At 72.0% G+C, this 55,464-nt stretch carries 56 protein-coding genes (1 of these 56 cut by a window edge); 30 read left to right on the forward strand and 26 right to left on the reverse strand.

The window, feature by feature from the left end:
* Nucleotides 1-343: 343 nt before the first annotated feature.
* Nucleotides 344-2,626 (forward strand): chitobiase/beta-hexosaminidase C-terminal domain-containing protein, encoded by a 2,283-nt coding sequence (locus BMZ92_RS10615; RefSeq protein WP_091505738.1) that lies wholly within the window; start codon nucleotides 344-346, stop codon nucleotides 2,624-2,626.
* A gap of 171 nt (nucleotides 2,627-2,797) precedes the next feature.
* Complete coding sequence (locus BMZ92_RS10620; protein WP_091505740.1) at nucleotides 2,798-3,124, forward strand: DUF8129 domain-containing protein; 327 nt, start codon at nucleotides 2,798-2,800, stop codon at nucleotides 3,122-3,124.
* Nucleotides 3,125-3,127: 3 nt separating this feature from the next.
* On the opposite strand, the gene BMZ92_RS10625 is transcribed toward BMZ92_RS10620, so the two are convergent.
* From BMZ92_RS10625 to BMZ92_RS10645, 5 genes are all read right to left on the reverse strand, one after another.
* On the reverse strand, nucleotides 3,128-3,490 hold the full coding sequence (locus BMZ92_RS10625) for an STAS domain-containing protein (protein WP_091505742.1): 363 nt from the start codon (nucleotides 3,488-3,490) through the stop codon (nucleotides 3,128-3,130).
* Entirely contained in the window at nucleotides 3,487-4,557 is a 1,071-nt protein-coding gene (locus BMZ92_RS10630; RefSeq protein ID WP_091505743.1) for a cobalamin B12-binding domain-containing protein, read from the reverse strand. Before BMZ92_RS10630 ends, BMZ92_RS10625 begins: the two co-directional genes overlap by 4 nt.
* The gene (locus tag BMZ92_RS10635; protein WP_245782991.1) at nucleotides 4,554-6,149 is read right to left on the reverse strand and encodes a PP2C family protein-serine/threonine phosphatase; all 1,596 of its coding nucleotides are present in this window, start codon (nucleotides 6,147-6,149) and stop codon (nucleotides 4,554-4,556) included. Before BMZ92_RS10635 ends, BMZ92_RS10630 begins: the two co-directional genes overlap by 4 nt.
* A gap of 315 nt (nucleotides 6,150-6,464) precedes the next feature.
* Entirely contained in the window at nucleotides 6,465-7,106 is a 642-nt protein-coding gene (locus BMZ92_RS10640; protein ID WP_091505746.1) for a CoA transferase subunit B, read from the reverse strand.
* A 2-nt stretch (nucleotides 7,107-7,108) separates the two neighbouring features.
* On the reverse strand, nucleotides 7,109-7,831 hold the full coding sequence (locus BMZ92_RS10645) for a CoA transferase subunit A (protein ID WP_245782992.1): 723 nt from the start codon (nucleotides 7,829-7,831) through the stop codon (nucleotides 7,109-7,111).
* Nucleotides 7,832-7,931: 100 nt separating this feature from the next.
* Here BMZ92_RS10645 and BMZ92_RS10650 point away from each other — a divergent pair, with 100 nt between their 5' ends.
* Nucleotides 7,932-8,693: an IclR family transcriptional regulator gene (locus BMZ92_RS10650; protein ID WP_091505749.1), complete on the forward strand. Its 762-nt coding sequence runs from the start codon at nucleotides 7,932-7,934 to the stop codon at nucleotides 8,691-8,693.
* Here BMZ92_RS10650 and BMZ92_RS10655 read toward each other — a convergent pair.
* Nucleotides 8,690-9,499, reverse strand: a complete 810-nt coding sequence (locus BMZ92_RS10655) for an EamA family transporter (protein ID WP_091505751.1) — start codon at nucleotides 9,497-9,499, stop codon at nucleotides 8,690-8,692. The genes BMZ92_RS10650 and BMZ92_RS10655 overlap by 4 nt on opposite strands.
* Before the next feature lie 211 nt (nucleotides 9,500-9,710).
* Nucleotides 9,711-10,229, reverse strand: coding sequence for a MarR family winged helix-turn-helix transcriptional regulator (locus BMZ92_RS38580; RefSeq protein WP_091505753.1), 519 nt, complete (start codon nucleotides 10,227-10,229; stop codon nucleotides 9,711-9,713).
* 62 nt (nucleotides 10,230-10,291) lie between these two features.
* Here BMZ92_RS38580 and BMZ92_RS10665 point away from each other — a divergent pair, with 62 nt between their 5' ends.
* Nucleotides 10,292-11,314, forward strand: coding sequence for an NADPH:quinone reductase (locus tag BMZ92_RS10665; protein ID WP_091505755.1), 1,023 nt, complete (start codon nucleotides 10,292-10,294; stop codon nucleotides 11,312-11,314).
* On the opposite strand, the gene BMZ92_RS10670 is transcribed toward BMZ92_RS10665, so the two are convergent.
* Nucleotides 11,315-11,809, reverse strand: a complete 495-nt coding sequence (locus BMZ92_RS10670; protein ID WP_143249842.1) for an MDR/zinc-dependent alcohol dehydrogenase-like family protein — start codon at nucleotides 11,807-11,809, stop codon at nucleotides 11,315-11,317.
* Nucleotides 11,810-11,822: 13 nt separating this feature from the next.
* Here BMZ92_RS10670 and BMZ92_RS10675 point away from each other — a divergent pair, with 13 nt between their 5' ends.
* Nucleotides 11,823-12,308: a MarR family winged helix-turn-helix transcriptional regulator gene (locus BMZ92_RS10675; protein WP_091505758.1), complete on the forward strand. Its 486-nt coding sequence runs from the start codon at nucleotides 11,823-11,825 to the stop codon at nucleotides 12,306-12,308.
* 238 nt (nucleotides 12,309-12,546) lie between these two features.
* Here BMZ92_RS10675 and ilvA read toward each other — a convergent pair whose 3' ends face one another.
* On the reverse strand, nucleotides 12,547-13,791 hold the full coding sequence (gene ilvA / locus BMZ92_RS10680) for a threonine ammonia-lyase IlvA (protein ID WP_091505760.1): 1,245 nt from the start codon (nucleotides 13,789-13,791) through the stop codon (nucleotides 12,547-12,549).
* A 112-nt stretch (nucleotides 13,792-13,903) separates the two neighbouring features.
* On the opposite strand from ilvA, the gene BMZ92_RS10685 reads away from it, so the two are divergent.
* Nucleotides 13,904-14,971 carry an NADH:flavin oxidoreductase/NADH oxidase gene (locus BMZ92_RS10685; protein WP_091505761.1) on the forward strand — a complete coding sequence of 356 codons (1,068 nt, stop codon included), beginning with the start codon at nucleotides 13,904-13,906 and terminating at the stop codon, nucleotides 14,969-14,971.
* Between the two features lie 48 nt (nucleotides 14,972-15,019).
* On the opposite strand, the gene BMZ92_RS10690 is transcribed toward BMZ92_RS10685, so the two are convergent.
* Both BMZ92_RS10690 and BMZ92_RS10695 read right to left on the reverse strand, forming a co-directional pair.
* A complete protein-coding gene (locus tag BMZ92_RS10690) occupies nucleotides 15,020-16,039 on the reverse strand; it encodes a 3-isopropylmalate dehydrogenase (protein ID WP_091505762.1) in 1,020 nt (339 codons plus the stop codon).
* Nucleotides 16,040-16,083: 44 nt separating this feature from the next.
* Nucleotides 16,084-16,953 (reverse strand): TIGR03564 family F420-dependent LLM class oxidoreductase, encoded by an 870-nt coding sequence (locus tag BMZ92_RS10695; protein ID WP_091505764.1) that lies wholly within the window; start codon nucleotides 16,951-16,953, stop codon nucleotides 16,084-16,086.
* A gap of 97 nt (nucleotides 16,954-17,050) precedes the next feature.
* On the opposite strand from BMZ92_RS10695, the gene BMZ92_RS10700 reads away from it, so the two are divergent.
* The 4 genes from BMZ92_RS10700 to BMZ92_RS10715 all read left to right on the forward strand — a co-directional run bounded on the left by BMZ92_RS10700 (nucleotide 17,051) and on the right by BMZ92_RS10715 (nucleotide 20,397).
* Nucleotides 17,051-17,908, forward strand: coding sequence for a LysR family transcriptional regulator (locus tag BMZ92_RS10700; protein WP_091505766.1), 858 nt, complete (start codon nucleotides 17,051-17,053; stop codon nucleotides 17,906-17,908).
* Nucleotides 17,909-18,251: 343 nt separating this feature from the next.
* Nucleotides 18,252-18,407 carry a hypothetical protein gene (locus tag BMZ92_RS37330; RefSeq protein ID WP_091505768.1) on the forward strand — a complete coding sequence of 52 codons (156 nt, stop codon included), beginning with the start codon at nucleotides 18,252-18,254 and terminating at the stop codon, nucleotides 18,405-18,407.
* Between the two features lie 138 nt (nucleotides 18,408-18,545).
* Nucleotides 18,546-19,730 (forward strand): sensor histidine kinase, encoded by a 1,185-nt coding sequence (locus tag BMZ92_RS10710; RefSeq protein WP_091505769.1) that lies wholly within the window; start codon nucleotides 18,546-18,548, stop codon nucleotides 19,728-19,730.
* Nucleotides 19,731-19,746: 16 nt separating this feature from the next.
* Nucleotides 19,747-20,397, forward strand: coding sequence for a response regulator (locus BMZ92_RS10715; RefSeq protein ID WP_091505771.1), 651 nt, complete (start codon nucleotides 19,747-19,749; stop codon nucleotides 20,395-20,397).
* Between the two features lie 824 nt (nucleotides 20,398-21,221).
* On the opposite strand, the gene BMZ92_RS37335 is transcribed toward BMZ92_RS10715, so the two are convergent.
* A complete protein-coding gene (locus BMZ92_RS37335) occupies nucleotides 21,222-21,668 on the reverse strand; it encodes an RDD family protein (protein WP_177228638.1) in 447 nt (148 codons plus the stop codon).
* 859 nt (nucleotides 21,669-22,527) lie between these two features.
* On the opposite strand from BMZ92_RS37335, the gene BMZ92_RS10725 reads away from it, so the two are divergent.
* A complete protein-coding gene (locus BMZ92_RS10725) occupies nucleotides 22,528-24,246 on the forward strand; it encodes an alpha/beta hydrolase (protein ID WP_245782993.1) in 1,719 nt (572 codons plus the stop codon).
* Nucleotides 24,247-24,359: 113 nt separating this feature from the next.
* Entirely contained in the window at nucleotides 24,360-26,033 is a 1,674-nt protein-coding gene (locus BMZ92_RS10730; RefSeq protein WP_245782994.1) for an alkaline phosphatase family protein, read from the forward strand.
* Here BMZ92_RS10730 and BMZ92_RS10735 read toward each other — a convergent pair.
* Complete coding sequence (locus BMZ92_RS10735) at nucleotides 26,019-26,747, reverse strand: MerR family transcriptional regulator (protein WP_091505774.1); 729 nt, start codon at nucleotides 26,745-26,747, stop codon at nucleotides 26,019-26,021. The two genes, BMZ92_RS10730 and BMZ92_RS10735, sit on opposite strands and share 15 nt — an antisense overlap.
* Nucleotides 26,748-26,823: 76 nt before the next feature.
* Between BMZ92_RS10735 and BMZ92_RS10740 the strand changes: the two genes are divergently transcribed.
* Nucleotides 26,824-27,723, forward strand: a complete 900-nt coding sequence (locus BMZ92_RS10740) for an NAD(P)-dependent oxidoreductase (RefSeq protein WP_091505775.1) — start codon at nucleotides 26,824-26,826, stop codon at nucleotides 27,721-27,723.
* Between the two features lie 9 nt (nucleotides 27,724-27,732).
* Nucleotides 27,733-28,110 carry a VOC family protein gene (locus BMZ92_RS10745; protein ID WP_091505777.1) on the forward strand — a complete coding sequence of 126 codons (378 nt, stop codon included), beginning with the start codon at nucleotides 27,733-27,735 and terminating at the stop codon, nucleotides 28,108-28,110.
* A 1-nt stretch (nucleotide 28,111) separates the two neighbouring features.
* On the opposite strand, the gene BMZ92_RS10750 is transcribed toward BMZ92_RS10745, so the two are convergent.
* Together BMZ92_RS10750 and BMZ92_RS10755 are read right to left on the reverse strand one after the other, a co-directional pair.
* The gene (locus BMZ92_RS10750; protein ID WP_091505778.1) at nucleotides 28,112-28,501 is read right to left on the reverse strand and encodes a DUF427 domain-containing protein; all 390 of its coding nucleotides are present in this window, start codon (nucleotides 28,499-28,501) and stop codon (nucleotides 28,112-28,114) included.
* A 124-nt stretch (nucleotides 28,502-28,625) separates the two neighbouring features.
* Nucleotides 28,626-29,213: a TetR/AcrR family transcriptional regulator gene (locus BMZ92_RS10755; RefSeq protein WP_177228639.1), complete on the reverse strand. Its 588-nt coding sequence runs from the start codon at nucleotides 29,211-29,213 to the stop codon at nucleotides 28,626-28,628.
* Nucleotides 29,214-29,268: 55 nt separating this feature from the next.
* Between BMZ92_RS10755 and BMZ92_RS10760 the strand changes: the two genes are divergently transcribed.
* From BMZ92_RS10760 to BMZ92_RS10770, 3 genes are all read left to right on the forward strand, one after another.
* A complete protein-coding gene (locus tag BMZ92_RS10760; protein WP_091505782.1) occupies nucleotides 29,269-30,078 on the forward strand; it encodes a CE1 family esterase in 810 nt (269 codons plus the stop codon).
* A gap of 49 nt (nucleotides 30,079-30,127) precedes the next feature.
* Entirely contained in the window at nucleotides 30,128-33,469 is a 3,342-nt protein-coding gene (locus BMZ92_RS10765) for a TM0106 family RecB-like putative nuclease (protein ID WP_091505784.1), read from the forward strand.
* A gap of 76 nt (nucleotides 33,470-33,545) precedes the next feature.
* Nucleotides 33,546-34,013, forward strand: a complete 468-nt coding sequence (locus BMZ92_RS10770) for a DUF4396 domain-containing protein (RefSeq protein WP_091505785.1) — start codon at nucleotides 33,546-33,548, stop codon at nucleotides 34,011-34,013.
* On the opposite strand, the gene BMZ92_RS10775 is transcribed toward BMZ92_RS10770, so the two are convergent.
* Complete coding sequence (locus BMZ92_RS10775; protein ID WP_091505786.1) at nucleotides 33,986-34,609, reverse strand: TetR/AcrR family transcriptional regulator; 624 nt, start codon at nucleotides 34,607-34,609, stop codon at nucleotides 33,986-33,988. The genes BMZ92_RS10770 and BMZ92_RS10775 overlap by 28 nt on opposite strands.
* An 87-nt stretch (nucleotides 34,610-34,696) precedes the next feature.
* Between BMZ92_RS10775 and BMZ92_RS10780 the strand changes: the two genes are divergently transcribed.
* Nucleotides 34,697-36,430, forward strand: a complete 1,734-nt coding sequence (locus BMZ92_RS10780; protein ID WP_091506191.1) for an ABC transporter ATP-binding protein — start codon at nucleotides 34,697-34,699, stop codon at nucleotides 36,428-36,430.
* Nucleotides 36,431-36,489: 59 nt separating this feature from the next.
* Nucleotides 36,490-38,307 carry an ABC transporter ATP-binding protein gene (locus BMZ92_RS10785; RefSeq protein WP_091506193.1) on the forward strand — a complete coding sequence of 606 codons (1,818 nt, stop codon included), beginning with the start codon at nucleotides 36,490-36,492 and terminating at the stop codon, nucleotides 38,305-38,307.
* 593 nt (nucleotides 38,308-38,900) lie between these two features.
* Here the strand turns inward: BMZ92_RS10785 and BMZ92_RS10790 are convergent.
* Nucleotides 38,901-39,623 (reverse strand): SDR family oxidoreductase, encoded by a 723-nt coding sequence (locus BMZ92_RS10790; RefSeq protein ID WP_091505788.1) that lies wholly within the window; start codon nucleotides 39,621-39,623, stop codon nucleotides 38,901-38,903.
* 138 nt (nucleotides 39,624-39,761) lie between these two features.
* Between BMZ92_RS10790 and BMZ92_RS10795 the strand changes: the two genes are divergently transcribed.
* Nucleotides 39,762-39,950, forward strand: a complete 189-nt coding sequence (locus BMZ92_RS10795; RefSeq protein ID WP_091505789.1) for a CsbD family protein — start codon at nucleotides 39,762-39,764, stop codon at nucleotides 39,948-39,950.
* Between the two features lie 35 nt (nucleotides 39,951-39,985).
* Here the strand turns inward: BMZ92_RS10795 and BMZ92_RS10800 are convergent, their stop codons facing one another.
* From BMZ92_RS10800 to paaI, 3 genes are read right to left on the reverse strand one after another with little or no spacing between them, the layout of a single operon-like run.
* Nucleotides 39,986-40,600 carry a TetR/AcrR family transcriptional regulator gene (locus BMZ92_RS10800; RefSeq protein WP_091505791.1) on the reverse strand — a complete coding sequence of 205 codons (615 nt, stop codon included), beginning with the start codon at nucleotides 40,598-40,600 and terminating at the stop codon, nucleotides 39,986-39,988.
* A 23-nt stretch (nucleotides 40,601-40,623) separates the two neighbouring features.
* The gene (gene paaK / locus BMZ92_RS10805; RefSeq protein ID WP_091505793.1) at nucleotides 40,624-41,970 is read right to left on the reverse strand and encodes a phenylacetate--CoA ligase PaaK; all 1,347 of its coding nucleotides are present in this window, start codon (nucleotides 41,968-41,970) and stop codon (nucleotides 40,624-40,626) included.
* An 8-nt stretch (nucleotides 41,971-41,978) separates the two neighbouring features.
* Nucleotides 41,979-42,347: a hydroxyphenylacetyl-CoA thioesterase PaaI gene (paaI, locus tag BMZ92_RS10810; RefSeq protein ID WP_091506195.1), complete on the reverse strand. Its 369-nt coding sequence runs from the start codon at nucleotides 42,345-42,347 to the stop codon at nucleotides 41,979-41,981.
* Between the two features lie 146 nt (nucleotides 42,348-42,493).
* Between paaI and paaZ the strand changes: the two genes are divergently transcribed.
* The 10 genes from paaZ to trxA all read left to right on the forward strand — a co-directional run bounded on the left by paaZ (nucleotide 42,494) and on the right by trxA (nucleotide 50,811).
* Nucleotides 42,494-44,515, forward strand: coding sequence for a phenylacetic acid degradation bifunctional protein PaaZ (gene paaZ, locus BMZ92_RS10815; protein ID WP_091505794.1), 2,022 nt, complete (start codon nucleotides 42,494-42,496; stop codon nucleotides 44,513-44,515).
* Complete coding sequence (paaA, locus tag BMZ92_RS10820; protein ID WP_091505796.1) at nucleotides 44,512-45,447, forward strand: 1,2-phenylacetyl-CoA epoxidase subunit PaaA; 936 nt, start codon at nucleotides 44,512-44,514, stop codon at nucleotides 45,445-45,447. Before paaZ ends, paaA begins: the two co-directional genes overlap by 4 nt.
* A complete protein-coding gene (gene paaB / locus BMZ92_RS10825) occupies nucleotides 45,444-45,728 on the forward strand; it encodes a 1,2-phenylacetyl-CoA epoxidase subunit PaaB (protein ID WP_091505798.1) in 285 nt (94 codons plus the stop codon). The genes paaA and paaB overlap by 4 nt, the downstream gene beginning before the upstream one ends.
* A 9-nt stretch (nucleotides 45,729-45,737) precedes the next feature.
* The gene (gene paaC, locus BMZ92_RS10830) at nucleotides 45,738-46,601 is read left to right on the forward strand and encodes a 1,2-phenylacetyl-CoA epoxidase subunit PaaC (RefSeq protein ID WP_091505799.1); all 864 of its coding nucleotides are present in this window, start codon (nucleotides 45,738-45,740) and stop codon (nucleotides 46,599-46,601) included.
* On the forward strand, nucleotides 46,595-47,083 hold the full coding sequence (paaD, locus tag BMZ92_RS10835) for a 1,2-phenylacetyl-CoA epoxidase subunit PaaD (protein WP_091505801.1): 489 nt from the start codon (nucleotides 46,595-46,597) through the stop codon (nucleotides 47,081-47,083). The genes paaC and paaD overlap by 7 nt, the downstream gene beginning before the upstream one ends.
* Before the next feature lie 3 nt (nucleotides 47,084-47,086).
* Nucleotides 47,087-48,160 (forward strand): 1,2-phenylacetyl-CoA epoxidase subunit PaaE, encoded by a 1,074-nt coding sequence (gene paaE, locus BMZ92_RS10840; RefSeq protein ID WP_091505802.1) that lies wholly within the window; start codon nucleotides 47,087-47,089, stop codon nucleotides 48,158-48,160.
* A 57-nt stretch (nucleotides 48,161-48,217) separates the two neighbouring features.
* Nucleotides 48,218-49,246 carry a maleylpyruvate isomerase family mycothiol-dependent enzyme gene (locus BMZ92_RS10845; RefSeq protein WP_218153438.1) on the forward strand — a complete coding sequence of 343 codons (1,029 nt, stop codon included), beginning with the start codon at nucleotides 48,218-48,220 and terminating at the stop codon, nucleotides 49,244-49,246.
* Nucleotides 49,247-49,405: 159 nt separating this feature from the next.
* Nucleotides 49,406-50,059: a haloacid dehalogenase type II gene (locus tag BMZ92_RS10855; protein WP_342743480.1), complete on the forward strand. Its 654-nt coding sequence runs from the start codon at nucleotides 49,406-49,408 to the stop codon at nucleotides 50,057-50,059.
* A gap of 28 nt (nucleotides 50,060-50,087) precedes the next feature.
* Nucleotides 50,088-50,483: a MerR family transcriptional regulator gene (locus BMZ92_RS10860; protein WP_091505806.1), complete on the forward strand. Its 396-nt coding sequence runs from the start codon at nucleotides 50,088-50,090 to the stop codon at nucleotides 50,481-50,483.
* A 1-nt stretch (nucleotide 50,484) separates the two neighbouring features.
* Nucleotides 50,485-50,811, forward strand: a complete 327-nt coding sequence (gene trxA, locus BMZ92_RS10865; RefSeq protein ID WP_091505808.1) for a thioredoxin — start codon at nucleotides 50,485-50,487, stop codon at nucleotides 50,809-50,811.
* Here trxA and BMZ92_RS10870 read toward each other — a convergent pair.
* The 6 genes from BMZ92_RS10870 to BMZ92_RS10895 form a co-directional block, all read right to left on the reverse strand.
* Nucleotides 50,808-51,236 (reverse strand): hypothetical protein, encoded by a 429-nt coding sequence (locus BMZ92_RS10870; protein ID WP_091505809.1) that lies wholly within the window; start codon nucleotides 51,234-51,236, stop codon nucleotides 50,808-50,810. The genes trxA and BMZ92_RS10870 overlap by 4 nt on opposite strands.
* Before the next feature lie 50 nt (nucleotides 51,237-51,286).
* Nucleotides 51,287-52,279, reverse strand: coding sequence for a ketopantoate reductase family protein (locus BMZ92_RS10875; RefSeq protein WP_091505811.1), 993 nt, complete (start codon nucleotides 52,277-52,279; stop codon nucleotides 51,287-51,289).
* The gene (locus BMZ92_RS10880) at nucleotides 52,272-53,051 is read right to left on the reverse strand and encodes an SDR family NAD(P)-dependent oxidoreductase (protein ID WP_091505812.1); all 780 of its coding nucleotides are present in this window, start codon (nucleotides 53,049-53,051) and stop codon (nucleotides 52,272-52,274) included. The genes BMZ92_RS10875 and BMZ92_RS10880 overlap by 8 nt, the downstream gene beginning before the upstream one ends.
* Entirely contained in the window at nucleotides 53,051-54,331 is a 1,281-nt protein-coding gene (locus tag BMZ92_RS10885) for an MFS transporter (RefSeq protein WP_091505814.1), read from the reverse strand. The genes BMZ92_RS10880 and BMZ92_RS10885 overlap by 1 nt, the downstream gene beginning before the upstream one ends.
* On the reverse strand, nucleotides 54,328-55,215 hold the full coding sequence (locus tag BMZ92_RS10890; protein WP_091505816.1) for a polysaccharide deacetylase family protein: 888 nt from the start codon (nucleotides 55,213-55,215) through the stop codon (nucleotides 54,328-54,330). Before BMZ92_RS10890 ends, BMZ92_RS10885 begins: the two co-directional genes overlap by 4 nt.
* An 85-nt stretch (nucleotides 55,216-55,300) precedes the next feature.
* On the reverse strand, nucleotides 55,301-55,464 hold the 3' portion of the coding sequence (locus BMZ92_RS10895) for an Lrp/AsnC family transcriptional regulator (protein WP_091505817.1). Its footprint extends 841 nt past the window's final position; 164 of the gene's 1,005 nt are visible here — the last part of the coding sequence; its start codon lies beyond the right edge, outside the window — the gene reads right to left on this strand; its stop codon occupies nucleotides 55,301-55,303.

Below are 55,464 nucleotides of genomic sequence, written 5' to 3' on the forward strand. Positions count from 1 at the left end.
ACCCACACGAGCCCGCCACGTAACCGCTGGCCGTGCTTCCGGCCTCGCCGTGCCTATCCGAGCGCTGGCCCTCGCCCCGCCCGGCATGCCATCCGAACCCCGCCTCGCGATGCGATCCGCGCCCTCGCCACGGCATCCACGCCCGCTCCCAGCCCCGTCATGCCATCCAAGCGTCCGCCCCCACCCCGCCCCGGCCCCAGCCCCGCCCCGCCATGCCATCCGTCTGTCCGTCACGTAGCCCACCCCCGCCGCACCGAGAACTGAACCGATGTCACCTGCCTGGAGGTGTGCGGCCGCCGACCGCTGCTCTATGGTCTAGTCCACTGACGCCGGGAGGTGTGCCATGCCACGGAGGCTGGGCGTACTGCTGCTCGCCGCTTTGCTGTCCCTCTTGCTGGGCGGGGTCGCGAGTGCCGAGACGGACTACACGCAGAGCATCACGCAGCTCGACGCCGGCCGGGCGCAGATCTCGTTCACCCCCGTCACCCCGGCGGCCTACGTCGACGTGCACTACCTCGTCAACGGCACGGGCCAGCAGAACGTCCGGATGACCAACAACTCCGGCACGTGGCAGCACACCGTCAGCTCCCTGAGCAGCGGCACCACCCTCGAGTACTGGTTCACCTACGAAAAGAACGGCCCGCAGTACGACTCACCGCACTACACGTACACGCAGGGCTCCGGCACGACCTCCGTGGCGGCACCGGTCTTCAGCCCCGGCGGGGGCACCTTCGCCACGGCGCAAACCGTCACCCTGAGCGTCGCCACCGCCGGGGCGCAGATCCGGTACACAGTGGACGGTTCCACGCCTACCGCCTCCTCGCCGCTGTACAGCGCACCGCTGAGCATCGCGAAGACCACGACCGTGAAGGCCATCGGCGTGAAGAGCGGGCTCGCCGACTCCGCGGTCGTCACCGCGACCTACACGATCGGCCTGGCTTCGGCCACCTGCCCTGCGCAACCCGACGTCCCGAACTTCGGGTCGAACGTGCGCATCTTCGACCCGTCGATGTCGTCGGCGAGCATCCAGTCCCAGCTCGACGCGGACTTCAACGCGCTGAAGGACACCCAGACCGCCCAGTTCTCCAACGGCCGCGTCGCCCACCTGTTCAAGCCCGGCACGTACTCCGTGCACGACAACGTCGGCTACTACACCTCCGTCGCGGGCCTGGGGCAGAACCCGGGTGACGTGACCATCAACGGCGACGTCACCGTGGACGCCTTCAACGCCTCCGACGCCGGGAACGCGACGCAGAACTTCTGGCGCTCCGCCGAGAACCTCGCCATCAACCCGTCGAGCGGATCCGACCGGTGGGCCGTCGCGCAGGCCGCGCCGTTCCGCCGCATCGACGTGCGGGGCGGCCTGCAGCTGTACCCGGCGAGCTACGGCTGGGCCAGCGGCGGCTACGTCGCCGACACGCGCGTCTCCGGCCAGGCGGCCTCGGTTTCGCAACAGCAGTGGTACACGCGGGACAGCAGCCTCGGCAGCTGGTCCGGCGGCGTGTGGAACATGGTCTTCTCCGGCACGACGGGCGCACCGCCGACCACGTTCCCCAACCCGCCCGAAACCACCCTGGCCACCACACCGGTCTCCCGCGACGTGCCGTACCTCTACCTCGACGGCAGCGGCAAGTACCGCGTGTTCCTGCCTTCCCTGCGCACCAACGCCTCCGGACCGAGCTGGGCCAACGGCAGCACGCCGGGCACCTCGCTGCCGATGAGCCAGTTCTACGTCGTCAAACCGGGCGACACCGCCGCGTCGATCAACAACGCGCTCGCCTCGGGCTGCGACCTGTTCTTCACGCCCGGCGTCTACCACCTGAACCAGACGCTCAACGTGACCCGCGCGAACACCGTCGTCCTCGGCATCGGCTACCCGACGCTGGTGCCGGACAACGGGGTCGACGCCATGCACGTGTCCGATGTGGACGGAGTCCGGCTCAAGGGCCTGCTGTTCGACGCCGGCACCGTGAACTCGGCGGCGCTGCTGACGGTGGGCACGCAGGGTTCGGGCACGAGCCACGCCGGCAACCCGGTGAGCATCCAGGACGTGTTCTTCCGCATCGGCGGGCAGCTGGCCGGCAAGGCGACGACGAGCCTGGTGGTCAACAGCAACGACACGATCATCGACCACATCTGGGCGTGGCGGGCCGATCACGGGAACGCGGGCACCGTCGGCTGGACGGTCAACACGGCCGACACCGGCCTGCTCGTCAACGGCGCCAACGTGATCGCCACCGGCCTGTTCGTCGAGCACTACCAGAAGTACGAGGTCGTCTGGAACGGGCAGAACGGCAGGACCATCTTCTTCCAGAACGAAATGCCCTACGACGTGCCGAACCAGGCCTCGTGGAACAGCGGGGTGAACGGGTACGCGGCGTACAAGGTCGCACCCGGAGTCACCAGCCACGAGGCGTGGGGGCTGGGCAGCTACTGCTTCTTCAACACCAACCCGTCGGTCAACGCCTACCACGCGTTCGAGGTGCCGAACACCGCGGGCGTGCGGTTCCACAGCCTCGCCACGGTTTCGCTCAACTACCAGGGCACGATCACACACATCATCAACGACACGGGAGCGGTCACGCCCTCGGGGACGACGCCGAGCAACCTCGTGAGCTACCCCTGACGGCTCCAGATGCGGTGCGGGGTCCCTCCTCCGGGGTGGGGGCCGGGGGAGGGACCCCGCACCGGGGCGTCGCGGCGTGGCCGGCGCCTGATCCGGGATTTCCGGCCGCCCGGGGTTTTCCGCTCCGCCGGCCCGGGTAGGTTCGGGCGGACGCCGACAGGAGGAGGAACCATGGCGGACCTGCCGCTGGCCGACTACGACCAGATCCCGCTCGGCAACCTGCGCCACCGCATCCGTTCGCTCACCGAGCCGCAGCTGCGGGCCGTCGTCGAACACGAGTGCGCCCACGGCAACCGCGTCGCGGTGCTGGAGGTGCTGCGGGCCCGGCTCGCCGAGCTCGAGAGCGGTGCGCAGCCGTCACCCGGCCACCCCGAAAACGCTCCCGGCGCGAGCGCCACGCCCGGCGGTTCCCCCGTGAGCGAAGCGACCGCGGCCGAGGGCAGCACGCCGCTGCGCGAGGGTGTGGCGGGCCTGACCCCGAAGCGCGGCCGGCCCTGATCCTCAGGACGGGTCCGAGCGCTCCTGCGCCACGGCCGCCGGCCCGGTGAAGTGCGTGAGGGTGTTCGTGCGCTGCAGGAGCCTGTTCAGGCCCGGCTGCCGGTTGTCCAGGTGCAGCACGACGTCCGCGTCGCGCAGCTGCCGGTGGATCATCAGCAGCGTGGACAGGCCGTAGGAGTCGCAGAAGCTCAGCCGCGTGCAGTCCAGCCGCACCGCCCGCAGGCCGGGCGCCCCGCCGAGCCGCTCGGTGACCTCGTAGAGCAGCTGGTCCGCGTTGTCGTAGTCGAGGTCGCCGTCGACCGCGACACAGCCGGTGTGCGGATCGAGCAGGGTCCAGGTGCAGGTCAGCGGGCGAGGTGTGCTCATGCGGTCTTTCCGGGTCCGGGGACGGGATCGCCCGAGAGGTACCCACGGGCGCGCTCGATGAATCCGGTCGCGCGGGGGAAGTCGCGCAACTCCGCGCCGAGCAGGTCCAGCGCGGGCAGCAGCGACGCGGCGGGCACGCCTCGTGCGGACAGGATGCGCCCCGTCCACCCGAGGAACCCGGTGAACAGCTCGACGTCACCGGTGTAGAGGGCGGTCGCGAGGAAATCGACGAGGTGCGCGAGGTCCTCGGCCGCGTACTGCCGCTGCTGCTCGGTGTACGTCCGCATCGCCGGAATCCGCTGCTCCAGGCCGGTGTACACCGCCTTCACCAGCCGCGGGGCCGAGCGGCTCAGCAGCGTGTACTCCTGGTCCGCGAGGTGCGGCAGGTCGTCGATGGGCTGGTGCCCGGCACGCGGCTGCGGCAACGGTGCCCGCACCAGGCGGTCGGCCGCGGCCCGTGCATCCGACGCCCACGCCTCCGCACCCAGCAGCCGCGCGTACCGCCCGTCGGGGCCGAACGCCGCGCCGCCCGCGATCACCGGGACGCCCGCCGCCTGGCACGCGGTGATCGTCGCGTGCGCGGCCGGCAGCCGGGTCGGGATCGAACTGGACAGCGCCACCGCGTCCGGGCCGGTGCGGTGCAGGTGGGTGATCAGGTGCGGCGACGGCACCTGCGCGCCGAGGTAGTCCACGCGGAACCCGCGCAGCCGCAGCACTTCCGCGAGGAGCCGGGCGGGCAGCGCGTGCCACTCGCCGTCCACGCACGTCACCGTGACACGGCCCCGGGTCGCCGGAACCCGCTCGGCGGTGTGCGCGAGCGTGCCGATGACCCGTTCGTTGATCGCGGTGGCGGCGTGTTCCTGCGCGACGCTGAGCCGGTTCGCGGCCCATTCCTCGCCGACCTTGCGCTGCACGGCGGCGATCACGTCGAGCAGGACGGTCTCGGCGTCCAGCCCCGCTTCGAGCGCGGCCAGCACGACCTCGCCCGCCGCGTACTCGTCGCCGTCGTGCACCGCTTCCCACAGCCGTCCGGCGTGCACGACTTCGGGCGCCAGGGAGGTGGTCACGCCGTGTACCTGCCCCGTCCATGACCTCCCACGGCGGTCAGGTGCTGCCCCCGCGGGGCGGTGATCGCGAGCACCGCCATGTCGTCGTGCGAGTTGCGGCCGATCCACTGGGTCGCGAGCATCTGGACGCGCTCCACCACGGCCTCGGCGGGCATCCCGCCGCACTCGGTCAGCGCCCGGCGCAGCCGCTCCTCGCCGAACAGTTCGCCGCCGAGGGGACCGCCACGGGCCTCGGTGATCCCGTCCGTGTAGAGCAGGCACGTCTCGCCGGGACCCAGCGTCAGCTCGGCGGTGGTGGTCGTGATCTCGGGAAGCACGCCGACGAGGGTGCCCGCCGTCTCGGCCTCCTCGACCTGCCCGTTCGCGCGCACGACCAGCGGCGGCAGGTGCCCGGCGGCGGTGAGCCGCAGCCGCACCCCGGCGCCGTCCCGCGAGGCCGAAGCCAGCACCAGCGTGACGAAGCGGGTGCTGTGCGAGCTGAGCAGCGCGCCGTTGAGCAGGCTGAGCACCCGGTGGTGGTCACCGGCCATCGGCAGCAGGGCGTGCAGCGTGTTGCGGATCTTCCCGGTGAGCAGGGCGGCCTCCAGGCCCTTGCCGCACACGTCCCCGAGCACGGCGAGCGACTCGCCGTCGGACCCGGGGTGGACGTCGTAGAAGTCGCCGCCGACGTGCTCGCTGTCCTGCGACGGGCGGTAACCGCCGGCGAACTCGACGCCCGCGACGTGCTCCAGCGGCGGCGGCAGCAGGTCCCGCATGAGCGTCTCGGTGATCGACGCCTGCTGCGCGAACACGCGTGCCGCCGACATCGCGGCGCCGGAACGGGAGGCGAACAGCCGCGCGAAGATCTCCTCGTCCTCGCTGAACACGGGCTGCTCCGCCCGGCGCAGCAGGACCAGCGCGCCCGCGGGCACGCCGTGCCCGGGCAGCGGGGTCACCACGATCGCCCCGAGCTCACCGAAGTCCGGCGGGACCAGCCAGTCCGGCGCGGCGGCCGGGTCGATCCAGCGCGAGGGCACCGGCGGGAAGCCCTGCAGCGCCTCGCCGAGGCCGGGCAGCTCGTCGGGTTCGAACTCCAGCTGGGCGTGCACCGGCCGCTCGCCCCGGGCGCAGCGCGTCACGGGGTGGCGGGACCGCTGGGCGGGGGAGATCACGAGTGCGGCGTCCGCGAGGTGCTCGGCGGCGAGCCGGGCCGCGACCTCCATGCACCGCTCCAGGTTCAGCGACCCGAGCAGCGCCGTGGAGGCCTCGCTGAGGAACTCCGCGCGCGTCCGTTCGATCCGCAGCGCTTCGCGGGCCTGGCGGAGTTCGGTGTCCTCGACGAGCCACCAGGTGACGCAACCGTTCCCGTGTGGCGCGGCGTGCCCCTCGAAGCTGCGCTGGCCGACCAGCCCGGCGGCGGTGGCGGCTCCGGCCGCGTGTGCCGCGCCGAGCCACTCGGGCAGGGGGCCGGGCGGGAACAGCAGCCGGGCGCGCTCGTTGGCGGCGAGCGCCAGCCCGCCGCCGTCCACCACGACGGCTGGACAGGGCGCGGAATCCCAGCCGGGATCTCCTACGACGGGGGACGGACGAGCGAGACGCTCGGAATCAGTCAAACCACAGCGGCACGCGGGGCGGCCGCACTCCTTCCAGCGCTGGGGAGACGAGCGAGAACCCATCCAGCATCCCCCAGCGCGGGTACCGGTCGCAACCGGCCGCGCCGCGACCTGCGGGAAGTCGTGACCGGGCCCCGACGGCAGGGGAGACGGCGGGGCCCGGGCCCGAGCAGGAAGATTGGAAGGTCACCCGTCCCGGGCAAGCGAGACACTACTAGTAGATCGATCGGGTCTCTATCTACACGTTCGGGTGAGACAAAGAAGGGGAAGATCACTCGTTCTCACCTTGCGTGACTCAAGGTGACTTATCGCAGGTCACACGTACGCGGGCGCCGCCACCGGAGCCGCCGTGCGCTCCCGGATGTCGTCGAGCGACACGCCGGGAGCGGTGCGCACCAGGCGCAGTCCGGCCGGCGTGACGTCCAGGACGGCGAGATCGGTGATGATCCGGTCCACGACGCCGGCTCCGGTGAGCGGCAGCGTGCACTTCTCGACGATCTTGGGTGTGCCGTCCTTGGCCACGTGGTCGGTGAGCACCACGATCCGCTTCGTGCCCGCCACCAGGTCCATCGCCCCGCCCATGCCCTTGACCAGCGCGCCGGGCACCGTCCAGTTGGCGAGGTCCCCGTTCGCGGCGACCTGCAGGGCGCCGAGGATCGCCAGGTCGACGTGCCCGCCGCGGATCATCGCGAACGACGTGGCGGAGTCGAAGAAACTGGCGCCCGGCACGACCGTCACGGTCTGCTTGCCCGCGTTGATCAGGTCGGGGTCCTCGTCGCCCTCGAAGGGGAACGGGCCCAGGCCGAGGATGCCGTTCTCGCTCTGCAGCGTCACGTGCACGTCGTCGGGGATGTGGTTGGCCACCAGCGTCGGGATGCCGATGCCGAGGTTGACGTAGTCGCCGTCGGACAGCTCGCGCGCGGCCAGCGCCGCCATCTCGTCCCTGCTCCAGCCCATGCTCACGCCTCCGCCCCGGCCCGCGGGCGGACCGTCAGCTTCTCGATCTCCTTGACCCGCTCGCGGGCCACCACCAGCCGGTCCACGAACACGCCGGGCGTGATCACCAGGTCCGGGTCCACGTAGCCGTCGAGCAGCACCTCCGTCTCCGCCACGCAGACGCGCCCGCACGTCGCGACCAGCGGGTTGAAGTTGCGCGAGGTCTTGCGGTAGACGAGGTTGCCCGCCCGGTCGGCGGTGTGGGCGTGCACCAGCGCGAGGTCCGCGACGATGCCCCGCTCCTGCACGTAGGTGCGGCCGTCGAACTCGGCGTGCGGCTTGCCCTCGGCGACCGGGGTGCCGACGCCGGTCGCGGTGTAGAACGCGGGGATGCCGGCCCCGCCCGCGCGCATCCGCTCGGCGAGTGTGCCCTGCGGGGCGAACTCGACCTCCAGTTCGCCGTCGAGGTACTGCTGCGCGAACAGCTTGTTCTCGCCCACGTACGAGGCGATCACCTTGCGGACCTGCCGGTTCTCCAGCAGCAGGCCGAGCCCCTTGCCGTCGACACCCATGTTGTTGGACACGATCGTCAGGTCGCGGACCCCCGAGTCGCGGACGGCCTCGATCAGGTCGTTCGGGTTGCCGCTGAGCCCGAACCCGCCGACCGCGATGGTGATCCCGTCGGTGAGCACGTCCGCCAATGCGTCGGCCGCGCTGCCGTACTGCTTCGTTCGCTCGTTGGACACAGCGGCAGTGCAGCTCATCCTGGCCAGCGGGTCAAAGGATCTCTCGCCTGGTGAACGATTCGACGCCCGGTGTTCACTGAGTGAACGCTAAGCTAGGAGCGTGACGACCCCCGCGGGACAGCTCATCGGCCGCGCCGCCGCCGTGCTGCGCGCGCTGTCGAACGTGCCCGACGCCGGGGCCTCGACGTCCGAACTCGCCCGCACGACGGGGCTCCCGCGGCCCACCGTGCACAGGTTGCTCGTGTCGCTGGCGGAGGAGGGGTACGTCGACCGCGACCAGCGCAGCGGCCGGTGGTACCTCGGGCCCGAGCTGTACCTGCTGGGCGAGGTCGCGGCCCGGCGGTACGACGTGACGCGGCACGCGCGGGCGAGCGTGCACCGGCTCGCGGCGGCGACCGGTGAAAGCGCTTTCTTCTCGGCGCGGCGCGGGGAGGAGACGGTGTGCCTGCTCCGCGAGGACGGGGATTTCCCGATCCGCTCGTTCGTGCTGTACGAGGGCGCGCGGTTCCCGCTCGGGGTGGTGTCGGCGGGGCTCGTGGTGCTGGCGATGCTGCCCGACCGCGAGGTGGACGACTACCTCGCGCGCGTGGACCTCACCGGCCGGTGGGGCGAGGCGCATTCCGCGGCGGCGATCCGTGAGCGCATCACGCTGACGCGTGAACAGGGGTACGCCGTCAACCCGGGCTTGGTGGTGGAGGGCAGCTGGGGCATGGCGGCCGCGGTGTTCGGGCGCACGGGCGAACCGGACTGGGCGCTGACCCTCACCGGCGTCGAATCCCGGTTCCGCGCCGACCGGCGACCGGAGTTGGGGGCGTTGCTGCTGAAGGAGGCCCACGCGTTGTCCCACCGCGTGACGGGTTAACCGAGCGCGAGCAGGGCGACGGCGGCGGAGGCGGCGCCCAGCCCGGCGACCTGCCCGCGGCCGAGCCGCTCCCGCAGCACCGTGATCCCCAGCAGCACCGGGATCGCCGGGTACAGCGACGAAAGCACCACCGCGACGACGACGAGCTGGTGCCGGGTCGCGGCGAGGTAGCAGACCAGTGCGAGCGCCGCCAGCCCGCCGGTGACCGCGGCGGGCAGGAGGTGCGACGGCCGGGGCCGGGTGGACAGCACGAGCGGCAGGATCGTCAGCACCGCGGCGACCCGGCCCGTCACCACGGGCCACGCGCCGGCACCCGGCCCGGCCTGCGCGAGTGCGAGGTACTGCAGCGCGATCCCGCCGCCCGCGAGCAGCCCGTCGGGAATCCCGCTGCCGCGCACGTCCCCGCCGGAGACGAGCCACAGCGCGGGAAGCGCGAGCACCACGCCGAGCCACGCGAGCGCGGACGGCCGCTCCCCGAGGAACGCCACGCCGACCAGTACGGGCAGCGCCACCCCGCCGACCGCGCTCAACGGCACGACCACGCTCATCGCGCCCCGGCCGAGGCCGCGGAAGAGGAACAGCATCCCGAGCCCGGTGCCGACGCCGGACAGCGCGCCCCAGCCCAGGTCCGCCGCCGTGGTGGCGGGCGCGGGCAGCACCGCGGTCGCGAGCAGCGCGACGCCCAGGCCGCCGAGCTGCCCGAGCAACGCGATGATGGCGAACGGCGCCCGGCGGGACAGCAGGCCGCCCGCGAAGTCGGAAAGCCCGTAGCTCACGGCGGACGCGAGGGCGAGGAGCGTGCCCATGATTCAGCCGTTCCGGTCGTGTTCGGTCTGGCCGATTGGGCGCGGGTCGCTGGTGGTGTGGTTGGGGCGATGGCATAGGCGGCGCAGCAGGTCCAGGCGGGTGAGGAGGGTGGCCACGAGTCAGTCCTTCCGGTCGTGTTCGGCCTGGCCGATCGGGCGCAGGTCGCCGGTGGCACAGCAGGTCCAGCGGTGCGAGCCGTGTGCTCACGATTCAGCCCTTCCGGTCGCGTTCGGCCTGGCCGACCGGGCACACGTCGCCCGTCGTGCAGCTGCCGCGATCACACAGGCGGCACAGCAGGTCCGCGCTGCCGATGTGCTCGTAGAGCCGCGTGAGGAGCTTGCCGAGCAACCCCGCCAGCGCCCGTTGCTCGGCCGGTTCGAGGGCGTCCAGCACCTCCCCGAGACCGCTGCCACGCGTGGCCAGCAGCCGGTGCGCCGTCGCGGACCCGGTTCCCGTCAGGTGCACGGCGACCTCCCGGCCCTGGCCCGCGCGCCGCTCCAGCAAACCCGCCGCCTGCAGGGAATCCACCATCCGCGCCGCCGCGGACTGGCTGAGCCCCACCCGCCTGCCGAGTTCGGTCACGCTCAGCCCCGGCGCCGCCGCCAGCACCACGAGCGCCGCCGCGCCGCTCGCGCTCACCCCCGCCTCGCGCTGGGCCGCCGCGAGCACGACGTCGGACACCGCCAGTGCGGTCGCCCCGAGGAGGTTCGCCGTCCGCGACTCATGCATGAGTCATGCATAACAGCCCTGCCGGGTGGCCGCAAACCGGGAGCGCGGAGTTGGATGGCGGTATGAAGGCGATCAGTTACCGCGAGACCGGCGACCCGGAAGTCCTCCGCCTGACCGAGCGACCCGTGCCGGAGCCGGGGCCGGGCGAAGTGCGCGTCCAGGTGAAGGTGTCCGGCGTCAACCCGACCGACTGGAAGAACCGCCGCGGCTCCCGTCCCGGGGAATCCCTGCCGTTCCCCGAGGTGGTGCCGAACCAGGACGGCGCCGGGATCGTGGACGCCGTCGGGCCGGACGTGACCGGGCTCGAGGCCGGGCAGCGGGTCTGGCTGTGGGAGGCCGCGTGGCAGCGCGCCGACGGCACGGCGCAGGAGTACGTCGTGCTGCCCGCCCGGCAGGCCGTGCCGCTGCCGGACTCCGCGTCGTTCGACCTCGGCGCCTCACTCGGCATCCCGGCGCTGACCGCCCACCGCGCGCTGACGGTCGGCGAGAGCGGACCGGACCGGCTGAGCCCCGGCGCGCTCACCGGGCGGTCGGTGCTCGTCGCGGGCGGGGCCGGAGCGGTCGGGCACGCGGCGATCGAGCTGGCGAGGTGGGCCGGAGCGCGGGTGATCACCACCGTCAGCAGCCCCGAAAAGGCGCGGCTGGCCTCCGCGGCCGGGGCCCATCACGTGGTGAACTACCGCACGGAGAACGCGGCCGAAGCGATCCGCGAACTGGTCCCGGACGGCGTCGACCTGGTGGTCGAGGTCGCACCGGGGCCGAACGCGGCGCTGAACCAAGCCGTCCTCGCCCCGAACGGCACCATCGCGGTGTACGCGAACAACGGCGGCGAGGAGCTGACGCTGACCATCCGCCCGCACATGGTGACGAACGCGCGCTACCAGTTCGTGTTGGTGTACACCGTGCCGTCGCAGGCGAAGGACCACGCGGTCGCGGACGTGAGCGCCGCCGTGGCGGACGGGGCGCTCCGCGTCGGCGAGGACGCGGGGCTACCGCTGCACCGCTTCCCACTGGCAAGCACCGCCGACGCCCACGCGGCCGTCGAGAAGGCGGTGGTGGGCAAGGTGCTCATCGACGTCGCCTGATCAGGGTGCGAGCACCACCCGGCCGCGGAACGCGCCCCGTTCGCCCTGTTCGTGCGCACGAGGTTGACCAGTACGTCGACCGGTTCGATCCCCGCTTCCGTGAGCGGGGTCGCGGTGTAGTCCACGACCTCGTGCGCGCGTGGCGCCCGTCCGGACGGCGAACTGGATGGTGTATCCGCCCACACCGCCACCGGCGCCGTTGATCAGGACCCGTTGCCCTGACTGGACTTGGGCGTGTTCGAACAGGGCCTGCCACGCCGTGAGCGCGGCCGAGGGGAGCGCGGCGGCGTCGGTGAGCGGCACGGTCGCCGGTGCGCTGGTCAGCACCTCCGCCGGGGCCACCACGAACAGGAAACCGGCGCGGATGACGCCGTCGACGGGGTTGAACGCGGTGCCCGCGACGCGCACGAGGACTTCTCCCGCACCAGGTCGCGGCCGCTCGACCTCGGCCTCGTGCAGGACGTCCGGACCGTACCAGCTTCGAGTTCGAAGCAAGTAGACTGCGGAGGTGGCCGAACCCCTCGAATCCGGACAACTCGCCGCCTACTTCGCCCTGACGGAGGTCGGCAGCCTGCTCCAGCACGCCGTCGAGGGGCAGCTGCGTGACTCCGGCGGCATTACGTACGTGCAGTTCCAGATCCTGATGCGGCTGTGGGAGGCGAACGGGCCGCTGCGGATGACCGACCTCGCGGACGGGATCGTGTACAGCCGCAGCGGCCTGACCTACCAGGCCGCCCAGCTGGAGAAGGCCGGGCTCGTCACGCGCGCCCCGTCACCCGACGACGAGCGCAGCACGGTCGTGGAGCTCACCGGCGAGGGCAGGGCGCTGGTGGGGCGGGTGCTGCCGGGGCACGTGGAGGTCGTGCGGCAGCTGCTGTTCACCCCGCTCGACGACGGGGACGTGCGCACGCTGGGCGCGGTGCTCGGCCGGGTCCGCGACCACATGCGGGCCGCCCCGCCGCGCTCCGCCCGCAGCCGCCGCAAGCGGAGCTGACCCGATCACCGCCCGTCATGACGTAGCTCTGGACGTCGACACGCCGGCCCGCGGCCACCGTCCCGTCGGCGCCGACCAGTTCACCGGGCCCGGCAACCTCGAAGAACGGGTCCACTGTGGACCCCGGCGGCGGGGTGGGGTCGTCGAACTGGCCCACTTCCCGGTTCACGCCGACGAACCAGGACGTACCGCTGGACAGCGGGCCCTGACGTGGCCTGGCCGGACCGGGTTGCACGCCTCAGACGAGGAACCGGAACACCGGATCGCTGGGTGCGAGCTTCTGGGCGGAGATGGGGGAGGCCGCCAGCCGCGCGAGCAGCGGCGCCAGGTCGGCGGGCGAACCCAGTTCGATGCCGACGAGTGCGGGACCGAACTCGCGGTTGGTGCGCTTGACGTACTCGAACAACGTGATGTCGTCGTCCGGGCCGAGGACCTCGTCGAGGAACCGCCGCAGCGCGCCGGGTTCCTGCGGGAACTCGACCAGGAAGTAGTGCTTCACCCCGCGCGAGACCAGTGCGCGCTCCATCACCTCGGCGTACCGGCTCACGTCGTGGTTGCCGCCCGACACCACGGCGACGACGGTTTCCCCAGGCGCCACAACGCCTCCGGTGCGCAACGCGGCCGGGGCGAGCGCTCCCGCGGGCTCGGCGATCACACCGTCCACATCGAACAGATCGAGCATTTCCTCGCACAGCACACCGGGATCGACCTCACGCAGCTCGACCGGGTGCTCCTCGAGCACCCCGTACGTGTGCGTGCCGACCTTGCGCACCGCCGCGCCGTCGACGAACCCGTCCAGCTCCGCCAGCTCCACCGGACGGCCCGCGGCCACCGCGGCGGCCATGCTCGCCGCGCCCGCGGGCTCGACCCCGATCACGCGCGTCGACGGGTGGTGCTTCGCCAGCCACGCCGTCATCCCCGCGACCAGCCCGCCGCCGCCGACCGGCACGAGCACCACGTCCGGGGCGTGCCCGAGCTGCTCGACGATCTCCCTCGCGACGGTGCCCTGCCCCGCGATGATGTCCGGGTGGTCGAAGGCTGGCACCATCAGCGCCCCGGTCCGCTCGGCCTGCTCGGTCGCGGCGGCGAAGGCGGCGTCGTAGGTGTCACCGCCGACGATGGTCTCGACCCGGTCTCCGCCGAGCAACGCGATCCGTGCCCGTTTCTGCCGGGGTGTGGTGCGGGGCAGGAAGATCTGCGCACGCAGGTCCAGCGCCCGGCACGCGAACGCGACGCCCTGCGCGTGGTTGCCCGCACTGGCGCAGACCACCGTGCGGTCCCGCTGGTCGTCGTCGAGCTGGGCGAGCAGGTTGTAGGCGCCGCGCAGCTTGTACGAGCGGACGACCTGCAGGTCCTCGCGCTTGAGCCACACCCGGGCCCCGGTGGCGGCGGACGCCCGTTCGTGGGGTTGCAGCGGCGTCCGCGCCACGACCCCGTGCAGCCGCTCGTACGCCGCGTCCACCGCTGCGGCCTCGACCCTCATCCCCGCTCCTCACGTCGACCTCCGCCAGGGTAGTGACGGGGGCACGGCGCGCCCGGTGTGGGGATGGCCACGAGCGGGAAGGCGCGTCCGGGGGCACGACGTTGACGGGCCTGTGAGCCACCTGTTCGAGCCTTACCGCGTCCGCGACCTGACCGTGCCCAACCGCGTGTGGGTCTCGCCGATGTGCCAGTACTCGGCGACCGACGGCGTGCCCGGCGACTGGCACCTGGTGCACCTCGGCCAGTTCGCCGCCGGGGGTGCCGGGCTGGTCATGACCGAGGCGACGGCCGTCAGCGCGATCGGCCGCATCAGCCCGCAGGACACCGGCATCTACACCGGCGAGCAGGTCGCCGCGTGGCGCCGCATCACGACGTTCCTGCACGAACAGGGCGCGGTGACCGCCATGCAGCTCGCCCACGCCGGGCGCAAGGGGTCCAGCCGCAGGCCGTGGGAGGGCAGCGGGAGCGTGCCGCCCGGGGAGGGTGGCTGGACCGCCGTCGGCCCGTCCGGGGAGGCGTTCGGGAACTACGCCGCGCCGCGGCCGCTGACGACCGAGGAGGTCGCCCAGCTGCCCGCCGAGTTCGCGGCGGGCGCCCGGCGTGCGCTCGAAGCCGGGTTCGACGTGCTGGAGCTGCACTTCGCGCACGGCTACCTCGTGCACCAGTTCCTGTCACCGCTGTCCAACACGCGCACCGACCGCTACGGCGGCGACTTCGACGGCCGGGTGCGGCTCGCGCTGGAGGTCGCCGAGGCCGTGCGCGCCGAGGTCGGCGAGGCCGTGCCGCTGTTCGCCCGCCTGTCGGCGACCGACTGGGTCGACGGCGGCTGGACGGTCGAGGAGTCGGTGCTGCTGGCGAAGCTGCTGCGGGAACGCGGCGTGGACCTGCTCGACGTCTCGACCGGCGGCAACCACCCGAGCCCGGCCATCCCGGTCGGCCCCGGCTACCAGGTGCCGTTCGCCGACCGGATCCGCGCGGAGGCGGGCATCCCCGCCGCGGCCGTCGGCATGATCACCCAGCCCGCGCAGGCGGAGCAGATCGTGGCGTCCGGCGCGGCCGACGCGGTGTTCCTCGGCCGTGCCCTGCTGCGGGACCCGCACTGGCCGCTGCGTGCGGCGCACGAGCTCGGCGCGGAGGTGCGCTGGCCCGACCAGTACGCCCGCGCGAAGTCCTGGCACTGATCCCGCTCGCCGGGTGCGGCGGATCCACCGCACCCGGCGACCGTGGGCTCAGCTGACGGCGCGCGCCAGCCGCTCACCGATCTCCCGGGTGCCACCGGGGCGTTCCGGGTCGCGGGAGGCGAGGTCCGCGCGGACGGCCGCCTCGATGCGCTGCGCCGCCTGCTGCTCGCCCAGGTGCTCCAGCATCAGTGCGACCGACAGCACCGCCGCCGTGGGGTCGGCCTTGTCCTGCCCAGCGATGTCCGGCGCCGAGCCGTGCACCGGCTCGAACATCGACGGCGTCAGCCGCTCGGGGTTGACGTTCGCGCTCGCGGCGAGGCCGATGCCGCCGCAGATGGCGCCCGCCAGGTCGGTCACGATGTCGCCGAACAGGTTGTCCGTGACGATGACGTCGTAGCGCTCGGGGTGCGTCACCAGGTGGATCATCACCGCGTCGACGTGGTGGTAGTCCACCGTGACGTCGGGGAACTCCGCCGCCACCGCGTCGACCGTGCGCTGCCACAGCCCGCCGGCGTGCTTGAGCACGTTCGTCTTGTGCACCAGCGTCACGCGCTTGCGCTCCCGGCTCTGCGCCCGCGCGAACGCCGCCCGCACCACGCGCTCCACCCCGAACGCGGTGTTGACGCTGACCTCCGTCGCCACCTCGTGCGGCGTGCCGCGGCGCAGCACGCCGCCGTTACCGGTGTAGGGCCCTTCGGTCCCTTCCCGGTACACCACGAAATCGATTTCCTGGTCCCCGCTCAGCGGCGTCCGCACGCCGGGGTACAGCTTGGCCGGGCGGAGGTTGACGTAGTGGTCGAGCTCGAACCGCAGGCGCAGCAACAGATCGCGCTCCAGCACGCCCGGCGGCACGGACGGGTCGCCGATCGCGCCGAGCAGGATCGCGTCGTGGCCGCGGATCTCGTGCAGCACCGAATCGGGCAGGATCTCGCCCGTCCGCCGGTACCGCGCGGCGCCCAGGTCGTATTCGACCTTCTCCACACCGGGCAGGACGGCGTCCAGCACGCGCAGCGCCTCCGCCGTCACCTCGACACCGATACCGTCGCCGGGAATCACACCGAGTTTCATGGCGCCACCCTAGGTTCCCCTTCCCATGATGCGATACAGGGGTCTCAGATCCCGGACTTGATCACCTCGAGCGCGCGGTTCCGCTCCTCAGGGGACTCGGGCACCGACAGGATCAGATCAGTTGTGCCCGCGTCCCGGTACTGCCGAATTCCCCGCAGTACCACCGATTCGTCCCCTACGAGCAGCGAATCGGCGGGGCCGGACAGCCCGCCGCGGTCGAGCATCGCGCGGTAGGCGGGCAGTTCCCCCGCCATTCCGAACTTCCGCGCGACGCGCTCCCGCACGGCGTCGGGGTCCGACGTGACCGACACCATCGCCATCACGAGCACGCGCGCGCCGTCGCCGAGCCTCGGCACGAAGTGGCTTTCGACCGTTTCCGGCCGGGTCCACGCCGCGATCGTGCCGTCGGCGAGGTCTCGCGCCACTTCGAGCATCCGCGGGCCCATCGCGGCCAGCAGCACCGAAGGCGGCTTCGCCCGCACCGTGATCTGCGTGTCCACGGTGAAGAACTCGCCCGAGAACCGCACGTGCTCACCGCGCAGCAGCGGGTGCAGCACCTCCAGGTACTCGCGGGTGTGCCGGGCCGGCGCGACGTAGGGCAGGCCGAGCCAGCCCGTGGTCACCAGCTCGTGCCCCGGTCCGACGCCGAGCGTGAGCCTGCCGCCGGTGAGCTCCTGCACGGTCAGCGCCTGCGTCGCGAGCATGACCGGGTGGTGGGGGTAGGTGGGCACGACGGCGGTGCCGACCTCCGAACCGCCGGGCAACGCGGGCAGCACGGTCAGCGGGTCCCAGCCGCCCGGCTGGGGGTTCGTCCAGAGGCTGTCGGTGCCGAGTTCGAGTGCCGCCGCGGCGTCGGCGCGCAGCTGCTCGGCGGAGACGTCGCCGGACGCGATGAGGTGGGTTCCGATGCGCATGCCGCCAGTGCACTACCGGCCGGAGGTGCCGAGCCAGACCGGAAGTCCCCGGGCAGCGATCAGCTATCGTGATCGTCGCAGGCAGGGGAGGTCGGAGATGGAACTGCGGGCCCTGCGGTACTTCGTGACGGTCGCCGAGGAGCTGCACTTCGGGCGCGCGGCGGAGCGGTTGCACATCGTCCAGCCCGCGGTCAGCCAGCAGGTCGCGCGGCTGGAGCGGGAGCTGGGGGTGCGGCTGCTGAACCGGTCGTCCCGCACGGTGCGGCTCACCGACGCCGGGGAGCGCGTGCTCGAAGCCGCGCGTGAGGCGCTGCTCGCGGTCGAACGGGTGCGTGGCGCGGCGGTGGCCTCGAAGACCCTGCGGATCGGCACCGCGCCCGGGCTCGGCGCGCGGCTCGAACGCGGCGTCGAGGCCCTGCGGGCGTACCGGCCGGAGCTCGACGTGGTCCTGGTCGACCTGCCGGTCGCCGAGCGGGTCCAGGCGCTGCGCCGGGGGGAGCTGGACCTCGCGCTGTCCCGGGGAATGTTGTGCGGCCACGGAATCCGCGTGATCCCCGCGTGGTCTGAACCATTGCGAGTGGTGGTGTCCGCGCGGCATCCCCTGGCCGGGCGGGAAGCCGTGTCATTGGCCGACTTCGCCGGGTTCGCGCTCCGTCTTCCGCCCCGGCAGGCGGATCCCGCGTTGCACGAAGCGGTCGTCGAGGCGTTGCGCGACGGCGGTTTCTCGCCACGGGTGGGCCGTCCGGCCGGTACGGTGCAGGACATGCTGGTGGAGGTCGGCCTGGATCCCGGCAGCTGGGCGCTGCTGCCGGACGACCAGCTCGCGGGCGTTGTGTCGGACCGGATCAGGGTGCTCTCGCCCGAGCCGCCACTGGCCGTCACCGGCAGCATCCTCGCGCGTGACGACGACCTCACCGAATCGTGCGGCGAGACGGTCGCCGCCGCGTTCCGCTGACGTCCGGTGTGGACGGGAACGTGAAGGAGTTTTGTCGACATGGTGGGAAATTGCCGCCCAGGTGAGTGAAAACGGCGACGATTGTCCTTCCCGGGACGCGTGCTCCTGCGCGGCGGCAGCGGGAAAACCGCAGTTTCCCGCACCCGTTACCGCGTTGCGGTGAACGCGTTGCGCTGGCTGGAGCAATCACCCGGTCGCGGAGCGCATTCGTTGGCACTGCGCAGTTTTGGAGGTTTGGTCCAACATCGAACCGGGTATCGCTGAGGGCGTCCCCATCGGAAACAGGACCGGAATCGGCCGGGGCGGAAAGCTCCGGCCGGTCCTCCTCCAGAAAGAGTGACCCATGATCGTTCTCGGTGTCATCCTGCTCATCGTCGGTCTGCTGACCGGGATCTCCATCCTCTGGACGATCGGCATCGTCCTCCTGGTCATCGGTGCGGTGCTCGCCATCCTCGGCGGCACGGGCCGCAAGGTCGGTGGCCGCGCGCACTGGTTCTGAGCCGCGGTGTGAAGGTGCCGGTCCCCGGGGGCAGGGGGCCGGCACCTTCGCGTGCGCGGGGGCGGCCACAGTGGACGGTCGCACAAGACTGGCCGAAAGGTGGAGGCGCGACGGCCGCGCCTTCGCCAGAATCGAGGCATGAGCGCGAAGGCGTGGTGGCCGCAGTGGGCAGGCCGGCGAGGGCCGGTGCTGGCCGAGGTCGCCGCGCTCGTCGCGTTCGTCGTGGTGGACGCCGTGTTCGCCGTGCGTGCCGCGCCGGCCACGGGGCCGCTCGCCGTGCCGGCGGGCGAGTTCGTGCCGGGGCTCGGGCCGGCGGCGGGCGTGCTGGCGGTGCTGCGGAGGCGGTTCCCCGGGCGCATCGCGTCGCTGACCGCGGGCGTGCTGGGGTTGTCCGTGCTCGGCACGGCGCTGAGCGCGGCGGCGACGGCGGCGGGGCAGGGCCTGTCCCCGCAGCCGGACACGGCCGAGACGCTGGCGGTGGTCCTGCTCGTGGGGGCGTGCTGCCACCGCCTGCCGCCGCGGTGGGCGGCCGCCTTCGCCGTGGCCGGCGGCCTGGTGGTGACGCTCGCGCCGGTGTTCCGGTTCGGGCTGCGGTCGACGGCGGCGCTGCTGGCGGTGCCCGCGGCGCTGGCGTGGGGGGCGGCGCTGGCGACCGGGCTCGTGCTGCGGGACGCGGACGCGCGGCGCCGCGGGGCGATCGGCGAGGTGCGGGCGGGGGAGCGGCTGCGGCTGGCCCGCGAGCTGCACGACCTCGTGGCGTTCCACATCACCGGCGTCGTCGTGCGGGTGCAGGCGGCCCGTCGCGTCGCGGAGCGGCAGGGGCAGGACGCGGCGGCGCTGGCGCAGGTCGAGGAGGCGGGCGTGGAGGCGCTCGCGGCGATGCGCAGGCTGGTCGGCATGCTGCGCACGGAGGAGGCTGAGCTGTTCCGCCCGCCGGAGACGGTGCTGGCGGCGATCGACCAGGCCGTGCCCGGTGACGGCACGGTGGCGCTGCGTGTCGACGAGGACGTGGGGCACGTCTCGGCCACGCCGGAGGTCGTGACCACCGCGCACCGGCTGCTCACCGAGGCCCTCACCAACGTCCGCCGCCACGCGCCGGGGGCGACCGAGGTAACGGTGACGGCCGAGGCCGAGGGGAACTGGCTGGTGCTGCGGGTGGACAACGACGGAGTCAAGGGGGCAACGAGGAGGGCCGGAGGGTACGGGTTGGTCGGAATGACCGAACGGGTTGCTGCGGTCGGCGGTACCGTGCAGGCGGGCGTGGCGGAAGGCCATCGCTGGCAGGTCGCGGCGCGGCTCCCGGTGCGTGTCGCGGCGGGGTGAGGTCGGAGGTGGGGGTTTGCCCCTGCGGGTACTGATCGCCGACGATCAGGCGATGGTCCGGACCGGTTTCCGGCTCATCGTGGAGGGCGAGCCCGACCTGCAGGTGGTCGGCGAAGCGGCCGACGGCAGGCAGGCCGTGCAGCTGGCCCGGCGGTTGCGGCCGGACGTGGTGCTGATGGACATCGCCATGCCGGGGATCGACGGCCTCCAGGCCACGCGCCTGCTCGCCGGTCCCGAGGTGCCCGACCCGCTGCACGTCGTGATGGTGACGACGTTCGGTCTGGACGAGAACGTGCACGCGGCGCTGCGTGCCGGCGCGGTCGGGTTCCTGCTGAAGGACGCCGGCCCCGCACTTCTGATCGAGGCCATCCACGCCGCCGCCCACGGCGAGTCACTCGTCTCGCCGTCGATCACCACGCGGCTGCTGGCGCACTTCAGCGAGCCCGCGCCCCCGGAGCACCGCAAGCCGGAAACCCCGCTGACGCAACGGGAACTGGACGTCGTCAAAGCCGTCGCCCGAGGCAAGACGAACGCCGAAATCTGCGATGCACTGGTGGTCTCCCTGTCGACGGTCAAAACCCACCTCGCCGCGGCCCAGCGCAAGCTACGAGCCCGCAACCGCACGGAAATCGCGATCTGGGCCTGGGAAACACATCTGGTGCGGTAGGCGGATTTCCTTGTGGGGGTTGGGTTTTTGTGGGGTGTCGGGGGCCGGTGTTGATGCCGGTTCGTCGTCTCCCTGGTCGGCCGCTTCGCTGCGCCTCGCCTAGCCTCGTGAGGCTGCCGGGATCGGCGGAGCCCAGGGATGCCTCGCTGGCTCGGCCGGGCCTCGTGAGATTTGCCGGGATCGGCGGAGCCCAGGGGCGCCTCGCTCGCTCGGCCGGGCCTTCCGCGGATCGGACAGCCCCACCTCACCGGCCAGCTTCGCCTGCACGACCGCGTGACTTCGCCGAGCTTCACGTCCCGATCCACCGCCCAGCCACACCTGCTCCACCCAGCCTCCCGAGAAGCAACCTGGCCGAGCAAACCGCTGCCGCTCGACCAAGCCCGCTACCCGAGTCACCCGCCGGTCGGCCCAGCCAGGCCTGCTCCACCCAGCCTCCCGAGCGGCAATCTCGCCGTGCAAACCGCTGCCGCTCGACCAAGCCCGCTACCCGAGTCACCCGCCGATCCGCCCCGCCAGGCCTGCTCCACCCAGCCTCCCGAGCGGCAACCTCGCCGAGCAAACCGCTGCCACTCAACCAAGCCCGCTACCCGAGTCACCCGCCGGTCGGCCCAGCCAGGCCTGCTCCACCCAGCCTCCCGAGCGGCAACCTCGCCGAGCAAACCGCTGCCACTCAAGCAATCCCGCTACCCGAGCCACCCGCCGATTCACCGCTCAGCCAGGCCGATCCCCAGCCGACCAGCCCACCCTGCCGAGCCACCACACCTCGCTGAGCCGACAGCCCCACCCAAAACGCTCCCAGCCACCCACCCCACCCTCCAAAACCCCTACTTCACCCGAACCACGACCGTCCCCGCCACGAGATCCCCCAGCCGCTGTCGTCGGGGGGTGACCAGCATCAGCACGATGCCGACCAGCCCCCACGCGAAACCGTCCACCATGAGCAGGAACTCGCGCGTCAGGTAGGCCCGCAGCCTCGGCGGCTCACCGGTCACCGTCTCGATCCGCAGCCCCAGCAGGCGCATCACCGGGGTCTGGCCGCCGTGCCGCAGCGGCCACCACGTGTTCAGCAGCCACAGCGCCACCTCGGCCAGCGCCCAGTAGCCCGCGAACACCCCGATCAAGAAACCCTTCGTCGCGGGGCCGATCGGCGTGAACCCGAAGATCCCGAACACCGCGGGCACGAACAGGGCGAACAGCACAAGCCCACGGTCCAGGACGGCCTGCACGAACCGCAGCCCGACGACACCGACCGGAACACGAGGAGCCGTCACGACGGGACACCCGGCGGAACACGGGCAGCCGTCCCGACGGCAGCGCCGGGCGGCACACAGGGAGCCACCCTGGAGGTGGCGCGGGGCAGGACGCGGGAAGCCGTCATGATCCGGCACCGGTCGGTGCGCACGGGGCCGTTCCGATGGGACATCGGGCGGTACACGGCAAGCGGTTCCGGGGAACGCGGGGCCCGCCCCGATGGGGGCGCCGAGCAAGACGCAGGCCAATAGCCGGACAGCCGTCCCGATGGCGGCATCGGGCAACACGCGCGGCCTCTCTCGGTGGCGACAACCGCCGGAACCCGGCCACCCGCCGCAACGGCACCACCGTCGGGAACCCGGCCACCCGCCGCAACGGCACCACCGTCGGGAACCCGACCGCCCGCCGCAACGGCACCACCGCCCGGAACCCGGCAACCGGCCGCAACGGCACCACCGCCCGGAACCCGGCCGCCCGCCGCAACGGCACCACCGCCCGGAACCCGGCCACCCGCCGCAACGGCACCATCCGCCGAAACCGGACCACCCGCCGCAACGGCACCACCGCCCGGAACCCGACCACCCGCCGCAACGGCACCACCGCCCAGACCCCAACCACCGGCCCCAACGGCACCACCCGCCCCAACGGCACCACCCGCCGACACCCGGCCAACCGCCTCGATGACAACACCACGTGGAACGCAGGCAACCGTCATGATGCGGGAGATTCTGCCGATCCCACCCGCCACCCACCAAGCCGGGACCGCGAATCTCGTTCGGACGGCCGAGGCCGCGGCACCGAGTTCGTCCTCGCGGCCGACTTCTCCGTGGCGCCCCCACTCCCAGACTGGTCGCTGCCACTTCGGGAGGAAGGAAATCGGTGCGCAGCTCGAAAATACTCGGACCGGGTGTGCTCGCGGTGAGCCTCGCGCTCGTCGTGAACGCGACACCCGCGCTCGCGGACACAACGGAAGATCCCTATCTGCACCAGCAAGTTACGTGGGGCCCATGCCTGTTCGAACCCACCGACGGCGCGAAACCGGCCGAATGCGCCCAGATCACCGTGCCCCGTGACTGGGCGAGACCGGGCACCGGCGCGGACCTCCACGTCACCATCAGCCGGGTCCGCGCCACCGGCACCGCGGACCAGCGGCGCGGCGTCATCCTGCTCAACCCCGGCGGCCCCGGCGGTCAGGGCAGCCCGCTGGCCGGGGAGATCGCCGGGCTGCAACCCGCGCTCAACCAGGCCTACGACCTCATCGGCATGGACCCGCGCGGCACCGGCGAGGCCGGCGGCACCACCCCCGAGCAGAAGGGCTTCCGCTGCGCCATCCCGGAGGACCAGCTGCCGCCGGAGGACGCGCTGCTCGACGCCCGCGACCGCTCCCGCGACAGCATCCGCCTCCACCAGCAGACCGCCAAGGCCGTCGCGCAGGCCTGCCAGGCCGACCCGATCGCGCCCTACATCACGACCTGGCAGACGGCCCACGACATGGACCTCATCCGGGCCCTGCTGGGCGAGCAGAAGCTGAACTACCTCGGCTACTCCTACGGCACCTGGCTCGGCGCGAAGTACGCGTCGCTGTTCCCCGCACACGCCGGGAAAATGGTGCTGGACTCCAGCATGAACTGGCAGGGCAGGCTCCAGGCCGGCTTCGAGGCGTTCCCGGTGATCGACCAGCGCCAGTTCGACGACGTCTACCTGCCGTGGGTCGCCCGCCAGTTCCCCGAGCAGGTCGGGAGCACCGCGGCGGAGGCGAAGCAGACGTGGGAACAGGTTCGCGCGTACTACGCGACACAGGGCATGGCGCCGGACAACTACGACGGGATCTTCGTCGGCAACGGCAGCGAGATCCAATGGCTGCTGTCGGCAATCGTGTTCGTCGTCGGCGCTCAGGCCCTGCACGGCCAGCCGCAGGGCCTCACCTCGGTCCCGGCCGCCCTGCGCGCCCAGCTGGACGCGCGTTCCCAGGCGGCGTTCGACGTGCCCGCCGCTCAGCTGACCGCGGCGCGGGTCGTCGCGAAAGGACTGGGCACGGTTTCGACGAACGGCACCAGGATCGCCGTCGCGTGCGGGGACCAGGCGAACCACTCCGCTGCGTGGTACAAGGCGTTGTCGGACGCGCAGGGCCCCCGGTACCCGCTGTTCGGCTGGGCCTACGGCCTGACCGAGCCGTGCGGGTTCTGGCGCGGCCTGCCGGAGCACCCGCTGCCCACGCTGCCGCGTGAAGTCGCGCCGGACGTGCTGGTCGTGCAGGGCGAGTTCGACCCCCAGACCGGCTACGAGCAGGCCGCTTCGGCGGTGCGGGCGGCGCCCGGGGTGACGATGGTGTCCGTCGACGACTCGCCCTTCCACGGTCAGTACGCGGTCAGCGGGAACCCGTGCGTGGACGGGATGGTCAACGTGTTCCTGCTGAACAACTCCCGCCCCGGCAACAGCACCTGCCCTGGCGTCCCGCTGCTGGGCGAGGACGAGGTGTACCCGGTGGCGGGCCCGGTCCGGTCCGGGCCGCACGCCGCGACGGCCGCGGCCGGAGTGCTCAGCACGCTGCAGCAGGCGGTCCAGGAGCTGATCAGCAGCGTCAACGCCGGACGCTGAGGCGAGGAGGACCCGGTGGCCGCCCGGTGCGGTCACCGGGTCCCGTCGTGAACCGGAAGCGGCCGCACGTCGTGTAGCAGTGCGACACCGGCCGCCACGGAAGGATCCGCGTTGTGTCCCTGCTGACGCGCACGCCCGAGCCCACCACGGAACCGTCCACGGCGCGCCGGGTGACCAGAGTCGTGCTCACGGTGCTGGCCTGCCTGCTCGTGTTGTTCGCGCTGATCGTGCCGGACCGGCTGGACCGGTTCTCGCTGTGGGCGTTCCTGCGCCTCCCCGGCGAGGCGATCGCGGGCGTGGCGCTCGTGCTGGTGCTGCCCCCGCGGGCCCGCCGCGTCGTCGCGGCCGTGCTCGGCGCCGGGCTCGGCCTCGTGCTGCTGGTGAAGCTGCTCAACCTCGGCTTCTTCGTGGCGTTCGACCGGCCGTTCAACCTCGTCTTCGACTGGGGTTTCCTGCCGCCCGCGCTCGAACTGGCCACCGGCGACGCCGGGCGGCTCGGGGAACTGGCCGCATTCGCCGGGGTGGGGCTGCTCGCGGCCGCGGTGGTGGCGTTGATGGCGCTCGCGGCCGTGCGGCTGGGCCGCATCACCGCCGGGCACCGCCGCACGGCGGGCCGGACCGCGGCGGTACTCGGACTGGTGTGGATCGTGTGCGCGGTGTTCGGGCTGCAGGTGGAGCAGGGCGAGCCGGTCGCGGCCCGCACCGCGGCTTCCCTGGCGTACCACGACGTGCGGCAGGTGAGCGTGGATCTGAAGGACCGGCACGCGTTCGCGCAGGAGGTGGCCGCGGACGCCTTCCGCGGCACGCCGCCGCAGCAGCTGCTGACCGGCCTGCGCGGGAAGGACGTGCTGTTCACCTTCGTGGAGAGCTACGGCCGGGTCGCGGTGCAGGACTCCGACATCGCCCCGGGTGTCAACGCCGTCCTCGATGCCGGGACCGACGCGCTGCGGGCGGCCGGGTTCGACTCGCGCAGCGCCTTCCTCACCTCCTCGACCACCGGCGGCGGCAGCTGGCTCGCGCACGCGACCCTGCAGTCCGGCACCTGGGTGAACAACCAGCAGCGGTACGACAACCTCGTCGACGGCGACCGGCTGACCCTGGCGTCCGCGTTCGGCCGCGCGGGGTGGCGCACGGTGGCCGACGTGCCGTCGAACATCCGCGACTGGACCGAGGCGAAGTTCTACGGCTACCAACAGGTCTACGACGCGCGCAACGTCGGCTACCGCGGCCCCGCCTTCTCCTACGCGACGATGCCCGACGAGTACACGATGGAGAAGTTCCAGCAGCTGGAGCTGGCGAAACCGGACCACCCGCCGCTGATGGCCGAGATCGACCTCGTGTCCAGCCACTGGCCGTGGGCGCCGCTGCCGAGGACGGTCGGCTGGCCCGCGGTGGGCGATGGTTCGGTGTACGGGCCGATGCCGTCGCAGGGCAAGCAGATCGCGGACGTGTGGTCGTCGCCGGAGAACGTGCGCGCCGCTTACGGGGATTCGATCCAGTACTCGCTGAACACGCTGATTTTGTGGGTCCGCACCTACGGCGACGACAACCTGGTGCTGGTCTTCCTCGGTGACCACCAGCCCAACACGTCGGTCACCGGCAGCGAGCAGGCCAGCCGGGACGTGCCGATCACGATCGTCGCGAAGGACCCCGCCGTGCTGAACCGGATCTCGGACTGGGGCTGGCAGCCGGGGCTGCGCCCGGACCGCACAGCCCCGGTCTGGCCGATGAGCGCCTTCCGCGACCGGTTCCTCTCCGCGTTCGGTGACCGGCTAGCCGCGCACTGAGTCCACATAGGACATCAGGGCGCGTAGCCGGTCGGCGGGCCAGGGGAGCGGCGCGGCCAGTTCGTCGCCGTGGTCCTGCCACAGCTGCCGCGCCGCGGTCTTGGTCTGCTCGGTTTCGTGGAACGGCGCCGCCAGCTCGTCCCACTGGCGCACCAGGTCGCGCACGTGCGGATCGTCGGCCGGGGTGCCCGCCTCGACGTGCCCCAGCAGCTCGCCGACCAGTTCCGCCCAGCGGGATTTGGCCTCTTCGATCCGCTCCGGGCCCAGCTCCGCCCTGCGGCGGGCGAGTTGTTCGCGCTGTGCCTCGGTGAAGTGGCTTTCGAACATCGACAGAACCTCCAGGAATCGTCCGGCGTCGAAGGGCGCGTCGTCGAGGCGGTCGAGCAGCCCGGCGACGTGCCCGGTGAGGTGGCGCAGGCGCTCGGCCTGCTCTTCCAGCGCACGCAGCTGGGCGGTCAGCAGGGGGCGCAGTGCCGACGCGTCGTCGGGCGCTGCGGCCAGCGCGGCCGCGATCTCCTCCAGCGACAGGCCGAGGGAGCGCAGTGTCCGCACCCGGTACAGCCGCCGCACGTCCTCGCGGGTGTACCGCCGGTGACCGGCCGCCGTGCGCTCACTCGCCGTCACCAGCCCGATCTCGTCGTAGTGGTGCAACGTCCGCACCGTCACCCCGGCGGCTCGCGCCAGCTCACCGACCGTCCAGCTGTTTTCGTGCACAGGGCGACGCTAGAACCTCCCGTCGCGTGAGGAGCAAGCGTTGAGGTTATGACAGTTGTCATATACGCTGCCGCTCGTGCGGATCGGATTTCTCGGGCTCGGCCTGATGGGCGAGCCGATGGCGCTCAACCTGGCCGCGGCGGACGTGCCGCTCGTGGTGTGGAACCGCACGCCCGCGAAGGCGGAGGTGCTGCGGGCGGCGGGTGCCGAGGTGGCGAGCACCCCGGCCGGCGTGTTCGAGCGCGCGGACGTCGTGCTCGTGATGCTCGCCGACGACACGGTGATGGACGCTGTGCTGGAGCGCGGCACTCCCGCCTTCGGCACGTACGTCGCGGGGCACACGATCGTCCACATGGGAACGACGTCGCCCGCGTACTCGCGCGGGTTGGAGGCGGATGTGCTGGCCGCCGGAGGCCGTTACGTCGAAGCTCCCGTTTCCGGTTCACGCAAACCCGCGCAGGACGGGGAACTCGTTGCCATGCTGGCGGGTGAGGACGACGTGGTCGAGGCGGTACGCCCGCTGCTGGCCCCGATGTGCCGGGAAACCGTGCTGTGTGGCGCCGTGCCCGGTGCGCTGCTGACGAAACTGGCGGTGAACCTGTTCCTGATCACCATGGTCACCGGGCTCGCCGAGTCGCTGCACTTCGCGCGGCAGCACGGTCTCGACCTGGACCGGGTGCTGGCGGTGCTCGAAGCCGGGCCGATGGCGAGCGCCGTTTCGCGGCTCAAGGGCCGCAAGCTTGCGGGTGAGGATTTCTCGCCGCAGGCGTCGATCGCGAACGTGCTGGAGAACAACCGGCTCATCGCCGAGGCCGCCCGCGAGTCAGGGGTGGCCGCGCCGCTGCTGGACGTCTGCCACGAGCTGTACCGGGAGGCGCTGGAGCTGGGCCACGACCGCGACGACATGGCGGCCGTGGTGCGGGCGATCGAGGCGCGGACGGGCGAGCGCGCCGGAATTGTCGGTGGTCACCGTTAGCCTGCGGGCATGTTGGATCATCTCGGTGTTCAGGCGGCCGACGTCGAAAAGTCGCTCGCGTTCTACGTCCGTGTCTTCGCGCCCATCGGCATGCGGGAGGCCGTGCGCATCCCCGCCGGGGACGTGACGGTGGTGGGCCTCGCGGCCGGCGAAAGCCCGCCGGAGTTCTGGCTCAGCTCGGCCGGCCGCGAGGAGGCGCGCGAACTGCACGTCGCCTTCCGCGCGCCCGACCGCGCCGCCGTGGACGCGGTGCACGAGGCCGCGCTCGCGGAGGGGGTGGAGGTGCTGCACGCGCCCCGCGAGTGGCCCGAGTACCACCCGGGGTACTACGCCGTGTTCCTCCGTGACCCGGACGGGCACAACGTGGAGGCCGTGCACCACGGGTAGTTCACTCCCCGACGGTGATTTCCACCTGGTCGGGGTAGAAGGCGACGTGCGAGGCGATCGCTTCGACGGCGGGGTACGGCTGTTCGTACGTCCACACCGCGTCGGTGAGCTCCTCGGTTTCGCCGGTGTCCGGCCGTGTCACCACGAGGCTGTAGTAGCTCGCGTCGCCCTTGTACGGGCAGTACGTCTGCTTCGTGCTCGGGCGCAGCACGGCCGGATCGACGTCGGAAAGGGGGATGTAGCGCACCGCGGGGTACACCGACTCCTTCAGTGTCAGTGCGGCCGTGGTGTCGGCGATGACCCGCCCGCCCGCGCGCACGACGACGCGTGCGGGTTCGGGCTCCACCGTGATCGGGTGCAGCTTGCCCGGAGTCTTGTGCGGACGGTTCATCGGTTACCCCTTCAGCGGACGGTGCGGATGAAGATGTGTGCGGCCATCTGAACTCCTCGTGACGGGACAGCGGGACAGCGCTCACGATGCCCGTTTTCGTCCCGTCCGGGATCAGTCTTGTGGTTCATCGGGCATCGGCCATCCGGCCGGTCTTGCCGCGTGGTTTCAGCCCGTCCAGGAACAGCCGCAGGTACAACCGGATGTGCTGCTCGTCCGCGACGGGACGCAGCGCGTACGCGGTGCCGACCAGCAGCCGCCGGATGTCGTCGGCGCTCACCCCGGCCCGCACCGCGCCTGCGGCCCGTGCCCGGGACAGCACCTGCCGCACGGCGGCGGCGAGCTGCGCCGCGAGTGGGGAAGCCTCGCCGCACGCAGACTGCTCGGCGCCCGCGAGCACGGCGGCCACGCCCGGGTCGGCCAGCTGCCCGCGCAGCACGTACTCGGTGATCCGTTCGAACCCCGCGACCGGGTCGGGGTTTTCGGCGGCGGTGCGGCAGGCCGCGACGAGGCGGCGCATCCCGTTGACGCCCAGGGCTTCCAGCAGTGCCTGCTGGGTGGGGAAGTGGCGGTACACCGTGCCGACGCCGACACCCGCGAGGCGCGCCAGCTCCTTCATCGGCGGTGTTTCCCCGGTGGCCCGGAGCTGTTCGCGCGCCGCAGCCAGCACGAGGTCCCGGTTGCGGGCGGCGTCAGCACGCAGAGGCGAAGTCACACCGGGAAGTCTACCAATGCGGAATAGGTTCCAATCGGAACAAGTTCCGGTTGGCATGACTCCTTCCAGCAGCGAGCACACCATCGAAGTGGCGGGCCGGATCCGCACCTACACACTCGCCGGCCCGGCCGAGCCGCGCGCGCTCGTCCTCCTCTTCCACGGGTCGAACCAGACGGGTGCGGCGATGCGGCCGCACTTCGACCCGCTCATCGCGAGGGGCGCGCGCGTCGCGTCGCTCGACGGCTACCGCCGCAACTGGAACGACGCCCGCTCCGCCACGAACTTCCCCGCGCGGCGTGAGGGTTACGACGACGTGGCGTTCGCCGAAGCCGTGCTCGACGCGCACGGCACGGACCTGCCGGTGTTCGTGGTGGGGTACTCCGCCGGTGGCCAGCTCGTGATCCGCCTGCTGCACGAGATCCCCGGGCGGCTCGCGGGTGCGGCGATCTTTTCGGCGACCCAGCCCGTGCCGGAGGAGTTCGCGCCGGCGAAGAACTCCACCGTGCCGCGGCCGGTGCTCCTCGTGCACGGGACGAAGGACCGGCTCGTGCCCTACCACGGCGGAACGGCGAGCCTGTGGGGCTTCCGCCCACGTGGCCGCGGGCTGTCCGCACCCGAAACCGCCCGCTACTACGCCGAACGCAACGGGATCAGCGCCGCACCGAAGACTTCCGGTGACGGCCCGGTCGTGCGCACCGACTACCGCGAGGACGGCAAACCGCCGGTCACGCTGTACACGGTGGAAGGTGGCGGGCACGTGATCCCCGGTCCGGTGAAGATGGCCAGGGTCCTCGGCCGCGGCACGCGCGACCTCGTGGCGGCCGACGCTGTGGCGGAGTTCTTCGGAATTCCCCAGCCGGTCTGAGCGTGTCCTGGCGGGGGCAGCGCCGGGGTGCGTGTCAGACTCCCCGGCGATGCACACGCCCTCGGACCTCGCCGACCTGCTCGAATGCGAGCACCGCAGCATCCTCAAACAGGCCTTCGCCGCCGGGCTGCCCGGCGCGCCACGGCCGGAGTCCGGCGGTGACCAGCTCGCGGTGAAACACGGGCAGGCACACGAACAGGCCACGCTCGCGCGGTTCCGCGAGGAGCACCCGGCGCTCGTCGAGATCGACTTCCGGGACCGCGCGAAGGCTGTCGCGGCGACAGCGGATGCCCTGCGCGCCGGGGCGCCCGTCATCTACCAGGCCGTGTTCGACGACGGCGAGTTCACCGGCCGCGCGGATTTCCTCGTGCGTGACGCGCAAGGCCGCTACGAGGTGCACGACACCAAGCTCGCCCGGCACGCCCGGCCCGCCGCCGTGCTGCAGGTCGCCGCGTACGCCGACGCGTTGCGCCGGGAGGGCTGGCCCGCGGGACCGGACATGCACCTGCTGCTGGGTGACGGCGGCACCGCCACCCTGCACGTCGACGACTTCCTGCCGCTGCTGCACCGCCTGCGCGCCAAGCTGATCGGCCGTCCCGCACGCCTGCCGGAGAAGCTGTGGGCGGACGAGCGGCCCGCCTGCACGGGGTGCGCCTTCGCGCGCCACTGCGCGGAAGGCCGGGAAGCCGACCGGGATCTCGCGCTCGTCGCCGGGATCCGGTCGGACCAGCGGCGCAAGCTCGCCGCCGCCGGGCTCGGCACGATCGACCGCCTGGCGACCGCCGACGCCGAGGAACGGCCGCGCGACATGTCCGTGCGCACGTTCTCGGCCCTGCGGGCGCAGGCGGCGATCCAGGTGCGGCAGGACGTCACGGGCAAGATCAGCTACGAGGTCGTCGACCCGGCGGCGCTGGCCGAACTGCCACCGCCGCGCCCGGGTGACGTGTTCTTCGACATGGAGGGCGATCCGTACGCGCTGGGCGGTACCGGGCTGGAGTACCTGTTCGGCGCCGTCACCCCGGACGGCGGGTTCACGCCGTTCTGGGCGCATTCGCGGGCGGAGGAGAAGCGGGCGTTCGAACGGTTCGTGGACTTCGCGACCGAGCGGCTGGCCGCCGACCCGGAGGCCCACATCTACCACTACGCCCCCTACGAGACGACGGCGCTCAAACGCCTGGCCGCACTGCACGGCACGCGCGAGGAAGCCGTCGACGAGCTGCTGCGCCGGGGCGCGCTCGTCGACCTCTACGCCGTGGTGCGCAAGTCCTTGCGCGTCTCGCAGCGGTCCTACTCCATCAAGTACCTCGAACCGCTGTACATGCCGCAGGCGCGGGACGGGGACGTGAAGACGGCCGCGTCGAGCATCGAGGCGTACGAGGAGTACCTCACGCTCACCCGGCTCGGGGAGGACGATCACGCGGCGGAGGTACTGCGGGGTATCTCCGACTACAACTCCTACGACTGCGTCTCGACCTTGCGCCTGTTCGAGTTCCTGCACCGGGTCCGCGAGGAAGCGGGCATCGAACCACCACCGCGGCCCGAGGAGTCCGAAATGGACACTCTGCTGCGGGACACCACCGAGCAGCTCGACGCCGAGCGCCGGGCCGAGCGCGCCGCCCACCTCGCCGGCCTGGTCGACGCGCTGACCGGGTCCGGCGACGAGGCGGCGGCGTTGCTCGCGGCGTGCGTCGGCTACCACCGGCGGGAGACCAACCCCGCGTGGTGGGAGTTCTTCCGCCAGCTCGCCGCGCCGCTCGCCGAGCTCGAAGCCGACCAGACGTGTGCGGTGCCGGTGTCGGTGCACGCGGGGGAGTGGGTGCCGCCGTCGGGCCGCCAGCGCAAGGCGAAGCGCACGCTCGTCCTCGCGTGCGATCCCGACCGGCCCCACCCCTTCGCGCCCGGCGACCAGGTCCGGTTGCGTTACGGCGCCGAGGCGCGGGACGCGCGGGTGGTGGACGCGACGGCCGAAGAGCTGACGCTGGAGGAGAGCTGCCAGGTCGGCGAGACCACGGACGAGCGGCCGGTGGCGGTGCTGCCGGGCAGCCCGGTGCGCCCCACGCCGAAGGACGAGGCGGTCGCCGAGCTCGCGCAGTTCGTCGTCGACCGGCTGCCGGACCTGCCCGCGCACCCCGGGATCGACCTGCTGCGCCGGATCCCGCCCCGGCTGCGGGGCGGCGGACCGCTGCCCGAGCCGGGCGACGACCTGGTGCGCACCGTCATCGAAGCCGTGGACGCGCTCGACGGTTCGGCGCTCGCCGTGCAGGGCCCGCCGGGCGCGGGCAAGACCTACCTCGCCGGGCGGCTCATCGCGCACCTCGTCCGGTCCGGCCGGACCGTCGCGGTGACGTCGAACAGCCACAAGGCGGTGGAAAACGTGCTGGCGGCGGCGAAGGCGACCGCGCCGGAGCTGCCGTGCGCGAAGCGGCCGCGCAAGCCCGGTGACGAACAGCCGTGGGACCAGCCGAAGACCAACGACGCGCTCGTGCGGTGGCGCGCCGAGCACGAGGACGGGCACCTCGTCGGCGGCACGGCGTGGACGTTCGCGAACGCGGCGGTGCGCGCCGAGCCGTTCGACGTGCTGATCGTCGACGAGGCGGGCCAGTTCGCGCTCGCCGACGCGCTGGCCGTGTCCACCGCGGCACGCAACCTCGTGCTGCTGGGCGATCCGCAGCAGCTGCCGCAGGTCGTGCAGGGCACGCACCCGGCGGGCGCGGAGGCGTCCGCACTGGGGCACCTGCTCGGCGACGCCGACGTGATCCCGCCCGGGCTGGGTTACTTCCTCGACCAGACCCGGCGGATGCACCCGGACGTGTGTGCACCGGTGTCGCGGCTGTCCTACGCGGGACGGCTGCACGCGCACCCGTCCACGGCCGAGCGCGGCATCGACGGCGTGGCGTCCGGGCTGCACCTGCTGGAGGTGGACCACCGCGGCAACACCACGCGCTCGGTCGAGGAGGCCGCGGCGGTGGTGGACCTGGTGTCGGCGCTGCACGGTCGCAAGTGGACGGACCACGACGGCGTGCGCCCGCTGGACGACGAGGACATCCTGGTCGTCGCGCCGTACAACATGCAGGTGCGCGTGGTGGCGCGGGCGCTGGAGCGGGCGGGGCACCCGGGCGTGCGGGTGGGCACGGTGGACCGCTTCCAGGGGCAGGAGGCGCCGGTGGTGATCGCGACGATGACGTCGTCGTCGGCGGTGGACCTCCCGCGGGGACTGGATTTCCTGCTCTCGCGCAACCGGCTGAACGTCGCGTTGTCCCGGGCGCAGGCGGTGGCGGTGCTGGTGTGCTCGCCGCACCTGGTGGAGGCCGACATCCGGACCGTCGACCAGATGCGGCTCGTCTCGGGGATGATCGGCCTGATGGACGGCGCGCGGCGCTGGGAGTGGTGACCCTGGCGCTCCCGCGGACGGCCGGGCGGTGCTACCCTGTCCTATACCCATGGGGGGTATGGAAGGAGCAGCTCCGATGGACCACACGGCGCACCACGCGGGCACGCATCCGGCGACCTGGGCCGCCGCGGCGCAGGCGACCCTGCACTGCCTGACCGGCTGCGCCATCGGCGAGGTGCTCGGCATGGTCATCGGCACCGCCGCGGACCTGCACGGCGCCGCGACCGTGGTGCTGTCGGTCGCGCTGGCGTTCGTGTTCGGTTACGCCCTGACGATGCGCGGGGTGCTGCGGGCCGGGGTCGGCGTGCGGACCGCGCTGAAGGTCGCGCTGGCCGCCGACACCGTGTCGATCGCGGTGATGGAGGTCCTCGACAACACGGTCATGGTCGCCGTGCCGGGCGCGATGGACGCCGGGCTGGGCGACGTGCTGTTCTGGGCCTCGCTGGCCGGTTCACTGGTGGTGGCGTTCCTGCTCACCACGCCTGTCAACAAGTGGCTGATCGGCCGCGGCAAGGGTCACGCCGTCGTGCACCGGTACCACTGACGCCGCGCCGCGAGGCCGTGCAGCAGCGGCAGGTACACGTCGTCGACGAGCTGGCCGATCGCCTCCTCGTCGATGGGGCCGCGCAACAGGAGGGTCTCGTTGCGGATGAGGTCGAGCGGCAGCCGCGCCGTCCTGGCGGGGAGCTCCAGCTCGGGCAGCTCGCCGCGGTCGACCGCTCGCCGCACGACCTCGCGGACCTTGTCGCCGAGCGGCGACCTGACGAGCCGCTGGTGCAGCAGCTTGCTCACCTCGGGGTGCCGGAAGGCCTCGCCCATCACGCCCGCGATCACCTCGGTCATCACGCTGTTCGCGCGGTCGCCGACCCGGCGGAACAGGGCGAGCAGGTCCCCGCGCAGGCTGCCGGTGTCGGGCAGGGGCGCGAACCTGCCCGGCGCCTGCTGGGCCCACGCGGCGAGCACCAGCTCGGCGCGGCTGGGCCAGCGCCGGTAGATGACCGGTTTGCTGGTGCGGGCCCGCTTCGCGACGCCTTCGATGGTCAGCGCGTTGTAGCCGACCTGGATCAGTTCCTCCCAGGTGGCGTTGAGGATCTCCTGCTCGAGTTCCTCGCCCCGGCGGCGTGACTTCGGCTCGGGCACCGGCCTCCTTAAAATACGTTGCGTATCTTATCCTCCTCGGATACTGTGCCCATATTAGATACGTTCGGTTTCTCCATGGGGGACCTGTTGCTCATCCGCCTGTTGCGCACCCACCTGCGCCCCTACCGGCAGGAGCTCACGCTCGTCATCGTGCTGCAGCTGATCGGCACGGTGGCGTCGCTGTACCTGCCCAGCCTGAACGCGGACATCATCGACTTCGGTGTCGTCCGCGGGGACACCGGCTACATCCTGTCGACCGGCGGCTGGATGCTGGCCATCACGACGCTGCAGATCCTGTGCTCGGCCGGTGCCGTCTACTTCAGCGCCCGCGCCGCGATGGGCTTCGGCCGCGACGTGCGTGCCGCGATCTTCTCCCGCGTCGGCGACTTCTCCGCGCGTGAGGTCGCGCAGTTCGGCGCCCCGTCGCTGATCACGCGCACCACCAACGACGTGCAGCAGGTGCAGCTGCTGGTGGTGATGGTGTGCACCCTGCTCGTCATCGCGCCGATCACGGGCGTCGCCGGCATCATCCTCGCGCTGCGCGAGGACGTCGGGCTGTCGTGGCTGCTGCTGGTGTGCGTGCCCGTGCTGCTGATCGCGATCGGCTCGATCGTGGTCCGCATGGTGCCGCAGTTCCGCCGCATGCAGGAGCGCATCGACCAGGTCAACCGCGTGCTCCGCGAACAGCTGACCGGTATCCGCGTGGTCCGCGCGTTCGTCCGCGAGGACGCGGAGACCCGCCGCTTCGGCGACGCGAACTCCACGCTGACCGACACCGCGCTGCGCGTGGGCAAGCTGCAGGCGCTGATCTTCCCGACCGTCCTGCTGGTCCTCAACGCCTCCAGCGTGGCGGTGCTGTGGTTCGGCGCGCACCGCGTCGACGCGGGGCAGATGCAGATCGGGGCGCTCACGGCGTTCCTGAACTACCTGCTGCAGATCCTGATGGCCGTCATGATGGCGACGTTCATCTCGATCATGATCCCGCGGGCGGCGGTGTGCGCCGAGCGCATCCAGGAGGTGCTGGGCACCGAGCCGTCGGTGAGCCCGCCGCTCGCCCCGGTGCGGGAGCTGCGGGCGCACGCGGAGCTGGAGTTCCGCGGGGTCGAGTTCCGCTACCCCGGCGCGGCCGAGCCGGTGCTGCGGGACATCTCGTTCACCGCGCGGGCCGGCACCACGACGGCGATCATCGGCAGCACCGGCGCGGGCAAGACGACCCTGCTGTCGCTGGTCGCGCGGCTGATCGACGTGACGGCGGGCGCGGTGCTCGTCGACGGCGCCGACGTGCGGGAGCTGGAGCCGGAAGTGCTGTGGCGGCGGATCGGGCTGGTACCGCAGAAGGCGTACCTGTTCACCGGCACGGTGGCGGCGAACCTCCGGTACGGCAACCCGGACGCCACGGACGAGGAACTGTGGGAGGCGCTGGAGATCGCGCAGGCGCGGGAGTTCGTCGAGGCGATGCCGGGCGGGCTGGAGGCGCCGATCGCGCAGGGCGGCACGAACGTCTCCGGCGGGCAGCGGCAGCGGTTGTCCATCGCCCGCGCGCTCGTGCGGAAACCGGAGATCTTCCTGTTCGACGACTCGTTCTCGGCGCTGGACCTCGCGACCGACGCGGCGGTGCGTGCGGCGCTGCGCCCGCACACGCGGGACGCGGCGGTGCTCGTGGTCGCCCAGCGCGTGTCCACGATCCTCGACGCCGACCGGATCCTGGTGCTGGACGGCGGTTCCCTCGTCGCCGCCGGCACCCACCGCGAACTGCTCGCGACCTCTCCGACGTACCAGGAGATCGTGCAGTCCCAGCTGACGCCTGAGGAGGCGGCGTGACCACCACGGAGAACCGCCCGGCGGCGCCGCGGCCGCAGCCGGGGCCGATCGGGCGCGGGATGCCCGGCATGGGCATGGGGATGCCCGTCAGCAAGGCCAAGAACTTCCGCACCTCCGCCAGGCGCCTCGCCGAGCGGCTGAAACCGGAGCGCTTCGCGTTCGCGGCCGTCGTCGCGCTGGGTGTGGTCAGCGTGGCCTTCTCCGTCGCCGGGCCGAAACTGCTCGGCGAGGCCACCGACGTCATCTTCGACGGCGTGCTCGGCCGGCTGCGGCACGTGCCCGGCGCGGGCATCGACTTCGGCGCGCTGGGCACGGTGCTCATGTGGGTGCTGGTGCTGTACGTGCTGGGCTCGCTGTTCGGCCTGCTGCAGGGCCGTCTGCTCAACAGCGTCGTGCAGCGCGTGGTGTTCCGGCTGCGGTCCGACGTCGAGGAGAAGCTGCACCGGCTGCCGTTGCGCTACTTCGACGGGCAGCCCCGCGGCGAGCTGCTTTCCCGTGTCACCAACGACATCGACAACATCTCGTCGACCTTGCAGCAGACGCTGAGCCAGCTGCTCACGTCCCTGCTCACGGTGCTCGGCGTCATCGTGATGATGCTGACGATCTCCCCGCTGCTGACGCTCATCGCGCTCGCCGTGATCCCGCTGTCGGTGCTCGTCACGGGGCAGATCGGAAAGCGCTCTCAGAAGCTGTTCATCGCGCAGTGGCGGCACACCGGCGCGCTCAACGCGCACATCGAGGAGTCGTTCACCGGGCACCAGCTGGTCAAGGTGTTCGGCAGGCAGCGCGAGTCGGAGGCGGAGTTCCGCCGCCGCAACGACGACCTGCACGACGCGGCGCTGGGCGCGCAGTTCGTGTCGGGGCTGATCATGCCCGCGATGATGTTCCTGTCCAACCTCAGCTACGTCGTGGTGGCGGTGGTCGGCGGGCTGCGGATCACGTCGGGTGCGATGTCGCTGGGCGAGGTCCAGGCGTTCATCCAGTACTCGCGCCAGTTCACGCAGCCGCTGACGCAGGTCGCGTCGATGGCGAACCTCCTGCAGTCCGGGGTCGCCTCCGCCGAGCGGGTGTTCGAGCTGCTCGACGCCGAGGAGCAGGAGCCCGACCCTCGCGACCCGGCGCGGCTGCCCGAGGAGCGGCGCGGGCGGGTCGAGTTCGAGGACGTGAGCTTCTCCTACCGCGACGACCAGCCGCTCATCGAGCATCTGTCGCTGGTGGCGGAGCCGGGGCAGACGGTCGCGATCGTCGGGCCGACGGGGGCGGGGAAGACGACGCTGGTGAACCTCGTGATGCGGTTCTACGAGCTGGACGCGGGGCGCATCACCCTCGACGGCGTGGACATCACGGAGCTGCGCCGCGAGGACCTGCGGTCGCGGATCGGGATGGTGCTGCAGGACACGTGGCTGTTCGGCGGCACGATCCGCGACAACATCGCCTACGGGAAGCCGGGCGCCACGGAGGAGGAGATTCTGGCGGCGGCGAAGGCGGCGTTCGTGGACCGGTTCGTGCGCACCCTGCCCGACGGCTACGACACGGTGATCGACGAGGAGGGCAGCAACGTCAGCGCGGGGGAGAAGCAGCTGCTGACGATCGCGCGGGCGTTCCTGGCGTCGCCGTCGCTGCTGATCCTCGACGAGGCGACGAGCTCGGTCGACACCCGTACGGAGGCGCTGGTCCAGCACGCGATGGCGGCGCTGCGGACGGCCCGCACGAGCTTCGTGATCGCACACCGCCTGTCCACGATCCGCGACGCGGACCTGATCCTGGTGATGGAGTCGGGCCGCATCGTCGAGCAGGGCACGCACGAGGAGCTGCTGGCGGCGCGGGGTGCTTATCACCGGTTGTATTCGGCGCAGTTCGCGCAGGCGGCGGGATGATGGGGTTCGCCTCGTCCTGACGGGACGCGCCCCTGCCCGGCGTGCACGTGGTGACGCGGGGCGGGGGCGCGGGCTGGGGCGTGGGTTGCCGCCGCTCGGTGACGCCACGCGCCGCCTTTCCCAGGCCACTGCTGACCTCCGCGGGGCAGGCCCCGCCGCGCGGCCTTGGTGACTCCGCGTGGCGGGGCCTGCCCCGCCACTGCTGCCCGCCCTGGCGCGGCGCCGGGCTCTGGCTACCGGCCCGCCGGGCGGCGCCCCGTTCGCCAAGCCGGGCCAACCCCGCTCGCCCCGCCACCGCCACCGCCCGGCACCGGCGACCACCCCGCTCGCCTGCGCGGGCGGGCCGCCCGCCCCGCCACTGCCGCCCCGCTACCGCCGCCCCGCCACTGCCGCCCCGCTCAGCGCCGCCCCGCCACCGCCGCCCCGCTCAGCGCTGCCGCGCCACTGCCGCCCCGCCACTGCCGCCCCGCCACTGCCGCCCCGCCACTGCCGCCCCGCCACCGCCGCCCCGCCACCGCCACCGCCCGGCACCGGCGACCACCCCGCCCGCTTGCGCGGGCGGGCGGCCCGTCGCCCCGCCACCGCCGCCCCGCTCAGCGCTGCCGCGCCGGGCGGATGATCAGCTCGTTCACGTCCACCTCCGGTGGCTGGCTGATCGCGTACGAGATGGCCGCCGCGATGCTGTCCGGCGGGATCGTGTTCGCCCGGTACGTGCGCATCGCCTCCTGGGCGCCCGCTTCGGTGATCGTGTCGGCCAGTTCCGACTCGACGACGCCCGGCGACACCGTGGTGACGCGGATCGACGGGTCGCATTCCTGGCGCAGGCCCTCCGTGATCGCCCACGCGGCGTACTTCGTGCCGCTGTACACGGCGCTCGTCGGGACGACCTGGTGCGCGCCGATCGACGCCACCGTGACGAAGTGCCCGCCGCCCTGCCGCTGGAAGTGCGGCAACGCGGCCGCGATGCCGTGCAGCAGCCCCCGCACGTTGACGTCGATCATCCGGTCCCACTCGTCCACGTGCAGCGAGTCCAAACGGGACAGTGGCATCACGCCCGCGTTGTTGACGAGCACGTCGACGCGCCCGTGGTCGGCGACCGCCCCGTCCACGAACGCGGCCACGTCTTCGCGGTCGGTCACGTCCAGGCGCCGCACGTCCACGCCGGGGGCGGTCGCCGCCAGCTCCGCGAGCCGGTCCTCGCGGCGGGCGCCGACGACGAGCTGGTGCCCTTCACGCGCCAGCCGCAGCGCGGTGGCGCGGCCGATCCCGGAGCTGGCGCCGGTGACTAGTACGACTTTTCCGTTACTGGTGGTCATGGCATCGACGCTAACCGGAACCACGGGGTGGAACATGGGTGCGATCCTCCCGGGAAATCCGCACCCAGGGTCCACAGTGGACTCTGTTTCACCCTCGGCCGAACGGGTACCCGCACGGCGACCCCGAAGGGAGGCATCATGAGTGCTGACGACAAGATGAGCAACAAGGCCGAGGAACTGAAGGGCAAGGCCAAGGAAGGGCTCGGCAACGCCACGGACAACGAGCAGTGGCAGGCCGAGGGCAAGGCCGACCAGGGCAAGGGCAACGTCAAGCAGGCCGGCGAGAAGCTCAAGGACGCCGCCAAGAGCGTGTTCGACGACAAGTAGCGCCCAGGAGCCCCGCCTCCACCCGGAGGCGGGGCTCAGTCGTCCCGGACGCGCAGGCCGTCGAAGGCCATCGTCGCCACGGCGTCGGCCAGCCGGTCCGCGCCCAGCCCGCCCCGCGGCCGGTACCACTCGATCAGCGAGTTCACCATCCCGAACAGCAGGCGTGCCGCCGTGGCCGGGTCGATGTCCGACCGCAGGTCACCCTCTTCGACGGCCTGCGTCACCAGCTCCGACACGATCCGGTCGAACTCGCGCCGCCGGGCTAGCGCGTCCCGTTCCACCTTCGTGTTGCCCCGCACGCGCAGCAGCAGCGTGACGAACGGCAGCCGCTCCACCAGCACCGCGACACTGCCGCGCACGAGGAACTCCAGCCGTTCCACCGCCCGGCCCTCGACCGCGTCCAGCTCCTCGACCAGCGCGAACAACCCGTCCAGCGCCCGGTTCACCGACAGCCGCAGCAGCTCCTGCTTGCTCGGCACGTGGTGGTAGATCGCGGACTTCGTGATGCCCAGCTTGCGGGAGAGGTCCTCCATGCTGGTGCCGTCGTACCCGCGCTCGTTGAACAGCTTCACCGCGACGGCCAGCAGCGACTCGAGGTCGTAGCCCGGCCTGCCGCGCTTGGCGGTCCTGGCGGGCGGTGCGGTCGTCATACCGGAAGTATCCCAACCGGCGTTCAGTCACGCGGACGCTGGTCGATCACCCGGCGCAGCTTGCCCAGCGAGCGCTCCAGGCTGTCCGGGTCCAGCACCTCCACGCCCACGGTCACGCCCACGCCGTCCTTGACCCGCTGGGCGATCTCTGAAGCCGCCGCGACGCGCCGCTCGGCGGGGGTGTCCGCGCGGGCCTCGGCGAGCACGGTGAGGTGGTCCATCCGGTCGCGGCGGGTGAGCCGGAGCTGGAAGTGCGGCGCGAGCCCCGGCGTGGCGAGCACGATCTCCTCGATCTGCGTGGGGAACACGTTCACGCCGCGCAGGATGATCATGTCGTCGCTGCGGCCGGTGACCTTGTCCATGCGCCGGTAGGACGGCCGTGCCGTGCCGGGCCGCAGCGCGGTGAGGTCCCGCGTGCGGTACCGGATGATCGGCAGCGCCTGCTTGGTCAGCGACGTGAACACCAGCTCACCGGTTTCCCCGTCGGGCAGCACGTTCTCGTCGACCGGGTCGATCACCTCGGGGTAGAAGTGGTCCTCCCAGATGTGCAGGCCGTCCTTGGTCTCGACGCACTCCTGCGCCACGCCCGGCCCCATCACCTCGGACAGGCCGTAGATGTCCACCGCGTGGATGTCCATGCGCTCTTCGATCTCCGCGCGCATGGACTCCGTCCACGGCTCGGCGCCGAAGATGCCCACCTTCAGCGAACTGGTGCGCGGGTCGACGCCCTGGCGTTCGAACTCGTCGAGCAGCGTGAGCATGTACGTCGGGGTGACCATGATGATCTCGGGCCGGAAGTCGGTGATGAGCTGCACCTGCCGCGCGGTCATCCCGCCGGACGCGGGGATCACGGTCGCGCCCAGCTTCTCCACGCCGTAGTGCGCGCCGAGGCCGCCGGTGAACAGCCCGTACCCGTAGGCGACGTGCACCTTGTGCCCCGGCCGCCCGCCCGCCGCGAAGATCGAACGGGCCATCACGCCCGCCCACGTGTCGATGTCGTCCGCGGTGTAGCCCACCACGGTGGGCTTGCCGGTGGTGCCGCTGGAGGCGTGCAGGCGGAGCGCCTTCTCCTGGGGCACCGCGAACATGCCGAACGGGTAGTTGTCCCGCAGGTCGGCTTTGGTGGTGTACGGGAACTTCGCGAGGTCTTCCAGCGACCGGCAGTCGTCGGGGTGCACCCCGGCCTCGTCGAACTTCCGCCGGTACGCGGGAACGTTCTCGTACGCGTGCCGCAGAGTCCACTGCAGACGTTCGAGCTGCAGCGCGCGCAGCTCGTCCACGCTGAGGCGTTCGGCGGGGGACAGGTCGTCCGCGGCGGGGGCGGCGCCGAGGCGCTTGGCGCGGGGCACTTCGCTGTGCGTGGTGGTCATGGCTCTCCTCAGCGGGAAATCGTGCGGCTGCGGCCGCGGAACTCGGCGATCACCTCGTCGCCGCGGCGGACGGTGACCTCGTAGATGCCGTTGCGGCCGTAGCGGGTGCGCTCCTCGGCCGTGGCGAGGAGCTCGTCCCCGAGCCGGGCGCTGGCGACGAACGAGATCTCCGCGCCGGCGGCGACGGTGACCGGGCCGTGGCTGTTGCACGCGCACGCGAAGGTGGTGTCGGCGAGCAGGAACACGTACCCGCCGTGGGCGATCTTGTGCCCGTTGACCATCTCCGGGGTGATCCGCATGCGCGCGACCGCCCTGCCGTCGTCAGCTTCGAGCAGCTCGATGCCCGCCGACCTCGATGCCGCGTCGTCGTCGAACATCGCCTGTGCCGCCGGGGACCGGACCACGTGCTCACCGCCTCGCTTACTGACCGAACGGACGGGAAACAAACTGACCCCTGGCCCGCCCGTTGTCAAGACGCTACCATGACTTCCTGAACGTTCGGTTGGTTAATCGAGGAGGACCGATGGCGCTCCTGCGCAGCTACGTCGGCGGCCGGTGGCACACCGCCGCCGACGAGGGTGTTCCGCTGCACGACGCGGTGACCGGCGAGGAGGTCGCGCGCGTCTCCTCGAAGGGGGTGGACATGGCGGCCGCGCTGGAGCACGGCCGCCGGGCCGGCGGGCCCGCGCTGCGTGAGCTGACCTTCCACCAGCGGGCCGCGCTGCTCAAGGCGCTGGCCTCGCACCTGCGGGAGCACCGCGAGGAGCTGTACGCGCTGTCGGCGCGCACGGGTGCCACGCTGTTCGACTCGAAGTTCGACATCGACGGCGGTATCGGCGTGCTGTTCAGCTACGCCAGCAAGGGCAGGCGCGAGCTGCCGAACGACACCGTGTACGTCGAGGGCGCGGTGGAGCCGCTGGGCAAGGGCGGCACGTTCGTCGGGCAGCACATCGCCACCCCGCTGCGGGGCGTGGCGGTGCAGATCAACGCGTTCAACTTCCCGGTCTGGGGGCCGCTGGAGAAGTTCGCGCCCGCGTTCCTCGCCGGGGTGCCGAGCCTGGTCAAGCCCGCCAGCCAGACGGCGTACCTGACGGCGCGGCTGGTCGAGCTGATCGTCGAATCCGGGCTGCTGCCCGAGGGTTCGCTGCAGTTCGTGGCGGGCAGCGCCGGCGACCTGCTCGACCACGTGACGGGGCAGGACCTCGTGTCGTTCACCGGTTCGGCGTCCACCGCGCAGAAGCTGCGGGCGCACCCGGTGATCGTGCGCAACGCGGTGCGGTTCAACGCCGAGGCCGACTCGCTCAACTGCTCCGTCCTCGGTCCGGACGCGAAGCCGGGCACGGCGGAGTTCGACCTGTTCGTCAAGCAGCTGGTCACGGAGATGACCGTGAAGGCGGGGCAGAAGTGCACCGCGATCCGGCGTGCGTTCGTGCCCGCGGAGCTGCTGGACGACGTGGCCGCGGCGGCGAGCGAACGGCTCGCGAAGGTGACCGTCGGCAACCCCTCGTCGGAGGGTGTGCGGATGGGCGCGCTGGCGAGCCTGGAGCAGCGCGAGGAGGTGCGCCGCTCGCTCAAGGCCCTGCTGTCCGCGGGCAGCGTCGTCTTCGGCGACCCGGAGCACGTCGAGGTCGTGGACGCCGACGCCGAGCGTGGCGCGTTCCTCTCGCCGGTGCTGCTCAAGGGCGACCCGGAGCGGGCGGAGCCGCACGAGGTCGAGGCGTTCGGCCCGGTGTCCACGCTCATGCCGTACACCTCGACCGAGCAGGTGATCGACTACGCCGCGCGCGGTGACGGCAGCCTCGCGGGCTCGATCGTCACCGGTGACGCGGACTTCGCGCGGGACGTGGTGCTCGGGGTGGCGCCGTGGCACGGGCGGCTGCTGGTGCTCGACGCCGACGACGCGAAGGAGTCCACCGGGCACGGTTCGCCGTTGCCGCAGCTGGTGCACGGTGGTCCCGGCCGCGCGGGTGGCGGCGAGGAGATGGGCGGCATCCGCGGCGTGCTGCACCACCTGCAGCGCACCGCCGTGCAGGCTTCGCCGAGCGTGCTGAGCCGCGTCACCGGCCGTTGGGTCGCCGGCGCGCCGCGCGCCGAGGGCGTGCACCCCTTCCGGAAGTCCTTGGCGGAGCTGAAGATCGGCGACTCCGTGGTCGCGGGGCCGCGCACGGTGACGCAGGAGGACGTGGACCACTTCGCCGAGTTCACCGGCGACACCTTCTACGCCCACACCGACCCCGAGGCCGCGGCGGCGAACCCGCTGTTCGGCGGCATCGTGGCGCACGGCTACCTCGTGGTGTCCTTCGCCGCCGGGCTGTTCGTCTCGCCCGAGCCGGGGCCGGTGCTGGCGAACTACGGGCTGGAGAACCTGCGGTTCCTCACCCCGGTCAAACCGGGTGACGAGCTGACGGTGACGTTGACGTGCAAGCAGATCACCCCGCGCGTCGACCAGGACTACGGCGAGGTCCGCTGGGACGCGGACGTGACGAACGGGAACGGCGAATCGGTGGCGAAGTACGACGTGCTGACTCTGGTGGCGAAGTCATGACCGCGACTCTGGAAACACATTTCGAGCGGACGATCTCCAAGGACCAGCGGATCGAACCGCGGGACTGGGTGCCCGAGGCGTACCGCAGGACGATGATCCGGATGATGGCGCAGCACGCGCACTCCGAGATCATCGGCATGCAGCCGGAGGGCAACTGGATCACGCGCGCGCCTTCCTTGCGGCGCAAGGCGATCCTGCTGGCGAAGGTGCAGGACGAGGCCGGGCACGGGCTGTACCTGTACTCGGCGACGGAGACGCTGGGCGCCGACCGCACCGACCTGACCGAGCGGCTGATCAACGGGAAGCAGAAGTACTCGTCGATCTTCAACTACCCGACGCTGACGTTCGCCGACGTCGGCGTGATCGGCTGGCTGGTGGACGGCGCGGCGATCTGCAACCAGGTCCCGTTGTGCCGCAGCAGTTACGGGCCGTACGCGCGGGCGATGATCCGGATCTGCAAGGAGGAGTCCTTCCACCAGCGGCAGGGCTACGAGCTGCTGATGACGATGATGAAGGGCACCGAAGCGCAGCGGGAGATGGTGCAGGACGCCGTGAACCGCTGGTGGTGGCCGTCGCTGATGATGTTCGGCCCGCCGGATGAGGACTCGCCGAACACGGCGCAGTCGATGGCGTGGCGGATCAAGCGGCACACCAACGACGAGCTGCGGCAGCGGTTCGTCGACATGACGGTGCCGCAGGCGGAGATCCTCGGCGTCACGCTGCCCGACCCGGAGCTGAAGTGGAACGCCGAGCGCGGGCACTACGACTTCGGCGCGGTCGACTGGGACGAGTTCAAGCAGGTCGTGTCCGGCAACGGCCCGTGCAACGAGCAGCGGATCGCGCACCGCCGCGCCGCGCACGAAAACGGTGCCTGGGTGCGGGAAGCCGCCGCCGCGCACGCGGAGAAGCAGCAGAGGAGGGCGGCCGCATGAGTGCGGAGTGGCCGTTGTACGAGGTGTTCGTGCGGGGCAAGCGGGGGCTCAACCACGTGCACGTGGGTTCCCTGCGGGCCGCCGACGACGAGATGGCCCTGCACCACGCCCGCGACCTCTACACGCGGCGCAACGAGGGCGTGAGCATCTGGGTCGTCAAGGCCGCCGACATCACCGCGTCCAGCCCCGACGAGAAGGACCCGTTCTTCGCGCCGAGCGCGGACAAGGTGTACCGGCACCCGACGTTCTACGACATCCCCGACGACGTCCCCCACATGTGAGTGTGCCCGATGGCCTTTGACAACGCTTTCGAGGCGCTCACCGAAGCGCACGACGATTCCCGCTGGGCGTTCGGCACCGGCTTCGAGGACCCGCTGTCCGGTGTGGACACCACGGTTCCGTCCGGTGTGGACGCCGGCGCGCTGGCCGCGTACTGCCTCATGCTCGGTGACGACGCGCTGATCTTCTCCCACCGCCTCCAGCAGTGGTGCACGAACGCGCCCGAGCTCGAGGAGGAGGTGGCGATCGCCAACATCGGCCTCGACCTGCTCGGGCAGGCGCGGTTGCTGCTGGCCCGCGCGGGCAAGATCACCGGACGCACCGAGGACGAGCTGGCCTTCTTCCGCGAGGAGCGCGAGTTCCGCAACGTGCGGCTCGCCGAGCTGGAGCGCGGCGACTTCGGGCAGCTGATCGCCGTGCTGCTGGTGTTCTCCACCTGGCGGCTGGCGCTGTTCGAGAAGCTCACCGCCTCGCCGGACCCGGTGCTGGCGGCGATCGCCGCCAAGGGCGTCAAGGAGCTGACCTACCACCGCGACTACGCGGCCCAGTGGGCGGTCCGGCTCGGCGACGGCACGGATTACTCGCACGAGCGCATGCAGGCGGGGCTCGACGGCGTGTGGCCGTACGTCGAGGAACTGTTCACGCCGCACGACGTCGAGCTGGCGGTCGGCGTGGATCCGTCGTCCGTGCGCGAGGCTTTCGACGACGTCCTGGCGCAGGTGCTGTCGGCGGCGACGGTGACGCGTCCCGAGGTCGCGCCCCGTGCCGGGGTCGCGGGCCGGATGGGCCGCGACGGCGTGCACACCGAGGCGATGGGGTACCTGCTGGCGGAGCTGCAGAGCGTCGCCCGAGCGCACCCGGACGCGACGTGGTGAGCGCGCGTGCGGTCGCCGAGCGGGTGACCGATCCCGAGCTGCCCATGCTGACGCTCGCCGACCTCGGCGTGCTGCGTGAGGTGTCCGAAGAGGACGGTCGCGTGGTGGTGTCGATCACGCCGACGTACACCGGCTGTCCGGCGATGGACACGATGCGCGACGACCTCGTGCACGCGTTGTCCAGCGCCGGGTACCGCGAGGTCGAGGTGCGCACGGTGCTCCAGCCCGCGTGGTCCAGCGACTGGATCAGCGACACCGGGCGCCGAAAGCTCGCCGAAGCCGGGATCGCCCCGCCCGGCGCGGCGCCCCGCCGCACGGGCCCGGTGCCGCTGACGCTGGTGCCGCCCGCGAAGCGCGTCGAGTGCCCGCGGTGCGGTTCCGCCGACACGCACCTGGTTTCGGAGTTCGGGCCGACCGCGTGCAAGGCGCTGCGGCGCTGCCGCGCGTGTGCCGAAACGTTCGAGCACGTCAAGGAGATCTGAGCAGTGACCACCAGCACCCGGGTGCGCACGGAGTTCCACCGGCTCACCGTCGCGGACGTCGAGCGGCTGTGTGACGACGCCGTGGCCGTCACCTTCGCCGTGCCGCCGGACCTGGCGGAGTCGTACGCGTTCCGCGCCGGCCAGTCGCTCACGCTGCGCCGCGCCGTCGACGGGCGCGAGGAGCGCCGGTCGTACTCGATCTGCGCGCCGGAGGGCGCCGCGCCGCGGATCGGCGTGCGCGAGGTGCCGGGCGGGCTGTTCTCGTCGTGGCTGGTGCACGACGTGCGCCCGGGCGACGAGATCGAGGTCGCCACGCCCACCGGGAACTTCACCCCGCCGCCCGGCCCCGGCAGGCACGTGCTGATCGCCGCGGGTTCGGGGATCACGCCGGTGCTGTCGATCGCCGCGACCGTGCTGCGTGAGCCAGGTTCGACGGCGACGGTGTTCTACGGCAACCGGCGCACGGACTCGGTGATGTTCGCCGACGAGCTGGCCGATCTGAAGGACCGCTGGCCGTCCCGGCTGGAGCTGGTGCACGTGTTGTCGCGGGAGCCGCGTGAGGCCGAGCTGTTCACCGGGCGGCTGGACGCGGGCAAGCTCGAGGCGCTGCTCGCGCTCGTGCCGGCTTTCGAAGGCGTGGACCACTGGTGGCTGTGCGGCCCGTTCGGCATGGTGACCGAGGCGCGGGAGCTGCTGCTGCGGTCGGGCGTGCCCGCCGCGCGCGTGCACCAGGAGCTGTTCTACGTCGACGACGTGCCGCCCGCCCCGGTCCGCCACGAGGACGGCCCGGTCGAGGGGGACACCAGCGAGGTCACGGTCGTGCTCGACGGCCGGTCCACCACGGCGGCCCTGCCCCGGGACGTGCCGATCCTGGACAGCGCGCAGCGCGTGCGGCCGGACCTGCCGTTCGCGTGCAAGGGCGGGGTCTGCGGCACCTGCCGGGCAAAGGTGACCAGCGGTGAGGCGGACATGCGGCGCAACTTCGCGCTGGAGGAGTCCGAGGTGGCGGCCGGTTTCGTGCTGACCTGCCAGACCCTGCCCCGCTCCGCGGAACTCACCGTCGACTACGACGCCTGAGTCCGGAAACGGCGGCCCGGCCTCTGCGTGACAGAGTGCGTCACGAAGGAGGCAATCATGGACTTCGACCGGCACTGTGCGGAGATCGTCGCCCAGACCGAGCTGCTCACGGGCGCGCTGGAGGGGGCGGACCTGCGGGCGCCCGTGCCGTCGTGCCCCGGCTGGAGCCTGGGCATGCTGCTGCGGCACATCGGCGGCGGGCACCGGTGGGCGACCGAGATGGTCCGCACCCGCGCCACCGGCTTCCTGCCGGACGACCAGATCCGCGACGTGGCGGGTGACGATTCCGGCCCGGTGCCCGCGGAATGGCTGCTGAGCGGCGCGAAGGAGTTCGCCGGGGCGTTGCGTGAGGCGGGCCCGGACACCGAGGTGTGGGCCGTCTTCCATTACCACACCATGACGTTCTGGGCGCGCCGCTTCGCCAACGAGACGACGGTCCACCGCGCCGACGCGATGCTCGCCGCGGGCGTGCCGTTCTCCGTGGACCCGGCGATGGCCCTGGAGGGGATCGAGGAGTGGCTGGAACTCGACGCGCTCCCCGAGCACTTCGACATCACGCCGGAGAAGCGGGATCTCCTCGGCCCCGGCCGCACCCTCGTCCTCGCGGCCACCGACGCGGACGCCGCGTGGTTCCTCGACCTCACCGGTGACGTGATCCAGTGGCGCCGCGGAGTCTCCCCGGCGGCGGTCACGGTGCGCGCGCCGCTGAAGGAGCTGGTCCTGCTGGTCTACCGCCGCGCGTCGCCCGCCGACGTGGAGGTCGAAGGGGACCGGGAGCTGCTCGACTTCTGGCTGTCCCACGTCGCGTTCGGCTGGTCCGCCCGCGCCAGTGCCGCGACCGTGTCGAGCAGGCCGGGGAACCGCTGCTCGAACTCGGCGCGGCGCAGGCGGACGTACGTGCCGTTCCCGGCGTCGCGCTGCACGATCAGGCCCGCCTCGCGCAGCGCGCGCCAGTGGTGCGTCTTCGTCGACTTCGCCACCGGCATCGGGAAGGACGAGCACGCGCGTTCGGTGTCCGACGGGTCGGCCGCGAGCTCGGCGAGCACGGCCCGGCGGTGCGGGTCGGCGAGCGCGCGGAACACCTGACCGAGGTCGACCTCCGCCATCGGCGGCACGGGCAGGTCCATCTCGAACGGCTCCTCGCTCGGCTGCGGCTGGGGACAAGACCCATCGTAGGCGCGGCACGCGCTCAGGTACCGTCTAGGTACGAGAACTACCGTACCTTCGGAGGCTGCCTTGCTGTGCGTGTTCGACGTCAACGAAACCCTGCTCGACCTGGCCGCGCTCGACGGGTTCTTCGCCCGCCTGACGGGGACCGCCGCAGCCAGGGCCGAGTGGTTCGACCTGATGATCCACAACGCGCTGACCCTGACCGCCGCGCGGCAGTACCGGCCGTTCGGCGAGATCGGCGGGGCGTGCCTGGAGGCCGTGGCGGGGCGGCACGGCGCCGACGTGACCCCCGACGACAAGCGTGAACTCGCCGAGGGGCTGGGTTCGCTGCCCGCGCACCCGGAAGCCGCACGCGCGATCGAACGCCTGCGGGACGCGGGGTTCGGCGTCGTCACGCTGACCAACTCCGTCGCCGAGGTCGCGGAGAGCCAGCTGCGGAACTCGGGGTTGCGGCCGCTCGTGAGTACCGCCTACTCGGTGGACAGCGTGCGTCTGCTCAAGCCCGCTCCTGAGTCGTACCGGTACGTGCTCGAACGCGAGGGCGTCGAGGCCGCCGACGCGGTGCTGATCGCCGCGCACGACTGGGACATCGCGGGTGCCGCCGCCGCGGGCCTGAAGACGGCCTTCGTCTCCCGCGACGGCCGGGTGCCGCTCAGCGCGGCGGCTGCCCCCACGGTGTCCGGCGGTGACCTGGCGGAGGTCGTGACGCGGATCATCGGCTTGCCTTGACGCGTGCGTCAACGTTTACGGTCGGGTCATGCGAATCGGTGAGCTGGCGAAGCGGGCCGGGACGACCACCCGGGCGCTGCGGTTCTACGAGTCCCAGGGGTTGCTGACGGCACCGCGGGCGGCGAACGGGTACCGGGAGTACGGTGAGGAGGAGTACCGGCTGGTCACCGAGATCCTCTCGCTGCAGGCGGCCGGGCTGAGCCTCGACGACACCCGGCCGTTCGTCGAGTGCCTGCGGGCGGGCCATCCCGCCGGTGACTCGTGCGCCGATTCCATCGAGGTCTACCAGCGCAAACTCGACGAGGTGAACGCGTGCATCGAGCGCCTCACCGCCGTGCGGGCGGAGCTGCTGGACAAGCTGGCCCGTGCCCTGCCGCGCCAGGCGGGCCCGTGCACCGTTCCCGACGATCCCGAGGAGTCCTGAAATGCTCACCGTCACCGACGCGACGTTCACCGAGGCGGTCCTGCGTGCCGACCGGCCCGTGCTGGTCGACTTCTGGGCGCAGTGGTGCCCGCCGTGCCACATGATCGCCCCGGTGCTGGAGGAGATCGCCGTGGAGCGCGCGGACTCGCTCCTGGTGTGCAAGCTCAACAGCGACGAGAACCCGCTGACGGCGCGCACCTACCAGATCATGTCGCTGCCGACGCTCCTCCTGTTCCGCGACGGCCAGCCGATCCGCTCCATCGTCGGCGCCCGGCCGAAGGGCAGGCTCCTCGCCGAACTGGACGAGGCGCTGGGGGTTCGGCTCTAAACAGCCGTTCTCCGGTAGGTGAGCGTGAGGTCGTCCTCCCAGTCCTCGCCGTTCCGCGACATCCGGCCGCGCGTCGTGAGCGTCGTGCCGTCGTCGCTGAAGGTGCCCGTGAACTGCTGGGCGAGGTCCGGGTCTTCGCGCCGGAACTCCCACTTGCCGGGGCCCGCGCTCACCTCGTACACCCGGTGCACGCCGCGGGAGTCGAAGTAGTGCATCGCCAGGCGGCCGTCCGTCACCCCGATGACCGCGACGGCGTCGGGGATCGCGGGGTGGTCGTAGTGCGCGCGCTGGATCAGGAACCGCTCGCCGTCGAGCCACTCGAACGTCGCCCGTCCCCTGATGTCCTCACCCGGCAGCAGGGGATGGGCGCCGTCGGTCTCCCACTCGCCGACGAGTGCGTTCAGGTGTCGCAGCTGGTCGTCCATGGTGCCTCCTCAAGGCGTCTACCTGAGGAGACCACAGCCGAGCCCGGAACTCATCGCCCCAGCTCGACCAGGTGCTGCTCCGACATCGCCGCCTCGCCGGTCTCCACCGCACGCAGCCGTTCGAGCATCGCGGTGAGCAGCGGCACCGGCACACCCCGCGAAGCCGCCTCCGCGAGTACCGGGCCGTAGTGGTCGTGCACCTCCACCGGGCGGTGCCGCACCGCGATGTCCCGCCAGATGCCGCTGCGGTCCTTCGGCATCGTGCGCAGCCACGCCGTCAGCCGGTCCGTCGCGGCGTCCTGCGCCGTCGAGCCGGGGACGTACGCCGCCGGGTCGAACTGGTCGAACGCCTCCAGCCGCCGCCCGCCGGCGAGCGCCACCGCCAGCACCTCCGCCGTGATCGCGTGCATCAACGGGCGGTGCCGGTCGATCAGCTCCGCCATCGGCGCGTCCGCGAGCGCCGTCGTCGTCAGCATCGCCCCGAAGCCCAGTTTCGCCCACAGGTAGCCCTCGACGTTGTCCGTCGCCTTCGCCGGGCCCCACGCCTGCAGGTCCGCGACGATCCGCTCCACCCGCTCCGAAATCCGCCCGTCCGGCTCACCCACGACGAGCGCGCCCTGCCCGCCGTCCCGGACCACGCCAGGCTCCACGACGTCCGCGAACAGGTTCACGAACGCGCCGACCGTCCTTTCCGGACCGACGACCGACGCGATCAGCCTTTCGTTGAGCCCGTTCTGCAGTGAAACCACGAAACCGTCGGACGCCAGCCGCGGCTCCAGCCACGACAGCACCCCCGCCGTCGCCTGCGCCTTCACCGCCAGCAGCACCCCGCGCAGCTCCGCCGGGGCCGCGTCCGGGACCACCGCCTCGATGCTCACCCGTGCGTCCCCGTCCGGGCCGCGCAGCACCAGTCCGTTCGACCGGATCGCCGCCACGTGCGCCTCGTCGGCGTCCACGATCAGCACCCGGTGCCCTGCCCGCGCCAGGTGGAACGCGAGCGTGCCACCGATCGCACCACCACCGACGACCGTGTACTCAGCCATGACTGTGTCCTCCCTGCTGCACGGCGGTCTGCCCGTCCCAGTGCAGCGGCAACGAGGGCGCGCCCGCGGTCGACCCACCGTCGACCCGCAGCACCGCACCCGTGATCCAGTTCGCGTGGTCCCCGGCGAGCCAGTACGCCGCCTCCGCGATGTCGGCCGGCAAACCCCGGCGCCCCAGCGGGTTCACCGAAACCGCCGCCGCGTACTCCTCGGTCACTGGGTTCGCCGGGCTGTCCACGGTGACGAAACCGGGGCTCACGGCGTTCACGCGGATACCCGCCCCGCCCAGTTCCACCGCGCACGCCTTGGTCAGCATCTCCAGCGCCGCCTTGGACGTGGCGTAGTGCGCCGCGCCGGGGCGCGCCCGCGTCGCCGCACCGGAGGAGATGTTGACCACCGCACCCGGTCCGCCCTGCCGTCCAAAAGCGACAGTCGTGAGCATGGCCGCGCGTACGTTCACGTCCTGCACGCGGTCCCACGTCGCGGCCGTCATGTCCAGCAACGGGGTCGCGGGGTAGATGCCCGCCGCGTTCACCAGCACGTCGAGCTTTCCCGCCCGTGGCACCAGTTCCTCGGCGAACGCCGCCTCGGCGAGATCACCGGGCAGCTCGGACACGTCCACTCCGTGCTTCTCGCGCAGCCCGGTGGCCACCGAGGCCAGTTCGTCCGCGCGGTAGTCGGACAAGGTCAGCCGGCAGCCGTCCGCAGCGAACCGGTCCGCGATCGCGGCCCCGATCCCTCCGCCCGCTCCGGTGACGAGCACATGCCGCACTACAGCTCCTTCCCCTTGGTTTCGGGCATCGTGAGGTACACGGCTATGCCGATCACGGCGGCGACCGCGACGTCGACCCACACGAGCCCGCCGAAGTGGTGCGCGTTCATCCACGTCGTCACGTACGGCGCGGTGCCGCCGAACAGGGCGACCGACAACGCGTACGGCAGCCCGATCCCGGTGGTGCGCACCTCCGGCGGGAACTGTTCGGCCATGATCACCGCGCAGTTCGCCGAGTAGCCGACGATCAGCACCAGCCCGATGATCTCGATGACCAGCACGCTCCAGAAACTGTTGCCCAGGAAGTGGAACGCGGGCCACGCGAACAGGAGGAACCCGGCGGCGAACGCGGTGAGCGTCGGCTTGCGGCCGATCCGGTCGGACAGCAGGCCGCCGAAGGGCAGCAGCACGAGGAACACGACCATCGCCAGGGTGTTGGCCAGCAACGCCTGGTTGAGCGGGATTCCCGTCGCCAGGTGGGCGTACGTCGGCATGTACGTGACCCACACGTAGTAGATCAGCGTGCCCGCGATCGTGATGCCCGCGACGCGCAGGGCCGCGCCCGGGTGGTCACGCACCATCGCGACGAGCGGGTTCCGGCGCGGGCCGCGCTCGATCCGCTGGAACGCCTCGGTTTCGTGCACCGACCGGCGCAGCCAGAGCCCCACGAGCCCGAGCAGGCCGGCGATCGCGAACGCCAGACGCCAGCCCCAGCCGTGCAGGTCGTCGGTGTCCAAAGTGGAATTCAGGATCGTGCCCAGCAGTGACGCGATGAGCGCACCGGCACCGACCGAAACCTGCTGCCACGACCCGGCGAACGCCCGGCGCCCGCGAGCCGCGGACTCGATCAGGAACGCGGACGACGAACCGAACTCGCCGCCCGCCGAGAACCCCTGCACGAGCCGCGCGAGCAGCAGCACCAGAGGCGCGAGCACCCCGATCTTCGCGTACGTGGGGCACACCGCGATGACCAGCGACGCGCCGGCCATCAGCGAGATGGTGAGCGTGAGGCCCTTCTTGCGGCCGTGCCGGTCGGCGTAGGCGCCGAGCACCGCGCCGCCGATGGGGCGCATGACGAAGCCGACGGCGAAGACGGCCAAAGTGGACAGCAGTGCCGTGGTTTCGTTGCCCTTGGCGAAGAACTGGTTCGCGAAGACCGGCGCGAACGTCGCGTAGACCGCCCAGTCGACCCATTCGACGGTGTTGCCGATGGCGCCCGCGACGATCGCCTTGCGCTGGTGGGTCGTCAACCGGTGGGTGGCGGGGGTCGTGACGGTCATGACGCCGCCAGCACGTGGTCGACGATCTGCGCGTGCGTGGCGAACCAGACGCCTTCGTGGCCGGAGATGTACTCCAGCAGCTCGGTCAGCACGGCGATCCGCGAGCGGTGGCCGATGATGTGCGGGTGCATCGTCAGCTGGAAGATGCCGCCGTCGGCGTACGCACCGTCGAACTCGTCACGCCAGATCGACAGCACCCCGCGCGGTGGTGTGTACGGCCGCAGCGACGCGAAGCGGTCCATCATGAAATACGGGGCGTCGTCACGGATCCACTCCACGGGGAGCTCGACGATGCCGGTCGGTTCACCGTCGGCGAGCAGCTCGTAGCAGTCGTCGTCGGCCATCAGCGACGAGTCGTACCGCAGCCCCAGCTCGCGCGTGATCTTCAGCGTGTTCGCCGAGAAGTCCCACGAGGGCGTGCGGATGCCGACGGGCCGGACACCGGTCAGGCTTTCCAGCGTGTCCGCGGCGCGGAACGCCAGCTCGCGCTCGTCCTGTTCGGACAGTGCCGTGTTGCGCTCGTGGATCCAGCCGTGCAGCGCGACTTCGTGTCCGGCATCCACATAGGACTTCGCCTCGCCCTCGTGCAGCAACGCCGACACAGCGGGCATGTAGAACGAGGCGGGCGCGGAGAACCGGTCGAGCAGCCGCAGGATGCGGGGCACGCCGACGCGGGCCCCGAACTCGCCCTGCGCGAGCTTGCCGGGCAGCACCTCGCCGTCCCGCAGCGCGGGCGTTTCGTGGTCGGAATCGAACGACAGCGCCACGGCCACCTTCGCGCCCCCGGGCCACGACGACGGCCGCAGCGGACGGCCCGCCCGCACGTGCTCGACGTGCCCCCGCCACGTCGCCTCGTCCCACTGCCAAGGTTGTTGCTCGCTCACGCGGCCTCCTTTCCGGACTCGGCAAGCCGAGGCAGTGTCAATACGTCGGCCAGCGTGGTGTTTGATGGTTCGCTCGCAAGCTCGCTCACGGATTCTCCAGGTTCACTCGGGTCGCCGGGGTCGGGGCCCAGGCACGTTTGAGGGTCTTGACCTGCAACGTCACGTCGGCCGCCTGCAGTCCGGGCAGCGCACCGACGACGTCGGTGGTGTACCGGTACAGCTCGCCGTGGTGCCGCAGCACGACCTGCC

Origin of the sequence: Amycolatopsis sacchari, assembly GCF_900114035.1 — a bacterium.
Taxonomy (GTDB): Bacteria; Actinomycetota; Actinomycetes; order Mycobacteriales; family Pseudonocardiaceae; genus Amycolatopsis_E; species Amycolatopsis_E sacchari.

Excerpts from the sequence above, each read along its gene's own strand:
- BMZ92_RS10870 (WP_091505809.1), bottom strand. The coding sequence starts at position 51,236 with ATGGACGACCAGCTGCGACACCTGAACGCACTCGTCGGCGAGTGGGAG.
- ilvA (WP_091505760.1), bottom strand. The coding sequence starts at position 13,791 with ATGAGGGTCGAGGCCGCAGCGGTGGACGCGGCGTACGAGCGGCTGCAC.
- BMZ92_RS10800 (WP_091505791.1), bottom strand. The coding sequence starts at position 40,600 with ATGACGACCGCACCGCCCGCCAGGACCGCCAAGCGCGGCAGGCCGGGC.
- BMZ92_RS10625 (WP_091505742.1), bottom strand. The coding sequence starts at position 3,490 with ATGAGCACACCTCGCCCGCTGACCTGCACCTGGACCCTGCTCGATCCG.
- BMZ92_RS10790 (WP_091505788.1), bottom strand. The coding sequence starts at position 39,623 with ATGACCACCAGTAACGGAAAAGTCGTACTAGTCACCGGCGCCAGCTCC.
- BMZ92_RS37330 (WP_091505768.1), top strand. The coding sequence starts at position 18,252 with ATGATCGTTCTCGGTGTCATCCTGCTCATCGTCGGTCTGCTGACCGGG.
- BMZ92_RS10760 (WP_091505782.1), top strand. The coding sequence starts at position 29,269 with ATGACTCCTTCCAGCAGCGAGCACACCATCGAAGTGGCGGGCCGGATC.
- BMZ92_RS10615 (WP_091505738.1), top strand. The coding sequence starts at position 344 with ATGCCACGGAGGCTGGGCGTACTGCTGCTCGCCGCTTTGCTGTCCCTC.
- paaZ (WP_091505794.1), top strand. The coding sequence starts at position 42,494 with ATGGCGCTCCTGCGCAGCTACGTCGGCGGCCGGTGGCACACCGCCGCC.
- BMZ92_RS10640 (WP_091505746.1), bottom strand. The coding sequence starts at position 7,106 with ATGGGCTGGAGCAGGGACGAGATGGCGGCGCTGGCCGCGCGCGAGCTG.
- BMZ92_RS10750 (WP_091505778.1), bottom strand. The coding sequence starts at position 28,501 with ATGAACCGTCCGCACAAGACTCCGGGCAAGCTGCACCCGATCACGGTG.
- BMZ92_RS10620 (WP_091505740.1), top strand. The coding sequence starts at position 2,798 with ATGGCGGACCTGCCGCTGGCCGACTACGACCAGATCCCGCTCGGCAAC.
- paaB (WP_091505798.1), top strand. The coding sequence starts at position 45,444 with ATGAGTGCGGAGTGGCCGTTGTACGAGGTGTTCGTGCGGGGCAAGCGG.
- BMZ92_RS10845 (WP_218153438.1), top strand. The coding sequence starts at position 48,218 with ATGGACTTCGACCGGCACTGTGCGGAGATCGTCGCCCAGACCGAGCTG.
- BMZ92_RS10700 (WP_091505766.1), top strand. The coding sequence starts at position 17,051 with ATGGAACTGCGGGCCCTGCGGTACTTCGTGACGGTCGCCGAGGAGCTG.
- trxA (WP_091505808.1), top strand. The coding sequence starts at position 50,485 with ATGCTCACCGTCACCGACGCGACGTTCACCGAGGCGGTCCTGCGTGCC.
- BMZ92_RS38580 (WP_091505753.1), bottom strand. The coding sequence starts at position 10,229 with ATGCATGAGTCGCGGACGGCGAACCTCCTCGGGGCGACCGCACTGGCG.
- paaA (WP_091505796.1), top strand. The coding sequence starts at position 44,512 with ATGACCGCGACTCTGGAAACACATTTCGAGCGGACGATCTCCAAGGAC.
- BMZ92_RS10765 (WP_091505784.1), top strand. The coding sequence starts at position 30,128 with ATGCACACGCCCTCGGACCTCGCCGACCTGCTCGAATGCGAGCACCGC.
- BMZ92_RS10655 (WP_091505751.1), bottom strand. The coding sequence starts at position 9,499 with ATGGGCACGCTCCTCGCCCTCGCGTCCGCCGTGAGCTACGGGCTTTCC.
- BMZ92_RS10785 (WP_091506193.1), top strand. The coding sequence starts at position 36,490 with ATGCCCGGCATGGGCATGGGGATGCCCGTCAGCAAGGCCAAGAACTTC.
- BMZ92_RS10690 (WP_091505762.1), bottom strand. The coding sequence starts at position 16,039 with ATGAAACTCGGTGTGATTCCCGGCGACGGTATCGGTGTCGAGGTGACG.
- BMZ92_RS10885 (WP_091505814.1), bottom strand. The coding sequence starts at position 54,331 with ATGACCGTCACGACCCCCGCCACCCACCGGTTGACGACCCACCAGCGC.
- BMZ92_RS10745 (WP_091505777.1), top strand. The coding sequence starts at position 27,733 with ATGTTGGATCATCTCGGTGTTCAGGCGGCCGACGTCGAAAAGTCGCTC.
- BMZ92_RS10860 (WP_091505806.1), top strand. The coding sequence starts at position 50,088 with ATGCGAATCGGTGAGCTGGCGAAGCGGGCCGGGACGACCACCCGGGCG.
- BMZ92_RS10875 (WP_091505811.1), bottom strand. The coding sequence starts at position 52,279 with ATGGCTGAGTACACGGTCGTCGGTGGTGGTGCGATCGGTGGCACGCTC.
- paaK (WP_091505793.1), bottom strand. The coding sequence starts at position 41,970 with ATGACCACCACGCACAGCGAAGTGCCCCGCGCCAAGCGCCTCGGCGCC.
- BMZ92_RS10770 (WP_091505785.1), top strand. The coding sequence starts at position 33,546 with ATGGACCACACGGCGCACCACGCGGGCACGCATCCGGCGACCTGGGCC.
- BMZ92_RS10665 (WP_091505755.1), top strand. The coding sequence starts at position 10,292 with ATGAAGGCGATCAGTTACCGCGAGACCGGCGACCCGGAAGTCCTCCGC.
- paaI (WP_091506195.1), bottom strand. The coding sequence starts at position 42,347 with ATGTTCGACGACGACGCGGCATCGAGGTCGGCGGGCATCGAGCTGCTC.
- paaC (WP_091505799.1), top strand. The coding sequence starts at position 45,738 with ATGGCCTTTGACAACGCTTTCGAGGCGCTCACCGAAGCGCACGACGAT.
- BMZ92_RS10795 (WP_091505789.1), top strand. The coding sequence starts at position 39,762 with ATGAGTGCTGACGACAAGATGAGCAACAAGGCCGAGGAACTGAAGGGC.
- BMZ92_RS10695 (WP_091505764.1), bottom strand. The coding sequence starts at position 16,953 with ATGCGCATCGGAACCCACCTCATCGCGTCCGGCGACGTCTCCGCCGAG.
- BMZ92_RS10710 (WP_091505769.1), top strand. The coding sequence starts at position 18,546 with ATGAGCGCGAAGGCGTGGTGGCCGCAGTGGGCAGGCCGGCGAGGGCCG.